This is a genomic window from Sphingomonas zeae, assembly GCF_014197135.1.
Lineage (GTDB): Bacteria > Pseudomonadota > Alphaproteobacteria > Sphingomonadales > Sphingomonadaceae > Sphingomonas > Sphingomonas zeae.
On record NZ_JACIFA010000011.1, the window covers coordinates 57,672 to 111,662 of the forward strand.

General features: G+C 66.3%; 32 protein-coding genes and 1 CRISPR repeat array (1 of these 33 cut by a window edge). Of the genes, 14 read left to right on the forward strand and 18 right to left on the reverse strand.

The features are described 5' to 3' along the window. The 3 genes in view from GGR45_RS15050 to cas2e are tightly spaced (each overlapping or abutting the next) and all read left to right on the forward strand, a layout consistent with a single transcriptional unit that may run on beyond the window. Positions 1 to 38 carry the final stretch of a type I-E CRISPR-associated protein Cas6/Cse3/CasE gene (locus tag GGR45_RS15050; protein ID WP_175312655.1) on the forward strand. It extends 730 nt beyond the left edge of the window, so the window shows 38 of its 768 coding nt (coding positions 731–768); its start codon lies off the left edge, out of view; its stop codon occupies positions 36 to 38. Beyond that, the gene (cas1e, locus tag GGR45_RS15055; RefSeq protein ID WP_246358250.1) at positions 38 to 955 is read left to right on the forward strand and encodes a type I-E CRISPR-associated endonuclease Cas1e; all 918 of its coding nucleotides are present in this window, start codon (positions 38 to 40) and stop codon (positions 953 to 955) included. The genes GGR45_RS15050 and cas1e overlap by 1 nt, the downstream gene beginning before the upstream one ends. Continuing rightward, entirely contained in the window at positions 955 to 1,281 is a 327-nt protein-coding gene (cas2e, locus tag GGR45_RS15060) for a type I-E CRISPR-associated endoribonuclease Cas2e (RefSeq protein ID WP_175312654.1), read from the forward strand. Before cas1e ends, cas2e begins: the two co-directional genes overlap by 1 nt. A 60-nt stretch (positions 1,282 to 1,341) precedes the next feature. Further along, positions 1,342 to 5,518: direct repeats of the CRISPR family, unit length 29 nt; unit sequence GGCTCCCCCGCACACGCGGGGATGGTCCC. 236 nt (positions 5,519 to 5,754) lie between these two features. Here the strand turns inward: cas2e and GGR45_RS15065 are convergent. The 8 genes from GGR45_RS15065 to GGR45_RS15100 all read right to left on the reverse strand — a co-directional run bounded on the left by GGR45_RS15065 (position 5,755) and on the right by GGR45_RS15100 (position 18,314). Further along, on the reverse strand, positions 5,755 to 6,114 hold the full coding sequence (locus GGR45_RS15065) for a hypothetical protein (RefSeq protein ID WP_175312653.1): 360 nt from the start codon (positions 6,112 to 6,114) through the stop codon (positions 5,755 to 5,757). A 22-nt stretch (positions 6,115 to 6,136) separates the two neighbouring features. Then, the gene (locus GGR45_RS15070; protein WP_175312652.1) at positions 6,137 to 9,427 is read right to left on the reverse strand and encodes a S8 family serine peptidase; all 3,291 of its coding nucleotides are present in this window, start codon (positions 9,425 to 9,427) and stop codon (positions 6,137 to 6,139) included. Positions 9,428 to 9,833: 406 nt separating this feature from the next. Then, positions 9,834 to 10,391 (reverse strand): GNAT family N-acetyltransferase, encoded by a 558-nt coding sequence (locus GGR45_RS15075; protein WP_175312651.1) that lies wholly within the window; start codon positions 10,389 to 10,391, stop codon positions 9,834 to 9,836. Beyond that, positions 10,388 to 10,945: a 4'-phosphopantetheinyl transferase superfamily protein gene (locus GGR45_RS15080; RefSeq protein ID WP_175312650.1), complete on the reverse strand. Its 558-nt coding sequence runs from the start codon at positions 10,943 to 10,945 to the stop codon at positions 10,388 to 10,390. Before GGR45_RS15080 ends, GGR45_RS15075 begins: the two co-directional genes overlap by 4 nt. Beyond that, positions 10,942 to 14,949 carry a Pls/PosA family non-ribosomal peptide synthetase gene (locus GGR45_RS15085; protein WP_175312649.1) on the reverse strand — a complete coding sequence of 1,336 codons (4,008 nt, stop codon included), beginning with the start codon at positions 14,947 to 14,949 and terminating at the stop codon, positions 10,942 to 10,944. The genes GGR45_RS15080 and GGR45_RS15085 overlap by 4 nt, the downstream gene beginning before the upstream one ends. Positions 14,950 to 14,990: 41 nt before the next feature. Further along, on the reverse strand, positions 14,991 to 15,821 hold the full coding sequence (locus GGR45_RS15090; protein WP_246358253.1) for a glycoside hydrolase family protein: 831 nt from the start codon (positions 15,819 to 15,821) through the stop codon (positions 14,991 to 14,993). Positions 15,822 to 15,949: 128 nt separating this feature from the next. After that, a complete protein-coding gene (locus GGR45_RS15095) occupies positions 15,950 to 16,717 on the reverse strand; it encodes an SDR family NAD(P)-dependent oxidoreductase (protein ID WP_285139421.1) in 768 nt (255 codons plus the stop codon). Positions 16,718 to 16,799: 82 nt separating this feature from the next. After that, a complete protein-coding gene (locus GGR45_RS15100; RefSeq protein WP_175312689.1) occupies positions 16,800 to 18,314 on the reverse strand; it encodes an MFS transporter in 1,515 nt (504 codons plus the stop codon). Positions 18,315 to 18,511: 197 nt separating this feature from the next. Between GGR45_RS15100 and GGR45_RS15105 the strand changes: the two genes are divergently transcribed. Genes GGR45_RS15105 through map form a run of 3 tightly spaced genes read left to right on the forward strand, consistent with a single transcriptional unit; the run spans position 18,512 to position 19,887 of the window. Beyond that, the gene (locus GGR45_RS15105) at positions 18,512 to 18,871 is read left to right on the forward strand and encodes a YbaN family protein (protein ID WP_175312647.1); all 360 of its coding nucleotides are present in this window, start codon (positions 18,512 to 18,514) and stop codon (positions 18,869 to 18,871) included. Positions 18,872 to 18,914: 43 nt separating this feature from the next. After that, positions 18,915 to 19,121: a ParD-like family protein gene (locus tag GGR45_RS15110; RefSeq protein WP_175312646.1), complete on the forward strand. Its 207-nt coding sequence runs from the start codon at positions 18,915 to 18,917 to the stop codon at positions 19,119 to 19,121. 1 nt (position 19,122) lies between these two features. Further along, the gene (map, locus tag GGR45_RS15115) at positions 19,123 to 19,887 is read left to right on the forward strand and encodes a type I methionyl aminopeptidase (RefSeq protein ID WP_175312645.1); all 765 of its coding nucleotides are present in this window, start codon (positions 19,123 to 19,125) and stop codon (positions 19,885 to 19,887) included. Between the two features lie 137 nt (positions 19,888 to 20,024). Here map and GGR45_RS15120 read toward each other — a convergent pair whose 3' ends face one another. From GGR45_RS15120 to GGR45_RS15150, 7 genes are all read right to left on the reverse strand, one after another. Further along, on the reverse strand, positions 20,025 to 20,708 hold the full coding sequence (locus GGR45_RS15120; RefSeq protein WP_175312644.1) for a response regulator transcription factor: 684 nt from the start codon (positions 20,706 to 20,708) through the stop codon (positions 20,025 to 20,027). Beyond that, positions 20,708 to 23,374: a sensor histidine kinase gene (locus GGR45_RS15125; protein ID WP_175312643.1), complete on the reverse strand. Its 2,667-nt coding sequence runs from the start codon at positions 23,372 to 23,374 to the stop codon at positions 20,708 to 20,710. The genes GGR45_RS15120 and GGR45_RS15125 overlap by 1 nt, the downstream gene beginning before the upstream one ends. Next, positions 23,371 to 23,943 (reverse strand): potassium-transporting ATPase subunit KdpC, encoded by a 573-nt coding sequence (gene kdpC, locus GGR45_RS15130; RefSeq protein ID WP_175312642.1) that lies wholly within the window; start codon positions 23,941 to 23,943, stop codon positions 23,371 to 23,373. Before kdpC ends, GGR45_RS15125 begins: the two co-directional genes overlap by 4 nt. Positions 23,944 to 24,074: 131 nt before the next feature. Continuing rightward, positions 24,075 to 26,111: a potassium-transporting ATPase subunit KdpB gene (gene kdpB / locus GGR45_RS15135; protein ID WP_175312641.1), complete on the reverse strand. Its 2,037-nt coding sequence runs from the start codon at positions 26,109 to 26,111 to the stop codon at positions 24,075 to 24,077. 15 nt (positions 26,112 to 26,126) lie between these two features. Continuing rightward, positions 26,127 to 27,830, reverse strand: coding sequence for a potassium-transporting ATPase subunit KdpA (gene kdpA / locus GGR45_RS15140; RefSeq protein WP_175312640.1), 1,704 nt, complete (start codon positions 27,828 to 27,830; stop codon positions 26,127 to 26,129). A gap of 13 nt (positions 27,831 to 27,843) precedes the next feature. Then, positions 27,844 to 27,933, reverse strand: a complete 90-nt coding sequence (kdpF, locus tag GGR45_RS15145) for a K(+)-transporting ATPase subunit F (protein ID WP_037531783.1) — start codon at positions 27,931 to 27,933, stop codon at positions 27,844 to 27,846. A gap of 109 nt (positions 27,934 to 28,042) precedes the next feature. After that, complete coding sequence (locus tag GGR45_RS15150) at positions 28,043 to 28,891, reverse strand: TorF family putative porin (protein ID WP_175312639.1); 849 nt, start codon at positions 28,889 to 28,891, stop codon at positions 28,043 to 28,045. 303 nt (positions 28,892 to 29,194) lie between these two features. Here GGR45_RS15150 and GGR45_RS15155 point away from each other — a divergent pair, with 303 nt between their 5' ends. From GGR45_RS15155 to GGR45_RS15165, 3 genes are all read left to right on the forward strand, one after another. Then, positions 29,195 to 31,258, forward strand: a complete 2,064-nt coding sequence (locus GGR45_RS15155; protein ID WP_175312638.1) for a phosphocholine-specific phospholipase C — start codon at positions 29,195 to 29,197, stop codon at positions 31,256 to 31,258. A gap of 80 nt (positions 31,259 to 31,338) precedes the next feature. Beyond that, on the forward strand, positions 31,339 to 33,696 hold the full coding sequence (locus GGR45_RS15160) for a glycoside hydrolase family 31 protein (protein WP_175312637.1): 2,358 nt from the start codon (positions 31,339 to 31,341) through the stop codon (positions 33,694 to 33,696). Between the two features lie 107 nt (positions 33,697 to 33,803). Next, positions 33,804 to 34,382 (forward strand): hypothetical protein, encoded by a 579-nt coding sequence (locus tag GGR45_RS15165; RefSeq protein WP_246358251.1) that lies wholly within the window; start codon positions 33,804 to 33,806, stop codon positions 34,380 to 34,382. A gap of 120 nt (positions 34,383 to 34,502) precedes the next feature. Here GGR45_RS15165 and GGR45_RS15170 read toward each other — a convergent pair whose 3' ends face one another. Then, positions 34,503 to 37,967: a TonB-dependent receptor gene (locus GGR45_RS15170; RefSeq protein ID WP_343051204.1), complete on the reverse strand. Its 3,465-nt coding sequence runs from the start codon at positions 37,965 to 37,967 to the stop codon at positions 34,503 to 34,505. A 243-nt stretch (positions 37,968 to 38,210) separates the two neighbouring features. Between GGR45_RS15170 and GGR45_RS15175 the strand changes: the two genes are divergently transcribed. The 5 genes from GGR45_RS15175 to GGR45_RS15195 all read left to right on the forward strand — a co-directional run bounded on the left by GGR45_RS15175 (position 38,211) and on the right by GGR45_RS15195 (position 46,107). Beyond that, positions 38,211 to 39,731 carry a tryptophan halogenase family protein gene (locus GGR45_RS15175; RefSeq protein ID WP_175312636.1) on the forward strand — a complete coding sequence of 507 codons (1,521 nt, stop codon included), beginning with the start codon at positions 38,211 to 38,213 and terminating at the stop codon, positions 39,729 to 39,731. Beyond that, on the forward strand, positions 39,728 to 41,197 hold the full coding sequence (locus GGR45_RS15180; protein ID WP_175312635.1) for a tryptophan 7-halogenase: 1,470 nt from the start codon (positions 39,728 to 39,730) through the stop codon (positions 41,195 to 41,197). The genes GGR45_RS15175 and GGR45_RS15180 overlap by 4 nt, the downstream gene beginning before the upstream one ends. After that, positions 41,194 to 42,804: a tryptophan halogenase family protein gene (locus GGR45_RS15185; protein WP_175312634.1), complete on the forward strand. Its 1,611-nt coding sequence runs from the start codon at positions 41,194 to 41,196 to the stop codon at positions 42,802 to 42,804. Before GGR45_RS15180 ends, GGR45_RS15185 begins: the two co-directional genes overlap by 4 nt. Further along, positions 42,801 to 44,603, forward strand: a complete 1,803-nt coding sequence (locus tag GGR45_RS15190) for a glycoside hydrolase family 9 protein (protein WP_175312633.1) — start codon at positions 42,801 to 42,803, stop codon at positions 44,601 to 44,603. The genes GGR45_RS15185 and GGR45_RS15190 overlap by 4 nt, the downstream gene beginning before the upstream one ends. A gap of 61 nt (positions 44,604 to 44,664) precedes the next feature. Next, the gene (locus tag GGR45_RS15195; RefSeq protein WP_175312632.1) at positions 44,665 to 46,107 is read left to right on the forward strand and encodes a GH1 family beta-glucosidase; all 1,443 of its coding nucleotides are present in this window, start codon (positions 44,665 to 44,667) and stop codon (positions 46,105 to 46,107) included. A gap of 88 nt (positions 46,108 to 46,195) precedes the next feature. On the opposite strand, the gene GGR45_RS15200 is transcribed toward GGR45_RS15195, so the two are convergent. Continuing rightward, entirely contained in the window at positions 46,196 to 49,105 is a 2,910-nt protein-coding gene (locus GGR45_RS15200; RefSeq protein WP_175312631.1) for a TonB-dependent receptor, read from the reverse strand. A gap of 916 nt (positions 49,106 to 50,021) precedes the next feature. After that, a complete protein-coding gene (locus GGR45_RS15205) occupies positions 50,022 to 52,922 on the reverse strand; it encodes a TonB-dependent receptor plug domain-containing protein (RefSeq protein ID WP_175312630.1) in 2,901 nt (966 codons plus the stop codon). Positions 52,923 to 53,991 lie beyond the last annotated feature (1,069 nt).

The window sequence follows — 53,991 nt, forward strand, 5'->3', positions numbered from 1 at the left end:
GCATGATGCTGCTCTCGCCGCCGGGACGCGCCGGGTAATGCTGTCCGGCCGCCTGGGGCTGGAGAAGGCACGCATCCCGCACGCCGACCGGCATGGGCTGGTCTGGTTGAAGCGCGGGCGGCTAGAGGTGGAAGACGGTTGCCTGCGTTTCGTGACGGCGGGTGGCGGGGCGATGGAGGCGGGCGACTATCAGATCCCCTATCACGCCATCTCGATCATCCTGCTCGGGCCGGGGTCGAGCGTCACCCATGACGCGCTGCGGCTGCTGGCGCGGCACGGCTGCGCGCTGGCCGCGATCGGCGACGGGGCGGTGCGCTTCTATACCGCGCCGCCATTGATGCCCGACAACTCGGCGCTGGCGCGTGCGCAGGTGCGGCGCTGGGCCGATCCGAAACAACGCATGGAGGTCGCCCGCGCCATGTATGCGATGCGCTTCGGCGAGATCGTACGCACCCGCGACATCGCGGTCCTGCGCGGACAGGAGGGTGCACGGATCAAGCGTGCCTATGTCCTTGCCGCCGAGCGCCACGGCATCGGCTGGAATGGACGCCGCTATGACCGCGAGAACCCGGAAGCGGGCGACCTCGCCAACCAGGCGATCAACCACGCAGGATCGGCGATGACCGCCGCCGCCTGCGTCGCGGTGGCCGCGACCGGCGCCATCCCCCAACTCGGCTTCGTGCATGAGGATTCCGGGCAGAGCTTTGTCCTCGACATCGCCGACCTGTATCGCCACGACGTCCTGCTCGACATCGCGTTCGGCGCGGTGCGGGAAGCCCGTGCGCGCGGGGCCGCTCCGATCGAACGGCTGGTGCGCAAACGATCCGCCCTGCTCTTTCGCCAGCGTGGCGTGATCCCGGGCATGATCGACCGGATCAAGACCTTGCTGATGCCAGGCGGTGTCGACGGAGAAGGTGACGGTGCGGACCAGCCGCCCGCTCCGGTCAATAGCTGATGCCGCTGACCATGGTCATCACCCGCGACGTCGAAGATCGCTATCGCGGCTTTCTGGGCTCGGCGATGCTGGAACTCGCGCCCGGCGTCTATGCCCAGCCCCGCATGAGCGCCGGCGTGCGCGCCCGCATCTGGACCGTCGTCGAGGAATGGCACGCCCGCCTGCGCCGGGGCAGCATCGTGATGTGCTGGGCCGAATCCGCCGCCGCGGGTGGCCTGGGTCTCCTGACCCTGGGCGAGCCGCCCAAGGACGTGGTATCGCATGAAGGCATCCTGCTCGTGCGCCGCGCCTTGTCCTGCCGTAATCCCGCCGAACCGACACCGTAAACCTCGGCTCGACAGAGGGTCTTTGACATTGTGAAGAAAATCAACGATCTGCCTGGCAGAGGCTCCCCCGCACACGCGGGGATGGTCCCTTCCTGGATCATATCACCACCATTCACGGAACGGCTCCCCCGCACACGCGGGGATGGTCCCTTTTGCGCGAGCGCCTGCTCGCGACTGACGTTGGCTCCCCCGCACACGCGGGGATGGTCCCGTGATGGGGAGCGCCGCGTTCGTGCGCGTGATGGCTCCCCCGCACACGCGGGGATGGTCCCCTCTCGGGCCGCTCCTCGGCGCGCGTTCGGCGGGCTCCCCCGCACACGCGGGGATGGTCCCAGCGCTATCCTTCTTCCCCGGAGCCACCTCATGGCTCCCCCGCACACGCGGGGATGGTCCCCTCATCCCGCTTGCCAGAATAGGCCGGGCATGGGCTCCCCCGCACACGCGGGGATGGTCCCAAGCGCCAGCTCCGCATTTCCACCAATTTTGCGGCTCCCCCGCACACGCGGGGATGGTCCCGATGCTTGCCGAAGCGGGGATCGGCTGCCGCGGGCTCCCCCGCACACGCGGGGATGGTCCGTAGCATGAGCATGATGGACCCGCGCCTCGCAAGGCTCCCCCGCACACGCGGGGATGGTCCATGGCGAATGTCGATCCGATGCTGTTCGATCTTGGCTCCCCCGCACACGCGGGGATGGTCCCATCCTCGTGCTTGCGCAAAGGCTGCTTTTTTGGGCTCCCCCGCACACGCGGGGATGGTCCCTCGGTACGGGCATCACGGTCGGGCGCCTGGACGGCTCCCCCGCACACGCGGGGATGGTCCCTGGAGAAACTGTCCAATGAAGCCCAGGCCGCCGGCTCCCCCGCACACGCGGGGATGGTCCCTTGTTCGGGGGGAGCTGATCGTCGACGAGGCCGGCTCCCCCGCACACGCGGGGATGGTCCCCCGTCCGCCGTGATCGTCGATAGCATGTCGGAGGCTCCCCCGCACACGCGGGGATGGTCCCGAACCATTGCACCCGCAACGCTACGCGCCCGCGGCTCCCCCGCACACGCGGGGATGGTCCCTCAGGGCTTCGGCCATCCGTCGACCGGTGCGAGGCTCCCCCGCACACGCGGGGATGGTCCCCCATCCGGCCCGTGTCCCCATGGCCTTCCGCCGGCTCCCCCGCACACGCGGGGATGGTCCCCGAAGCCGTAGAGCCGATCGAAGCGCCTACGTGGCTCCCCCGCACACGCGGGGATGGTCCCCTGCGTGGGACCGAATAGAAGTCGGATGCCTGGGCTCCCCCGCACACGCGGGGATGGTCCCGCTTCGACACGCTCAGTCCTATCGTTTCGTGCGGCTCCCCCGCACACGCGGGGATGGTCCTTCGCCGTTCGTCGTCGTCGCCGAGCCGCTGAAGGCTCCCCCGCACACGCGGGGATGGTCCCTCGGCGAGGATCAGGCCGACGATCACGCCCGCGGCTCCCCCGCACACGCGGGGATGGTCCCGACACCAACCCCAAGACGGTCGCGGCCTTCCGGGCTCCCCCGCACACGCGGGGATGGTCCCTCGCCAAATACGTCCCGAACGATCCCTTCCCCGGCTCCCCCGCACACGCGGGGATGGTCCCTGGCGCTTGTACGACGCCTCGAGCTCGTCGAAGGCTCCCCCGCACACGCGGGGATGGTCCCCGCTTCGGCGGCGGGCTTATGTCGACGCTCGCGGCTCCCCCGCACACGCGGGGATGGTCCCTGCGCGCACTGGATCGGGAGCGAGAAGTCGAGGGCTCCCCCGCACACGCGGGGATGGTCCTTACAATGAGGTGTCCGTGCCGCACACCTTGTCGGCTCCCCCGCACACGCGGGGATGGTCCCGTCGCTGCGACGGGCCGCATGGGTAATATCGAGGCTCCCCCGCACACGCGGGGATGGTCCCCCCCGATGTGCGGGTCACGCGGCCATCGAGCCGGCTCCCCCGCACACGCGGGGATGGTCCCGGGCCGATCTGGAACGCCGCCTGCTGGAAGTGGGCTCCCCCGCACACGCGGGGATGGTCCCGGCGCTCAGCTTTTCCTGAATTTGCGTGCCGGGGCTCCCCCGCACACGCGGGGATGGTCCCCGCTAGCCCGCGATCGGACCGGCTGGCCGCACGGCTCCCCCGCACACGCGGGGATGGTCCCCGGGTTATCGCGACGAAGGGTGTGCTGATTATGGCTCCCCCGCACACGCGGGGATGGTCCCTGCCACGGCTGCGTCCTCCCTGTGCCTCGTTGGGCTCCCCCGCACACGCGGGGATGGTCCTTATACAGCAGAGGCTCTCCGGCTCGCTCGCGAGGCTCCCCCGCACACGCGGGGATGGTCCCGAGGTCTAGGTCCCACCCACTCCCCATCCGCCGGCTCCCCCGCACACGCGGGGATGGTCCATCCAGGGCCATACCCAGGCTTCCGCAGAGGTCGGCTCCCCCGCACACGCGGGGATGGTCCCGATGATCACCTTTTACGGATAGCAGCCGAGGTGGCTCCCCCGCACACGCGGGGATGGTCCCTGACAATTCGCCCGATAACAGTATGCGGGATGGGCTCCCCCGCACACGCGGGAATGGTCCCGAAATGGGCGAGCGGGCAAAGAACACATTGTTGGCTCCCCCGCACACGCGGGGATGGTCCCTCGACCTCTGCACCGACACGCCAGTTCTTGAAGGCTCCCCCGCACACGCGGGGATGGTCCCTGGCGGCAGCACCGGTTGCTCTCCGTCGAACGGGCTCCCCCGCACACGCGGGGATGGTCCCGCGCGGACGCCTGCCCAATGATTAGCGTCAGCGGCTCCCCCGCACACGCGGGGATGGTCCCCCAACGCGGGCCGTGACCTTAGCCAGGCCATCGGCTCCCCCGCACACGCGGGGATGGTCCCTCCCCATAGGCCCGATTGCAAATTTCGCTCTGGGCTCCCCCGCACACGCGGGGATGGTCCGATGGCCCCGGCCGCAATGGCGATTAGGCCGACGGCTCCCCCGCACACGCGGGGATGGTCCCGATCCTAGATGCCTTCATCGCGTGGGGCATCAGGCTCCCCCGCACACGCGGGGATGGTCCCAGATCGAGACGATCGACAAGGCGCAGACTGAAGGCTCCCCCGCACACGCGGGGATGGTCCCCCACACAAGCGACGCCAGTTTGACGACGCGACGGCTCCCCCGCACACGCGGGGATGGTCCCGGCTGACCAGCATGGCGATGGTCGCAGAGGCTGGCTCCCCCGCACACGCGGGGATGGTCCCACGCCTGTGCCCGGTCGGAGCGCTCAACTTCCGGCTCCCCCGCACACGCGGGGATGGTCCCATGGCTCAGCCTTCCACGACCGAGATTTCGTCGGCTCCCCCGCACACGCGGGGATGGTCCCCCGGCCTGCTTTCTATAGAGGGCGACGTTATTGGCTCCCCCGCACACGCGGGGATGGTCCCGGCACCGCTGCCCGGCTTGACGTGCGAGTGTCGGCTCCCCCGCACACGCGGGGATGGTCCCGGATCACCTCCTTCCGACTGAATGGCAGACGGGGCTCCCCCGCACACGCGGGGATGGTCCCAACACGCGCTTCGTCGACGGCTATTTCACGGGGGCTCCCCCGCACACGCGGGGATGGTCCCTATCGACTGGCCTCGTATCGAGCTCGAATACTGGCTCCCCCGCACACGCGGGGATGGTCCCGTGTCGCGGTCGAGCCGCTGGACCAGCCTACCGGCTCCCTCGCACACGCGGGGATGGTCCCATGTAAGGCATGCTTACAAGTTCCTGAAGCCAGGCTCCCCCGCACACGCGGGGATGGTCCCACCCCTGCCCCTCTGATCGCATCCCGAGCCCCGGCTCCCCCGCACACGCGGGGATGGTCCCCAGTGGACGTTCCAGACGTCTTTCATGGTGCAGGCTCCCCCGCACACGCAGGGATGGTCCCCACCAATGGCCAAAGCCAAGCCCAGAACTGCCGGCTCCCCCGCACACGCGGGGATGGTCCCGCCGTATTGTCCCAATACAGCTTCTGACCCTGGGCTCCCCCGCACACGCGGGGATGGTCCCCCACCTTGGCCCACGAACCCGGCCGAGATGCCGGCTCCCCCGCACACGCGGGGATGGTCCCGCCGTATTGTCCCAATACAGCTTCTGACCCTGGGCTTCCCCGCACACGCGGGGATGGTCCCCCACCTTGGCCCACGAACCCGGCCGAGATGCCGGCTCCCCCGCACACGCGGGGATGGTGCCTCGCCAGTACGCTCGATCGGGATCGGCACGCACGCCCCCCCACGCGAAGGGGCAATCGGATATCGGCGCTTTGTTCGTGAAGATCGGACACGAATGGCACTACGGCTTTCCGCGGTCCGCGGAAATTTTAGATCGCCACCGGCCCAATCTTCGGTGCGACCCGGGGGGCGCTTGACGGTCGCCACGACATCCTGTGCCGAACGCCTGATGCGCAGGGCACGACCGACAGTCGCCCCTCACCGCGCACGCCGCCCGACCAGCCGTGCCCAGGCTCGCCGACGCGCGGCGGGGTCGAGGGTCGCGAAAATCCGCCGTTCCCGCGCCGAGAGAGCAGAAATTTGCCAGCCATAGGCCGCCATGCATGCCTCCATCGTCTCATCCGGCGCGGCGCCCTGTCCGCCATTGTCGAGCCGTGCAGCACCGTCCGGGCGCTCCGCGCCCGCCGCCGGACCGGTGGTGATGAGCCGACATCGCCGCAGATCGCGCTCGACCTCAGCCAGCGTGGCGCCCGGCCGGTTGTAGAAAGTCAGCGGCACCGGATCGGCCACCACGGCCGATCCCGCCCCCACCATCATCAGCAGGGCCGACGCGATCATGTCGTCGGCCCCGCCCGCCGCATCAGAAGGCCAGCTTCAGCCCGGCGCGATAGGACTGGTTGCGGACATCGTCGCGCCCGACCGTCGAGTCCGCCGCCAGCGAGACGGTGGCACGGCCCGAGCGATAGGCGATACCGGCGCTGATCTCACCCCAGTCGCTGTCCTGACGCGCTGTCAGGAACCGGGCCTGCGCCCGCGTGCCGCCAGCGAAACCGGCGTTGAAATAACCTGGCTGCCCCTCGAAATCATGGACGAAATAGGCCGCGGCGAAGGGGCGGAAGCCGCCTTCGGTCGCATCGACCTGAAGCCCTGCCCGCCCCTGCACACTCAGGAAACGATCGCGGCCGTACATCAGCGCCGGGCCGGTACCCGTTTCGCCGGTAGGCGTGAAGTCGATGCTGCTGGTGCGGATCGCCACGCGCGGACCAAAGCGGACCGCCCCGCTGCCCTTCATATAGCTTGCCCCCACCTCGCTCGACAGCGTCAGCGCGTTGTCGCGTGCCCGCAGGTCAAAGGGGGTGCCGACAAAATTGCCCTGCCGCCGGGTCGACGACTGGTACACGCCCGCGCCGAACTGCGCGTCGAGCGCCGGGCCGAGCGTACCGCCCAGACGTCCGTAGAGCGTACCCTGGATCAACTCGCCCTTGGCCGACTGGCCGAAGCGCTGGTCGCCATCGATGTCGGAATAGGACAGGCCGAAGCCTAGCGCGGCGGTATCCGACACCCGCGCCTCTACACCGCCGGCGATGTAGAAACCATCGAACGGGTCGCGGCCGCCGACCGTGCCGGGCATGGCCGCGCCCGATCCGTCGACATACCCCCCGGCGAGATAGGCCAAGACATTGTCGGGCAGCATGTTTTCGCGAACCATGCTGGTCGGCGTGTCGCTGACCGTCTGGGGACGGCCGGGTGCGGCGATGGCGTTGGCGGCGAATTCCAGCGGCTTGCCGATCATCGCAACCGTCCCGCCCGCAAAACCGTCCGGCGTCATGGCCGTAAGGCGATCGCGATAGAAACGCGCGATATTGTCGGTCGCGGTGGTGCCGATCGCGCGACGTGTCGTCTCGGCACGCGGCGCGATCGCTTCCAGCGCACCGCGGATCGTGCCGACGTCCTGAAGGTCGAGCAGGTCATAGGTGCCGCGCAGATTCGCATAGGCCGAGCGGTTGGCGTCGAGCAGCCGCGCATAGGCGGTCTGCACCGGCGTGGCCGCCACCACGCTGGCATAGGGCCTTGCCCCCACCGCCGCCGTCACCCGGCCCGCGGCATAGCTCAGCTCGGGATAGAGGATGGCGCTGAACGCGGTGGCGTTGGCGAAGCTGCCGGTGATGCCGTTGGACGCGGTGAGAATGGTGTAGCTGTCACCATAGCGCGGCACGCGGTTGACCGGTCGCAGGGTGAGCGTGCCACCGCCGAGCACGATGTTGCGCGCACTCAGTTGATCCGAGGTGCCGCTGGGGCCGATATCTGCCACGAGCTGGCTGCCAGAGGCGAGCGTGGCGGTCCCTGCGACGTTCAGCGTGCCGATCGCCCCGGTGCTGCCGGGCGAGACGATGCCACCAGTGCCTGCGGTCAGTGTGGCGACGGTACCATTGCCGGCGACGATGCCGCCCGCCACCGCCGTCACTGCCGATCGGGTCAGGCTACCGTCGACGGTCAACTGCCCCTGCTCGACGCGGGTCGGACCGCTATAGCTGTTGGCCGCAGTCAGGATCAGCTCGCCGCCGCCCCGCTTGACGAGGCCGCCGATATCGTTGGGGAAGCCCGCCAGCACCTCGGCCGAATAGCGATCGCGTGCATCGGTGATGGAATTGCTCCAGATGTCGATCGTGCCCGACGCCACCGTGACCTCGCGCGTGTCGCGCAACGCGGTCGGCCCCCGCAGCGCCACCGCCATCTGCGGCGCGCCCCAGCCCGAGCGCAGGTCGACGCCCGGCGTGTCGAGGTCCTTGGAACTGGACACAAGAATGTCGGAGATCAGCCCGGTGTTGTATTCGGGGAAATACTCCATCAGCAGCGCGGCGAAGCCGGAGATGTTGGGCGCCGCCATCGAGGTTCCGGTCAGCGAGGCATAACCGGGGCCGGTGAAGGTGATGTAGCGCTGAAGCTCGGCCGTGATGATGGCATTGGCCTGAGTCAGGACCGAGGAGGCGAAATCGCGTCCGACCAGCGCGACATTGCCAGGGATCGTCAGTATTTGGGCCAGGCGGCTGGTATAGCCGTCGGGATCGGGTGTCACGAACCGCGCACCATAAGCCAGCGAGATGCCGACCGCCTGCTGCGCCACCTTGGTCCGCTCGGCATCCTCGTCGAAGAAGCGCCCCGACGCCTTGGCCGCTTCACGCCGGTTGAGATAGTCGTTGAGCACGCCCAGCCAGGCGTTGACCGCCGCGTTCTGCAACTGGGCCAGCGTGGTCGCGGCATAGATGCCCGGATACATGGCACGGGTATATTTGGCGCGAATCGCGGCGCCGTCGATCGTGTAGGTCGCCGCCGAAGACACGACCGAACTGCCTGGCCCCGACACGCACCAGGTCGCGGTCTGGCCGCACAGGCTGGTGCTGGCGGCTGCCGTGCCGTTCGCGAGATAATTGGTGACGGACAGCCAGTTGGAGCGCAGCCGCAGGTCGTTGAGCGGCGTCACCGCATCGATGCTGGCATGGACGCCCGATCCGTTGCCCGCCGAAAAGACGACCAGCACGTCGTTTTTCAGGACCGGATCGTAAAAGCCGTCCAGCGTCTGCTGAAACGCCGCGCGCGCCTGTGACGGGGTCAGCGTATAGGGCTGGGTCGCGGTCGAACCCCAGCTGTTGTTGATGATCCGAACCCGCCCGGTATTGGCGAGCGCCGGTATATTCTCCTGCGCGGTCGCGACCATGACGTCGTCGAGGATCTGGTCGCGCCACCACAGAAAGTCGCCCGCTGAGAAATTGGTCGTCGCCGACAGGATGTTCGCGCCGAAGGCGTTGCCGAACATCACCCCGTCCGCCATCCGGTTGCCCGCCGCCGTGCCCGCGACATGGGTGCCATGGATTTCCCAGGGGCGTCGGGGGTTGACCATGCCGTCATTGCCATAGGTCGAGGGGATGGGCGTGCGCAGCCCCGAAATCTTGCCCGACCCGGCGAACAGCGGGTGGCTCATCACCACGCCGGCATCGTTAATCCCGATCGTCTGTCCCTTGCCCGACAGGCCCAGGACATAGGCATATTCCAGTCCGAGATAGCCCTTGGTGTAGTCGACCGTGAATTGCTTGTCCTGCCGCCAGGATGCCAGCGCCGCGTTATAATCCGCCGTCCGCTGGCCATTGGCCATCACATAGCCGCCTGTGGGCGCCGGCGGAACATATTGACTCTGCGCCGCAGCAGAACCGGCCTGAACAAGACCAAATGCAGCGATCGCCAACAACGATACGCGAGACACGCCAACCCCCACGATACTTCCCCCTTATCATCAACTTCTTGATCTTATGGGTGACAGGATGTTCATGATGCCTGGACGGTGTCAACTCCGATAACGGATCGACCTCCAAGACGAGTTGAGATTCCCGTTTCGCCTCTGACACGATGAAGGATAACGTAGCGGAAAGCGGACTGGGCCATCGTCGCGCTGCCGGTCCACCGGTCTCCGGGTCGGGCCGGGTCCGGTGATCGGTGAATCGCTCGATGATCGAGACCGGCAGCGCAAATATGCGGTGCGCGTCGGTCCTAGCCGGCGGAGATCACGAACCCGTAAGTCCGGCCTCTCCAGCTGAAGAAAGTCGTGCGCGTACTGCCGCCAGCGCATCGTCGCGGCGGCTTGCCAATTGCTCGGCCGACACCTTCGCCAGGTCGAAACGCAGCTCATGCATCGTCATGCCGGAGCGATAGCCTTCGGGCCAAACCGCCGTCTGCTCGAACCCGCAGCGCAGGAAAAAGGGCGCCACCCGGGGTGAAGTGTCGACCGTGACGTAGCGCGTCACCGGTCGGGCGTGGCGCGCGACATGGTGCAGCCGCTCGAACAGCAAGAGTCGGCCCAGCCCGCATCCATGGTACGCCTGCGCCGCCATGCCCCAATAGAGCAGCGCCTTGTTGTAATGCTCCCACACCTCATAACCGCCGAACGCTGCCGCCCGTCCGCCGATCGTAACGACGAAGGCGGGGCCGTCGGGCGCGTCCAGCGTCTCGATCAGCCATTCGCGGTCCCCCGCCCCGAAATAATCGGACAGGTTGCCGTCGAAGATCGCCAGCACGTCGGCGCGGTCGGCCTCATGATAGGGACGGACGGTGATGTCGCTCATAGCCATAGCGCCACCGTCTCGATGCTCACGCCTGCATCGCGGGTCCAGCAATGCGAGGCCTGCTCGTTGCCCCGCCGGGCGGTCGCTTCCTGCCCGTCGATCAGTCGTGTCTCGATCGTCTCCGCCGCGATCCGGCGGGGATCGCCGATCAGCTTGGCGTGGGCTTCCTTGATCGTCCAGCGCCGCAACCACGCACGCGACGGATCGGGGGCAGCGCGCACGTCTCGCGCCTCCGGCGGGGTCAGCATGTCCCAGAGCGGCGGCGCATCGTCGATCGTCTCGCGGTCCACCGCTATGGGGTGCCGCGCCGCCGCGATCAGGCACGCCCCGCCCCGCCCGGCGATGCCGAGATACCAGCCCGGGGGAGACGCGACCTGTGGCGCCCCCATGGCACTTCGCGCCAGCCGGACCGGACCACCCGCCAGCCGCGCGACCAGCGCCTCCGCCAGCGGAGCCCTTCGCCCCCGCCCCGGATCCTCGGTGCGCCAGACCATGGGCGAGGCGCCGTTCCAGTCCAGCCGGTCGAGCGGCGCGTCATGCCAGACCGGGGTCATTCGCCGGTCACGATCCGCGCCGGGCTGCCCTCCCAGTTGGTGCCGTCGGGCAGCGTCTCGCCCTTCATCACCACCGACAGGTCGCCCAGCTGCGCATCGGCCCCGATCTCGGCATCATAGAGCACGATGGCGAGCGATCCGATCGTCGCCCGGTCGCCGACCTTGATCGCACCGACCTTCATCACCCGATCCTCGAACAGATGCGTCTGAAGCCCGGCATAGTCGTTGAGCGCGACGTCATCGCCGATCGTCACCAGATCATGTTCGGTCAGGTCGGTCGTGTCGATATAGCAGCGCTTGCCGACCCTGGCCCCCATCGCGCGCAGGTACAGCCCGATCCACGGCGTCCCCCGCAACGGCTCCAGCAGGTTGGCGACCACCAGATTTTCATAGGTCGCCGTCACCAGCTCGGTCCGCCAGACGAAAGTGCTCCACAAGGGTGCGGTCGTCGCCCTGTACCGCCCCACCACCAACCATTTCAGCGCCAGCACGAAGACGCCGCAGGCAAGGCAGAAGGCCATGTAAAGAAACGGGAAGGTGGTGACGATGACAAGCCCGCCACGCTCCAGATCATCAAGATCGCCCACCACGGACAAGAGCGCGCTGAAGAACACCAGGAAGGCGGTCAGCGACAGGGTGGTGCGGATCGCCTCGATCGACAGGCGGGTGGCGATCAGCCCGCGCGACGGATTGAAGCGTGCCCCCTCGTCGAACATCGTCGCCACCTGCCGCACGGGCAGCTTGATCGCGGGCGAGCCGAACCAGGTGCTGCCCGCCTCGGTCGCCAGCGCCGGGTTTTCGGGCGGCTTGGACAGGACGCCGATCAGGACCTCGTCGCCGATCTGCGCGCCGCTGGGTAGCAGCGCGGAATTGCCAATGAAGCTGCGGCGGCCGATCTTCGTATGCGCCAGCTCGATCGTGCCATGGCCGATCTTGGCCGCGCCGAAGATGACCGAGTCCGCGATGAAGCTCTCCGGCCCGATCTCGACCAGATCGGGGACGATCGCACTGGCGGTCGAAATCTCCGCCCGCCGCCCGACCTTCACGCCCAGTGCGCGGTACCAGGGGATGACATAGAGCGTGGCGAAGATCGGGTGCAGCAGCCTGAGCGCCAGGTCGTTGATCTGCCGCACCATCCAGTAACGGACATAGAACCAGCTATCCAGGCGATAGACGCCCGGCGTCACGCGGCCCAGGATCAGCCGCTTGGCGAGCACCGTCAGCACGCACATCATCACGATATAGGTCGCGGCGAGCAGCGGCGAGACGAGCATATAGCCATAGCCGGTCGTCGCCCAGTCCAGCTCGATCAGCGCGATCAGGCCCGGCGCGATCGGCAGGATGGCGATGATCGGCAGCAGCAGCGCGCCGATGAAGATCGCGATCGATGGTCCGGCCCGCCTGCCGGTCGTAATGGCCTCGCCTGGCTCGACCATCCGGTCGAAGGCGGCGGGCGATCCGGTCCAGCGTTGCCGCGCAGGGATCACCGTCTCGGCCGGAAGTGCGGCCATGTCGTCGAGGATCGCGTCATCCTCCAGCGCGGAATTGCGGCCAACCACCGACTGTCCGCCGACGAACGCCCGGTTGCCTAGCGTCACCGTGCCCAGCCGCAGCAGGCCACGCTCGACCGAGCTGGTCGCCATCACCGCCTGGTCGCTGACAATCGCATCATCCCCGCAGGCGAACAGGTCGGCAGTGTCGATGACGCCATTGCCGATATAGGCCCGCTTGCCGATCTTCGCGCCCAGCATCCGGTAATAGCCCCGGATCATCGGCGTGCCCGCCAGATAGGGGGTCGCCGTCACCGCGATAATCCGCCGCACCAGCCACCAGCGGAAATAGGTGCCGCCCCATAGCGGATAGTCGCCCGCCTTGAACCGCCCCGCGATCAGCCATTTCGCCGCGATCGAGAACAGCATCGAGGCGACCGGCACTATGGTAAAGAACAGCGCACTCAGGATCAGCGCGTCGATGCGCGGCATCCGCCCGGCCAGATGGGTATAGGCGACGTAGGGGAAGAACCATTGCAACCCGGCAATGGTATAGACGGGCAGCAGCGCGACCGTCTGCGCGGCGACGCACAGCCAGCGCTTCCATTCGGGAACCCGGTGGAAGCTTTCCTCGGTCTGGACCGCAACCGCCGCCGCGCCGCCGATCCGGGCGGCCAGCGCACGGATGGTCGGCGCGGCATAAAGATCCTCCAGCGACAGGCCCTGAAGCCCCGACACCTTGCGCGCCGCCGAGACGAGGCGTGCCGCCTTGAGCGAGTGACCGCCCAAATCCTCGAACAGGTCGTCCGTCACCGACACCGGCTGCGGCGCGAACGCCTCGGCCCAGATGGCGTGGAGCTTTTCCTCCATCGGCGTGGCGGGCGTCGCGATCGTGCGACCGGTGTCGACGGTGATTTCCGGCTTTACCAGTGCCTTGCGGTCAACTTTTCCCGATGCCGGCAAAGTCGGCAGCGCGGCCAATTGCTGATAGGCGGCGGGACGCATGTAATTGGGCAGGCGTTCGGTGACGCGGGCCTTGATGTCGGCGATGTCGATCGTCTCGCCCGACCGCGCGACCAGGAAGGCGGCGAGAAATTCGGAACCATCGGCATCGGTGAACAAGTGGACCACGGCCTGCGCGACGCCCGGCGCCTCGCCGATCACCGCCTCGATCTCGGCCAGTTCGACGCGGAAACCGCGAATCTTCACCTGGGTGTCGATACGCCCGACGAAATCGATGTCGCCCGCCGCGTCCAGCCGAACGAGATCGCCCGAGCGATAGATTCGCTCCGGCGCGCCCGACACGGTGTCGAACGGGGTCATGGTGAATTTCTCGGCAGTCAGGTCGGGGCGGTTGACGTAACCGACGCCAACACCGGGGCCGCCGATGACCAGTTCGCCCTCCTGCCCCGCCCCGACCGGTTGCAACTGCTCGTCGACGATCCAGGCGGTATAGCCCGGCAGCGGCTTGCCGATGGTGATGCGCTTGCCCGGCTGCACCTCGGTCCAGGTCGCCGTCACCGAGGTTTCGGTCGGGCCATAGGTGTTGAGCAGCCGCAGCCCCGGTCGCGCCAGACGACGCGGCAGGTCGGCGGGGCACGCCTCCCCGCCCATGTTGATCAGGCGCAGGGTCGGTACGGGATGCTCGACCAGCGCGATCAGCGAGGGCACGACATGCCAGATCGTCGTCTTCTCCGCCGCCAGCGCAATGGCGACATCGGGACCGCTCGCCGCCAGCGCCTCCGCCGCGACAAGCAATTTCGCGCCGACGAAGAACGCGCTCCACATCGTCTCGACCGACATGTCGAAGGCCAGGCTGAACCCACCGAACACCACGTCGCTCGGCTCCAGCGCCAGGATCGCACTTTCGGAACGAACCAGGTGACAGGCATTGGCATGGGTGATCATCACCCCCTTGGGCCGCCCGGTCGTGCCCGAGGTATAGATGATATAGGCCAGATCCTGCGGGTCCGATCCCGTCACGTCGCGGCCCAGCGGCGCGGCCGGTTCGGCGGCCAGATCGCCGAGTTCGGCATCCAGGCACAGCGTCCTGCCCGGTATCTCGCCCGCCCGCGCGGAGGTGGTGATGGTCAGCGCCGCACCGCTATCCTCGATGATGTAGGCGATCCGGTCCTGCGGATAGCCCCAGTCGACGGGGACATAGGCCGCGCCCGCCCGCAGCACGCCCAGGATCGCCATATACTGGTCCAGCCCGCGCGGAAGGCACAGGACGACGCGGTCGCCCTTCCCCACGCCCAGCGCGCGCAGCCGGTGCGCCATCGACAGGCTGCGCCGCGCGAGCATGTCATAGGTCCAGGATGTCGGTCGGCTATATTCCTCGCCCGCGCCGACCAGCTTGGCCGCCACCGCAGCCCCATGGTCGCGCACGGTCGCGTCGAACAACTCGTGCAGCAACTCGTCACGGGCATAGGGACGCCCCGGCCGCAGCGCAGGCGCCGGGGCGATCGAGGCATGGATGCTCGGTGCGAGGGGGGCTTCGGTATCTCCGAGCATCAACAGGCTTTCTTCTCACGCAAGAATAGGAACGGGACGGCTCAGCTGCGCCGGATCAGCGCCCGCGACAGTCGCCGATCCTCCAGCGAATAGTAAAGCCAGATACCATCCTCCGCGACCACGACCGAGGCGGCAAAGGCGATGTCGGTCGCGCCGCGATCATCGGCGGGCGGCGGCAGGATCAGCGGCTCGATCCCACGCGCGACGACGCGGGTATAATGCTCGTCGAACGCGACCCAGCCGATCCGCCAGCGCGCATCCCGTGTCGCGCCGTTATAGAACATGACCGGACACGCCTTGTCGTCGGTCAGCAGCGGGCCGGTCGACAGATGCCAGTCGTCCCAGCTGTCCTCACGCGGCATGAAGGGCGTCGGCTGCTCGGTCCACGGCCCCGCGACATCCTCACCGATCGCCAGGCCGATGCGGGAAGCGTCGTCGGCGGCATATTCGTAGAACAGCCGCCAGCGCCCGTCCGCCGTGCGGTCGACCGTCGCCTCCTTGGTATTGCCCTCCGACTTGGAGGACGCCAGCGCAACGCCACTCTTTTCCAGCCGGTCGAGCGATGGCCCGGCGGCATAGGACAGCTCGCCATGCGCGTGATCGGCCAGCACGCCCGAATAATAGACGATATAGCCTTGGTCGGTGCGCACCACCGTCGGGTCCTCGACCCCGCCGGCGTCATGCTCGCCCGGCCCCGGCGCGATCGAGGGCGTGTCGAGCATGGTGAAATGCCGCCCGTCCTCGCTCCACCCCGCCCAGATCACGCCGGTATCGGTCAGCGTCTCGCCCGGTCGCACCACCGCACGAACCATCATGCCCCAGCGGCCGTCCGCCTCGCGCCAGACATAGGGGCTCATCAGGTCGCGCGCCATCAGTCCGGGCGGCCCGGCGAGCGTCACGTCCTCGATCCGCTTGACGTTGAAGTCCGGGTCGAGCGGCGCGTCGGCCACCCGGTCCTTGCGATGCGGATCGGCGATCCGGCTGTCCACGTCAGACCCGTTCATGCCCCGAGCGCCTGCATCAGCGACAGGCCGCCATCGATGACGATCCGCGCGCCGGTGATGTAACGTGCCTTGTCCGAGGCGAGGAAGACGGCGAGGTCCGCCACCTCCGAGGCGTTGCCCGCGCGACCGATCGGAATGTTCTTTTCCAGGCTGGCGCGGTACGCCGGATCGGTCTGCGCCTTGGCGTTCATCGGGGTCAGGATCATGCCCGGCTCGATGGCGTTAACGCGGATGCCGCGCGGCGCCTCCTCGATGGCGAGCGTGTCGACCAGGTTGGTCAGCCCGCCCTTGGCCGCGCAATAATCCGCGCCCCCGGCCCGCATCGCATAGGCGTGGATCGACGAGATCTGCAGGATCGTCGCGTCGCCCTTTGCCTCACCGCGCCCGGTCAGGAACCGGCGTGAGGTCAGGAAGGCGCCGGTCAGGTCGGTGTCGAGCATCCGCTGCCACTGGGCCAGCGTCATGTCGCGCACCGTCACGCCCGACATGTTGAGCCCAGCCGAATTGACCAGCACATCGGCCGGACCCCATTGCGCTTCGACCGTGCCAAAGGCCTGATCGACCGAGCCTTCGTCATCGACCGCGACCTGCACCGTCATCGCCTCGCCGCCCGCCTGGCGAACGGCCCCGGCGGTCACATCGGCGGCGACCTGATCGCTGTGGAACAGGACTGCGACCCTGGCCCCGGTCGCGCCGAATGCCTCGGCACAGGCCGCGCCTATTCCCGACTCCGCTCCCGTCACGATCACCGTCTGCGATGCCACCGGCTTGCTCCTTTCATGGATGAAAGCCGGTAACGATTCTTATCCTGGATCGTTGCTGAACGACAACGACATTACCGATCCGTCATTCGTCGCTGTGCGCGCGTTCATGATGTCCGCTCATCGCCGCGCCCGCATCGGGGGCGAAGCGACGGTTCCAGATAACCGCCGAGGTGGAGATGGCCGCAACGACCAGGAACGCCGCCGAAAAGCTGTCGAGCGTCGGCCCGCCCTTCCCCTCGATCAGCGAGCCCAGCTCCAGCACGGTCGCGGCGGTGCAAATGCCCAGCGACAGGGTGAGTTGCTGAAAGGTGGCATAAAAGCTGGTCGCCGCGCTCATCCGGTCCTTATCGACATCGGCATAGGCGATGGCGTTGAATCCGGTGAATTGAAAGGAGGTGAAGAAGCCGGATAGCGCCAGGATGAAGGTGATGACCGCGATCGACCAGTCGGGGCGGAACAGCGCGCAGGTGGCGTACCCTGCGCCGCTGACCAGTCCTGACACGATCAGGCTGCGACGAAAGCCCCAGCGGCGCAGCACGCGCGGGGCCAGCGCCTTCATCGCCAGCGCGCCCACCGCCCCCGCCATGGTGATCGTCCCCGTCTTGGCGGCGGTGAGGCCGAAACCGAGCTGAAACATCAGCGGCAGCAGAAAGGGCTGCGCGCCCTGCGTGATCCGAGTCAGCGAACCGCCGATTACCGAGAGGCGAAAGGTCGGCACTTGCATCAGCGTGGGATCGAGGATCGGGTCGGTCGTGTGCCGTGCGTGGCGGATATAGAGCCATCCGAAGACCGCCCCGACGATCAGCAGGACCAGCGCGACCCAGCCGGTGCCGGGGCGGCTCGCCAGCTCGAACCCGAACAACAGACAGCCGAGCGATACGCCCGACAGAAGGAAACCCGATACGTCGAACCGCGCCCGCGCATCGCCGCGCACCTCGGGCACCAGCATCCAGGCCCCCACCATGCCGATGACGCCGATCGGAATGTTGAGATAGAAGATCCAGCGCCAGTCGAGCCAGGTCACGATGAACCCGCCCAGCGGCGGCCCCAGGATCGGCCCGATCAGCGCGGGCATGACCAGCCAGGACAGTGCCTGAACCATGTCCTCCTTGGCGACGCTGCGCAGCAGGACCAGCCGCCCGACCGGGACCATCATGGCGCCGCCAATCCCTTGCAGGAAGCGCGCCGCCACCAAAGTCGGCAGCGATCCCGACTGGGCGCACAGGATCGAGCCGAGCAGAAACACCCCGATCGCCGAGCAGAAGACGGTGCGCGACCCGAACTTGTCGGCCAGCGTCCCGCTGGCGGGAATGAACAGCGCCAGCGCCAGCAGATAGCTGGTCAGCGCCAGACTGAGGCTGGTGGCGGGCGTGGCGAGGTCGCGTGCCATGGTGGGCAGCGCGACGGTCAGCACGGTGCCATCCAGTTGCTGCATGAACAGCGCCGAGGCGACGACCAGCGCGATGACGCGGTAGCCGCGGGTCTGCACCGGCTCGTCCGACCGGGGGGTTCCGCTGGTCACCGCCTCGACACCGGGGGCCAGGCCGTCATTCACATCCGCACTCATCGAGGCCAGGTTACGCCGTCGCCACCGCATGTCGTTCCATTCGTTCATCACGCATCCGCAATCCCCTAGAACGCGATAGCCGCCCAAGCGATCAAGACCCGTGACGAACTTTTGCCAGCGCCGATCGGCATTCCCCCCTGTCTGATGGGATGATGGTATGAAGAGGTTGCGCTAGCGCGCCCCAAACTTCCCTTCCCCCGCCCCCCACACCTCGCTACGCAACCCACATGATACGGCTCGGCTGGCTCACCTTGGGATGCCTGTTCGTCGCGCTTGGCGTGATCGGGGCGATCCTGCCGTTGATGCCGACGACGATCTTCCTGATCCTGGCGGCGGGCTGTTTCGCGCGGTCTTCGCCCCGGCTGGAGACATGGCTGCTCGACCATCCGCGCTTCGGCCCCAGCTTGCGGGCCTGGCGACAGCATGGCGCGATCGGGCGTCGAGGCAAGGCGATGGCGTGCGGCGGAATGACGCTGGGCTATGGCATGTTCCTGATCGGCGCCAACCCGCATTGGCCATTGGCGCTCCTCGTCGCCGCCGCCATGGCAGGATGCGCCGCCTTTGTCCTGACCCGGCCGACCGCCTGATCCGGCTTGCGCGCGCCATATACGAACCGTATATGCTTTATATATGGGTATCGTAAAAATCGACGACCAGCTGCATGAAGAGGTCCGCCGCGCCAGCACCGTCATGTGCCGCTCGATCAACGCGCAAGCCGAATTCTGGATAAAGATGGGCATGTTGGCCGAGGCCAATCCCACGCTCAGCTTCCACGACATCATCAAGGCGCAGATGGCCGCAGCGGAATTGCCTTTGCCCCAGCCGCTGGTTGCCTGACATGGTCAAGACGGCCGATGACCTGGCGCTGATGCGCGTCTCCGGACGGTTGCTCGCGCAGGTGTTCGAGATGCTCGACGGGGTGGCGCTCAGCGGCTTGTCGACGCTGGCGATCAATGACCTCGTCGAGCGCTATATCACCCACGATCTGTCCGCGCGCCCGGCGAGCAAGGGGCAGTACGGCTTTGCCTATGTGCTTAACAGCTCGATCAACCAAGTCGTCTGCCACGGCGTGCCGAGCGCCGAGGACGTGGTGAAGGACGGCGATATCGTCAATCTCGACATCACGCTGGAGAAGAACGGCTTCATCACGGATTCGAGCAAGACCTATACGATCGGCGAGGTGTCGCCGGGTGCGAAGCGGCTGGTCCGCGTGACGCAGGAAGCTATGTGGAAGGGCATTCGCCAGGTGCGCCCCGGCGCCCGGCTGGGCGACATCGGTGCCGCCATCGAAAAACACGCCAAGGCGAACGGCTATTCGGTCGTCCGCGATTATTGCGGCCACGGCATCGGGCGCGAGATGCACGAGGCGCCCGATGTGCTGCACTTCGGGCGGCCGGGCACCGGCGCGGTGCTGCGCGAGGGCATGACCTTCACCATCGAGCCGATGATAAACCAGGGCACCCGCAAGGTTTCGACCAGCGACGATGGCTGGACGGTCGTGACCGATGACGGAAAGCTCTCGGCGCAGTTCGAGCATACGGTCGCAGTGACGAAGACCGGGGTCGAGGTGCTGACCCTGCGGACGGGCGAGACGATGGGCTGACCCACGATCCTCCCCGGCACGGGGAGGTGGCAGCGCGGAGCGCTGACGGAGGGGGCGGGCGCTGGATACGTCCTTTGTGGCACGCCCCCTCCACCATCCTTTGGATGGTCCCTCTCCCCGTACCGGGGGAGGATTTTTCAGCCCTCCACCCGCAACCGATACCCCACGCCCAGTTCGTTCGCGATCACGCTCCCGACCGGCTGCGGCGCTTCCAGCTTCTGGCGCAAGTTGCGCACGACGATGCGCAGGTAATCGATGCGCGGGTCCTCGTCCCCGCCCCAGGCGGCGTCGATGATCCTGTCGTGGGTGACTACTCGGCCGCGATGGCGCGCCAGCATCGCCAGCACGTCATATTCCTTGCGGGTGAGATGCTGCGCCTCGCCGCCACGCGTCACGACCCGTCGGTCGAGGTCGATCGCCAGATCGCCGGTCCGCACCACCGAAGGCACCGCCTCCGCCGCGCGGGCGTGCCGCAGCGCCACGCGCAGCCGGGCCAGCAATTCCTCACTGTCGAACGGCTTGGTGACATAATCGTCCGCCCCCAGGTCGAGCGCCGCGACCTTTTCCTCGGTCGCCTCGCGCGCCGAGACGACCAGGATCACCCGCTCGCCCGCTCGAAGCAGCGGGATCAGGCTCAATCCGTCGCGATCGGGCAACCCCAGGTCGAGCAGCACCGCATCGGGATGGTCCGCCGCCGCCCGCGCCAGCGCCTCGCGCCCGTCGCGGGCCTCGACCACCAGATGCCCCGCCTGTTCCAGCGTGTTGCGCAGCAGGCGGCGGATTGCGACTTCGTCGTCCACCACCAGGATCGTCGCGGGCATCAGGCCATTCCCTCCGGCGCGCCATCGCGCATGATGTGGTCGCGCGGGAAGCAGAGCGCGAACGCCGCGCCCGTACCATCCTCGCGATTGCCCGCCTCTACGCTCAGACCCATGGCCTCGGCAAAGGCCTTGACGATGGCGAGGCCCAGGCCGGTGCCGCCCGCCACCCGGTCGGAGCCCTCCAGCCGCCGGAACGTCTCGAACACCTCCGCCTCGCGGCCCGGCGGCAGGCCGGGGCCGTGGTCCAGCACCGAGAGACGAAGCGTGCCGTGGCGATGCCGGCCCTTGATCACGATCTCGGTCCCTGGATCACCATAGCGCCCGGCATTGTCGAGCAGGTTGAGCAGGCAATGGTGCAATAGTTGCGGATCGGCGCGGACCAGAGGCAGGTCGGGCGGCACGTCGAGCCGCACCGAATGCCCCTCCAGCGCGCGGCGGGCGTCATGCGCTGCGCCGGTCACCGCATCGCTGAGATCAATGGGCTCGATCTTCAGCTTCAGCGCCCCCGCCTCGACCCGCGCCATATCGAGCAGGTTGGCGACGAAACGATTGAGCCGCACCGCCTCCCCCTCGATCGTCGCAATCAGCTCGGGCGTCGCCCCCTGCCGCAGTTGCGCGGCGGCGGCCATCACGGCGGTCAGCGGCGTGCGCAGGTCATGGCTGACCGAGGACAGCAGCGCCGCGCGGAGCCGATCGCGGGTGCGCACCGCGTCCACATCACGCACCTCCGCCTCCAACCGAAGCCGTTCTAGGATCAACGCGGCTTGGTCGATCAGCCCGGTCAGCAGCGGCAGGCGATCGGCACGCACCGGCTCGCTCCCTGCGTCCTTCGCCAGGCCCAGTACCGCGAGTGTCCGGTTTCCGGCCTTCAGCGGCTGAAACAGCCATTCGGACGCGGCCAGCGTCGCCGACCCCTTGCCCGCCGGCGCCCCGGTGTCGAACGCCCAGTGCGCGGCGGCCATCTCCATCGTCTCCAGCCGATAGTCCGGCCGGGTCGCCGCCTGTACCGCCAGCCCAGCGGGCGACGGAGCCAGCAGAACCGCCTGCACCTCGAACAGCCGCGCGATATCCTCGCAGATCACGCGCGACGCCTCGGCCGGATCGGCAAGTCCGCTCAAGCGGTGAAGGAACCCCGCGAGCGTCGCATTGTCGCGCGCACTCGCTGCCGCAAGGTCCGCCTGCGCGCGCACTCGCGAGGTCAACTGGCTGGTCGCGACGGCGACTCCCAGCAGGACGAAGATCGAGATGACGTTTTCGGGATTGCTGACGCTCAGCGTGCCGACCGGCGGCAGGAAGAAGAAGTTGTACGCCAGGCTCGACGCGATCCCCGCGAACAGGCCGGTGCGCAGGCCGTACAGGCTCGCCGCCGCCATGACGGGCAGCAGATAGAGCAAAGCGACATTGCCCAGGTTCAGGATATGGAACAGCGCGCTGGCCAGCCCGGTTACGCCCGTAACCCCCACCAGCGTCAGGGCATAGCCGGTCGGCGAGCCCCATTGCCCGCGCCGCTTGACACGCTCCCGCTCGGCCGGAGCCTCGCCGACCGGCAGGACATGGACGGTGACACCCGGCGTTTCGCGCACCAGCCGGTCGACGACCGAGCCGTGGCGCAGCTCGAACCAGCGCGAGCGTTTGGCCTTGCCAACGACCAGTTGTGTGGCGCGCGCATCGGTCAGGAAGGCGCGGATGCCCTCGACCACGCTCGGCGCGGGCACCGTCGCGACCGCCGCGCCCAGTTGGGTCGCGAGCGTCATCGTCGCCGCCAGCCGCCGATGCTGCGCCTCGCCCAGCGTCGCGGTCCGGGGCGTTTCGATAAATAGCGCGGTCCAGGGCGCGCGCAGCGCGTCGGCGGTGCGCTTGGCGGCGCGGACCAGTTCGTCGGCGCCCGGCAATTCGCTGACCGCGACGACCAGCCGCTCACCCGCCGCCCATTGCCCGCCGACGCCAAGCGACCGGACATGGTCGAGCATCTGCGCATCGACCGCCTGCGCCGCGCGCCTGAGTGCCAGTTCGCGCAACGCCGACAGGTTGGACTTGGAAAAGAAGTGAGACAGCGCCCGCGTCGCTTCCTGCGGCAGATAGACCTTGCCCGCCTTCAACCGCTCGATCAGCTCGTCGGGCGGGATGTCGACCACCTCGATCTCGGCGGCCTCCAGGATGCGGTCGGGCACCGTCTCGCGCACGCGGACGCGGGTGAAGCTGGCGACGACGTCGTTCAGGCTTTCGACGTGCTGGATGTTGACGGTGGAATAGACGTCGATCCCGGCCGCCAGCAGCTCCTCGACATCCTGATAGCGTTTGGGGTGGCGGCTGCCCGGCGCGTTGGTGTGCGCCAGTTCGTCGACCAGCGCGAGGCGGGGTGCGCGGGCAAGCACCGCATCGATGTCCATCTCGTGCAGCGTCCGCCCCTCATAGGGGACGGCGCGGCGGGGCATAACCTCCTGCCCCCGGACCAGCGCCTCGGTCTCGACCCGACCGTGGGTTTCGACGACCGCGACGACGACATCGACACCGTCGCGGCGGCGGGCCGCGCCCTCGGACAGCATCTCGAACGTCTTGCCGACGCCGGGCGCGGCCCCGAGGAAGATTTTCAGGCGGCCGCGCCCCTCGCGCTCGGCAGCGCGCAGCAGGGCGTCGGGATCGGGGCGCGGCTCGCCTGCCGTCATCGCTTGGACGCAGCGTCCAGCGCGCGGTTGAGGGCGAGGACGTTGACATGGGGGTCGCCCAGCACCGAGTCTTCGGTATGCGCGACGACCAAGGCGCGAACCTTCTCGACGCCCAAGCCCCGGACGCGTGCGATACGCGCCGCCTGCGCCAGTGCGGCTTCGGGCGACAGATCGGGGTCTAGGCCCGAGCCGCTGGCGGTAACGAGATCGGCGGGTATCGGCCCGATCACGCCCTCGGCACGACGCTTGGCGACATCGGCCTTCACCCGGTCGACCAAAGCCAGCGACGTCGGCCCCAGGTTCGAGCCCGACGAGGCCAGCCCGTCATAACCCTTGCCCGCCGCCGAGGGACGCGTCTGGAAATAGCGGTCGCTGACGAAGGCCTGTCCGACGACCTCGGAGCCGATCACCCGGTTGCCGACATGCACTAAGCTGCCATTGGCCTGATGTGGGAAGATGGCCTGTCCGATGCCGGTCATGGCCAGAGGATAGACCAATCCGAGCAGGATCGCGAACAGGATCGTCATGACGATCGCGGGCCGAAATGCGGAGGTAATGTCCGTGTTCATGATGCTTCCTTCCTTTAGCCCCTCCCCTTCAGGGGTGGGGTTGGGGGGTGGGTCGCCGCCGCAAACGAAACGCTTGGGGAAAGGCCCCACCCCAACCCCTCCCCTGAAGGGGAGGGGCGATTATCCTCAACTCACGCCAGTCCGAGGCCACCGACCACAAGGTCGATGATCTTGATGCCGACGAACGGCGCGATCAGGCCGCCCAGACCGTAAACGGCGAGATTGCGCGCCAGCAGCGGCCCCGCCCCCATCGGCTTGTAGGCGACGCCCTTCAGCGCCAGTGGCACGAGAAGCGGAATGATGAGCGCGTTGAAGATGATGGCGCTCAGGATCGCCGATTGCGGCGTTGCCAGACCCATGACGTTCAGCACGCCAAGGCCCGGATAGAGCGCCACGAACATCGCCGGGATGATCGCGAAATACTTCGCCACGTCATTGGCGACCGAGAAGGTCGTCAGCGCCCCGCGCGTCATCAGCAACTGCTTGCCCAGACCAACGACCTCGATCAGCTTGGTCGGATCGCTGTCCAGATCGACCATATTGCCCGCCTCGCGCGCGGCTTGGGTGCCGGTGTTCATCGCAACGCCGACATCCGCCTGCGCCAGCGCGGGCGCGTCGTTGGTGCCGTCGCCACACATCGCGACCAGCTTGCCGCCCTGCTGTTCCTTGCGGATCAGCGCCAGCTTGTCCTCCGGCGTCGCCTGGGCGAGGAAGTCGTCGACGCCCGCTTCGGCAGCGATGGCCGCAGCGGTCAGGGGGTTGTCGCCAGTGATCATCACCGTGCGGATGCCCATGCGCCGCAGCTCGCCGAAGCGTTCGCGGATGCCCGCCTTGACCACGTCCTTCAGGAAGATGGCGCCGAGCAGGCGACCATTTTCCGCCACCGCCAGCGGCGTGCCACCGGCGCGCGCAATCTCGTCGGTGATGCGGCGCAACTGGGTTGCCGCCGCCGTCTCGCCTACGCCCGGATGGGCGCGAAGGATCGAGTCGACCGCACCCTTCTGGATCAGCCGATCGCCGAGCCTCACGCCCGAGATACGGGTCTGCGCGGTGAAGGGAATGATCTCGGCGTCCGCGGGCAGGCTGGCGATCGAGACCTTGAACTGCTCGCGCGCCAGGACGACGATCGAGCGGCCTTCGGGGGTCTCGTCGGCTAGGCTCGCCATCAGCGCCGCCTCGGCCAGCGCGTCGACATCGGAGCCACCTATGCTGCGAAACTCGCTCGCCTGACGATCGCCGATGGTGATGGTCCCCGTCTTGTCGAGCAGCAACACGTCGACGTCGCCCGCCGCCTCGACCGCGCGGCCCGACTTGGCGAGCACGTTGAAGCGGACCAGACGGTCCATGCCCGCGATGCCGATCGCCGACAGCAGGGCCGCGATGGTCGTCGGGATCAGGGTAATGAGCAACGCCGCCAGGATCGCCACCGGAATGCTGCCGCCCGCGAAAGAAGCGAAGCCCGGAATGGTGCCGACCGCGATCAGGAAGATGATGGTCAGCCCGACGAGCAATATGGTCAGCGCCACCTCGTTCGGTGTCTTCTGCCGCTCGGCGCCCTCAACCAGCGCGATCATGCGGTCGAGGAAGCCCTGGCCCGGATTGACCGTTACCTTGACGCGGATCTCGTCGGAGATGACGCGGGTGCCCGCCGTCACCGCCGAACGGTCGCCGCCCGCCTCGCGGATAACGGGTGCGCTCTCGCCGGTGATCGCGGCTTCGTTGACGGATGCAACACCGGCGACGACTTCACCGTCCGACGGGATCAGGTCGCCGGTCTCGACCAGCACCACATCGCCGATCTTCAGGGCGCTGGCGGGGACATTCTCCCAATCCTGGCCCGCTCCCTTCAGCCGCTTGGCGGTCAGTTCGGCCTTGGCGGCACGAAGCGAGGCCGCCTGCGCCTTGCCACGCCCTTCGGCCAGCGCCTCGGCGAATGTACCAAACAACACGGTCAGCCACAGCCAGACGACCAGTTGCAGCTTGAAGCCGGTGGTCAGCCCGTCCTGCCCGACGACGAGCAAAACGGTCAGCAGCGCGGCGACCACGGCGGTCACGAACATCACCGGGTTGCGGATCAGCTCGCGGGGATTCAGTTTGACGAACGAGGCCTTGATCGCGGGGAGCACCAGCTCGGCGGTGAACAGGCTCTTGGTAGGGGAATGGGCCATGACAGGCGCTCCCGATCAGAAGAGTTGACCGCGGATCATCGCAAGATGATCGGCGATGGGACCAAGGGCGAGGCTCGGCAGGAAGGTCAGGCCGCCCAGCACGAGCACGATGCCGACGAGCAGACCGACCCACAGCACACCCGTGGTCGGGAAGGACCCGGCGGAGGCGGGAACATGCTTCTTCGCGGCGAGACTTCCGGCAATGGCGAGCATCGGCACGATGATGAAGAAGCGGCCCACCCACATGGCGACGCCCAGCAAGCCGTCATACCAGGGGGTCGAAGCGGTCAGGCCCCCAAAGGCCGAGCCGTTGTTCGCCACAGCACTGGTGAAGGCATAAAGGATTTCGCCGAACCCATGCGGCCCCTTGTTGAGCGGCCCGGCCAGCCCCTGCCCCGTCACGCACGACAGCGCGGTCAGGCCCAGGATGAACAGCGGCAGCACGGCGATGGCGAGGACGGCGAGCTTGACCTCGCGGGCTTCGATCTTCTTGCCGACATATTCCGGCGTGCGGCCGACCATCAGGCCCGCCACGAAGACCGCGAGGATGGCGAACAGCAGGAACCCGTAGATGCCAGCGCCGACGCCGCCGATCACGACCTCGCCCAGCTGCATGTTGAACAGCGGGATCATGCCGCCCAGCGCGGTAAAGCTGTCGTGCATCGCATTGACCGCACCGCATGATGCCGCCGTGGTGACGGCCGCGAACAGCGCTGAGGCGGCGACGCCGAAGCGGACCTCCTTGCCCTCCATGTTGCCGCCCGCCACGCCCAGCTGGTGCAGCACGGGGTTGCCCGCCGCTTCGGCCCAATAGGCCACGCTGACGCCGCCCAGGAACAGCAGGATCATCGCGGCCAGGATCGCCCAGCCCTGGCGCGTATTGCCGACCGCCTTGCCGAAGCACCAGGTCAGGCCGAAGCCGATCGTGAAGATGGACAGCATCTGGACCAGGTTGGTCAGCGCCGTCGGGTTCTCGAATGGATGCGCGCTGTTGGCGTTGAAGAAGCCGCCGCCATTGGTGCCGAGCATCTTGATCGCTTCCTGGCTCGCCACCGGGCCGAGCAGGATCGACTGGCGCACGCCCTCCAGCGTATCGATATTGACGACGCCCGCCATCGTCTGCGGCACGCCGCTGGCGATCAGGAAGACGGTGTAGACGACGCAGATCGGCAGCAGCAGGTACAGGGTGATGCGCGTTACATCGGCCCAGAAATTGCCGAGATTCTTCGTCTCGCGCCCGGCAAACCCACGAAACAGCGCAAAGGCCAGCGCGATGCCGGTCGCTGCCGACAGGAAATTGTGGATGGTCAGGCCGAGCATCTGGCTGAGGTTCGACATGGTCGACTCGCCGCCATAGCTTTGCCAGTTGGTGTTGGTCGTAAAGCTGATCGCGGTGTTGAACGCCAAATGCGGAGTCAGCCCCGCCAACCCCTGCGGATTGCCCGGCAGGAAGAATTGCAGGCGCAGTACCGCATAGGTGAAGACCATCAACGCGACGTTGAAGGCCAGCATATGCAGCGCGTAACGCCGCCAGCCCTGCTGGGCGTCGGGGTCGATGCCCGACAATTTGTAGAAGCCGCGCTCGACAGGACCGAGCACGACATGCAGGGGCGTGCGCCGCCCCTCGTAAAGAGCGAACAGCCACGCGCCGACCGGCTTGGTCAGCGCGAGCAGGATCGCGATGAAGCCCAATATCAAGGCCCATCCTTGAAGCGTCATGGTGCCGCCCCCTTCAGAAACGTTCTGGGCGGATCAACACCGCCACCAGATAGACGAGAAGGCCGAGCGCGGTCAGCGCCGCCAGCCAGAGGTCGAGGGTCATGCTCTCGCCCCCCTCACGCGTGGTCGCACAGGCGGGCATAGGCGAGCGTCGCCGCCACCAGCCCAGCCATGACCAGCAACCAGATCAGATCGTCCATGGCTTATGCTCCTCAGAAACCGGCGGTGAGGGAGACGAGCAGCGTGCTGCCCGCGATATTGCCGTTGCCGTCCTGTCCCTTGCTGAAGCTCGGGCGCAGATAGGCGGCCTTGCGGTCGGAAATGCTGGTATCGACCCAGGCGACGCCCAGCGTCAGATTGTGCCAGCTGGTGTCCGCACCCAGCGACCAGTCCCAATAGTCGCCGGTCGGCGTCGGCGCGGTGGCGTTGGGGCCGAGGCCGTCCATGCCCCAGCTATGGCCGATATGCGCCTTGGCGGTGAACGGCGTGCCCGCAATCGCGGCCGCCCCGTCGCCCCAGAGATAGAGGTTGTCGCTCTTGGCGCCGGGATGGTCATAGACACCGGCGGCGGCGCTGGTGCCGTTATTGTACCACTTGCCGATCGCCTGCTGCCGGGGCGCATAGGCGACACCGGCGGTCAACGAGACCGGGCCGGTCGTGCCCGACAGCTTCGCATAGGGCTCGGCATAGTCGGTCTTGTTCGCGCCGCCCGGATACATGTACCAGGTCAGCCCGACATCGAGCGTGCCGGTCGGGCTGATCCTGGTCTTGTAACCACCGATCAGGTCCAGCTCCATGTTCGCGCCGCCGAAGGTCCCCCACCCCGCCAGGTTCGAGCCCCAGACGCCGACATAGGCGCCGCTTTCGTGCGCCACGGTCAGGCCACCCTGGATCGCCATATGCTCGTCCGATTGCGAAATGCCGCGCAGGCGATAGTCGGATGCGATGGCGACCGAACCGCTGACGGTCACGGGCGGCGGCGCGGTTTCGGCGGTTTGAGCGGATGCGGCTGCGGGAAACACGAACAGCGCCGCAGCGGCGCTCAACTTCATGGTCTTCATATCTGCCCCTATGGACAGGCCGCCACGAGTGAGTTGGGCGACCTCCAGGGCCGAGCAATTAGGCCTGTGCGCCATAGCAATTCGAGAGCGATCCCCCGCTTTCGCATATAGACGACGTATAGTTCGCCTCGATCCTCCCCGGCACTGGGAGGGGGACCGCCGCGCAGCGGTGGTGGAGGGGGATCGCCGCCGGCGACGTCCTATGATGAAGCCCCCTCCACCAGCTTCGCTGGTCCCCCTCCCCGTGCCGGGGAGGATTGTGTGCGTCACCAAAACGTCAACCATCTCGGCCATGGCGAGCCGATGGTCACAGTCTCCCGCCGCTCCCTTCTCTCCGCCGGCGCCGCCCTCGCCGGTTCCGCCGCCCTGCCCCCGGCCATCGCTCGCGCCGCCGCGATCGCCCCCGACCGGCATACCGGCACGATCCGCGACGTCGAGCATGTCGTCATCCTGATGCAGGAAAATCGTGGTTTCGATCACTATTTCTGCACGATGCCCGGGGTGCGCGGCTTCGGCGACCGCTTCCCCATTCCGGTGGCATCCTCAGACGGAGCCTCACGTACTGTCTGGCAACAGCTCGACCGCAAGGCCGAGGGCGGCCCGCGTCTCGTCTCGCCCTTCCACCTCGACACCGACAAAGAGTTCGCCCTGATGCGCATGCAGGGCACGCCGCACACTTGGCCCGACGCGCAGGCTGCCTGGGACGAAGGCCGCATGGCCCACTGGCCCGAGGCGAAGCACCAGCGCGCCATGGGCTACTATGCCCGCGCCGACCTGCCCTTCCAGTTCGCGCTGGCCGAGGCCTTCACCATCTGCGACGCCTATCACTGCGCGGTGCAGACGGGGACCAACACCAACCGCCTGTTCCTGTGGAGCGGCACCAATGATCCCACGGGCCAGGCGGGCGGTCCGGCGATCGGCAATTCGCATGACAGCTTGGTTGAGAATGGCGGCGCGGCCGATCCCTATCGCTGGACCACCACCCCTGAGCGGATGCAGGCGGCGGGCATCGACTGGCGCATCTATCAGGACATGGCGGACAATTTTACCGACAACCCGCTGGTCGGCTTTCATGCCTATCGCGAGGCGCATCACGGGCGCGGAGATCCCGAACTGATGGACCGGGCACTAACCACACGCGGACTGGACGTGTTGAAGGCCGATGTGCTGGCCGGACGGCTGCCGCAGGTGTCCTATGTCATCGCCACCGCCGCCGGGTCGGAGCATCCCAACCCCTCCAGCCCGGCGCAGGGCGCGGCCTATACCGCTGAACTGCTCGATGCGCTGACCGCCGATCCCAAGGTCTGGGCGCGAACCGTGCTGTTCGTGATGTTCGATGAGAATGACGGCTTTTTCGACCACGTCCCCCCGCCCGCCCCGCCGTCCCGTGGGGCCGATGGCAAACCGCTCGGCAGATCGACGGTCGATCTGGCGGGCGAATATCATGACGTGCCATCGACCGGCGACGCGGAAGCCGACACGCCCGCCTATCGCGGACGCCCCTATGGCCTCGGCCCGCGCGTGCCCATGTATGTCGTGTCGCCCTGGAGCCGGGGCGGCTGGGTCAATTCGGAAACGTTCGACCATACCAGCGTCATCCGCTTCCTGGAGGCGCGCTTCGGCTTTCACGAGCCCAACATCTCTGCCTGGCGGCGTGCGATATGCGGTGACTTGACCAGCGCGTTCGACTTTGCCGCGAGCGACGCCGCCACGCCCAGCCTGCCCGATCCCCACGCCCAAGCGATCCGCGCCGCCGCGATCAAGGGACAGGTCAGCCCGCAGGCTCCCGCCTCGTCGGGAGCGCCCCGACAGGAACCCGGCATCCGCCGCGCCCGTCCCCTGCCGTACCGGCTGGAGGTGCAGCGGATCGCCGATCCCCAAGGGGTTCGCCTGCGCTTCCGCGCGGAGGGAGCCGGTGCCGTTTTTCATGTCTATGACCGTCAGGCGCTCGAGCGGACGCCGCGCCGTTACTCGCTGGCTGCGGGCACGCAGATCGAGGATGTCTGGCTGTCCGATCCGACGACTGGCCACGACCTGTGGGCGCTCGGCCCGAACGGCTTTCACCGCCACTTCGCGGCGCACATGGACATTCCCGAGGTGCAGAACTCGGTCAATGCCGACGGGCTGGTCCTGACCGTCCCGCCCGGCCTGCATGACCTGTCGATCGTGCGCCTCGAACCGGGCAAGGCCGTGCCCTTGCCCCGTCCGCTCAAGCCCGGCCGCCATCGCTGGTCGCTGGACGATGCGCTCGGCTGGTACGATGTGACGCTGACCCGCGCGAGCGACCCGCGCTATCGCTTGCGGCTGGCCGGACGGCATGATCGACCGTCCCGTCCGACGGTGAGCGATCCGTTTCGCGCCGGATAGCGTTCCCCCTTCCCCACCCACGGCGCCAGCGATAGGGTAGCCAATACGCAAAACAGTTTGCTTAATAGGGGGGATGTTTCATGCGGGGCAAAGCGCGCGCCACGGTGTCCGGTCGTCACTGGCGGTGGGCCTGCGCCGCCTCCGCGCTGCTCGCGGCCGTCGCGCCCCTGGCCCTGTCGGCCGATCCGTTAGGCACCGTCGAGCGTAACGGCGCGCTCGTCTCGGTCGAGCCCTACGCCCCCGGCATCGTCCGCGTCACCATCGCCACCGACCGTGCCGAGGCGGAGGCCAAGCCCGGCTATGGCCTGATCGCCAAGCGTGATGCCACAGGCTGGTCCCACCGCACGGATGCGAGCGGCGACATCTTCGCCTCGTCCGGCCTGACCGTGACCGTCGCTGCGCAACCCTGGCCCAAGCCGCCCAGCCAGATGGAGCGATACTTCGCGCCTTCGCTTCCGCCCGTGTCGATCAGCTTCGCCGGGCCGGAGGGCAAGCCGCTGACCCGGATGAACGGCTGGGAAAAGGCGCCGCACACCGTCTCGGACGAAAAGACCTTCCGTGTCGGTGCCAACTTCGCCGACACGCTCGACACGCATTATTATGGGCTGGGCCAGTATCAGGACGGGGTGCTCGACCTTCGCGGGCGGACGATCGATTGCCGCCACGATTATGACCGCCCCGGCGGCGAGTCGGTCTGCGTGCCGTTCATGGTGACCGACAAGGGTTATGCGATCCTGTGGGACAACCCGTCCGCAACCACCGTCTCGCCGGGCCTGCTGAACGCGACCAGATTCGCCTCGAACGTCGGCGAGCGGGTGTCGTTCTTCGTGATCGCGGGGCGCACGACCGACGAGCTCTACGCCGGTTATGCTCGCCTGACCGGGGCGACGCCGCTGCCGCCCAAGGCCGCCTTCGGCTTGATCCAGAGCAAGGCACGCTACGAGACGCAAGGCCAACTGACCGAGATCGCCGACGGCTATCGCAAGCGCGGCCTGCCGCTCGACATCATGGTGCTCGACTGGTTCTACTGGACGCGGATGGGGCAGCTCGACATCGACCGCACGGCCTTTCCCGATCCGGCGGGCATGAATGCGCATCTCAAGTCGATGGGGATGCAGAGCATCATCAGCATCTGGCCGCGCTTCGAGCGCGAGAGCCGGTGGTTCGACACGCTAGCCGCCAAGGGCTGGCTGATGAAGGACAAGGACGGCAATCCGGTCGATGGCCTGCCGATCCGCTCCGACCGGGCGGGCGCGCTGATCGACAGCACCAACCCGGAGGCGCGCGCCTGGTTCTGGGACAGGATCCGCGACAACATCTTTTCCCAGGGCTTCGACTACGCCTGGTTGGACGAGACCGAGCCTGATCTGGTGCCCGAAGGGCATTTCTTTTCGATCGGCTCGGGCGATCGTTACCGCAACGTCTATCCGCTGCTTCATACCTCCAGCGTGGCGGAGGGCTCTGCGCGCGACCGGCCGGACAAGCGCAACCTCATCCTGTGCCGCGCCGCCTATCTGGGTACCCAGGCCAATGGCTGCCTGTTCTGGTCGTCGGACGTGCAGTCCAACTGGGAAGCGCTGCGCCGTCAGGTGCCCGCGGGCCTGGGCATGACCGCCAGCGGCATCGCGTACTGGTCGAGCGACACGGGCGGCTGGCAATGGCCCAATGGGCCGGAAGCGCAGCATCCGGTGCTGGTCGATCCAGCGGGCGCGACCGCGATGGCGCCATCGTACCGCGATTACCCGGAGCTGTTCGTCCGCTGGTTCCAGTATAATGCCTTCACGCCGACGCTGCGTATCCATGGCCAGCGGCCGGGCACCGCGCTGTGGGACTATGGCACCGCCGCCGAGCCGATCCTGGCGAGCGCGCTGCGGCTGCGTTACGCGTTGATGCCCTATCTCTATGCGTTGGGGCGGCAGACGAGCCAGACCGGCGCGCCCTTCATGCGCGCGCTGTTCATGGACTTTCCGAACGATCCGGCGGTGAAGGATCTGGGAGACGAATATATGTTCGGCCCCGCCTTCCTGGTCGCGCCCGTCACCGAACAGGGGCAGACCAAGCGCCGCGTCTATCTGCCTGGCGGAACCGACTGGTATGACTGGTGGACCGACAAGCGCTATACGGGTGGTCAGTGGATCGAGGCGGCGGCACCGATCGACCATATTCCGCTGTTCGTGCGGGCGGGCTCGATCGTGCCGATGGGCGTGGTCATGCCGAGCACCGCCGCCACCCAAAATCTGGAAAGCATCCGCGTCTATCCCGGCCGCGACACCAGCTTCACGCTCTATGACGATGACGGCACGACCAATGCCTATCGCAAGACGGGCGGGCGCAGCGCGACGCTGCGTTGGGACGACAAGGCGCGGCGCCTGGCCGCGAGCGGCCGACTGCCTACGGGACAGTCGCCCGAACCGCTCGTCAAGATCATCGGCCAGTAAGAACAAAGCCCGGCTCCCTGCGGGGGTCGGGCTTTTCTTAAGCCGCCGAATACAATCGTTTTTGCGAAAGGACCGGACAGTCCGGCCGAAAGAGAAGGAGAAGGATCATGATCGGATTTGTGGCCCTGCTGATTGCGGCCCTGCCATTGGGAGGCGCCGGCCAGGCCGCCCCCGGCGCGGCGGCCCAGCCCAGCATCTTCGACAAGGCAGTCAACGCGCCCGGCATTGGCTGGGCGCCCTACGGCCCAAATCAGAGCGCCAAGCAGGTTCCCGCCCCCGACGTTCCGGGCGGCAATGCCGTGCAGATCAAGATCAGCAAGGCGGGCGCCAATCCCTGGGACAGCGGGGCTGCCTATCCTACGATCAAGCCGATCGCGGCGGGCGACACCATGCTGGTCATGGTCTTTCTGCGCGCACCGAACGCGACCGAAGCCGCGCCAGTGACCATCCCCGTCGGCGCAGGCGGCTCCGAACCGCCCTACACGCCCATCGCCTCCGAGCCGGTGCAGGTCGGCCCGACTTGGAAGCGCTATTATGTCTCGGGCGTCGCCAACCAAGCCTATGCGGCGGGCAAAGCGAACATCACCGTGCAACTGGCGGGTGCCAAGCAGGTGATCGAGGTCGGGCCGGCCTTCCTGATCGACCTGGGACCGGGGTTCGACCTGTCGAAGCTGCCGCATAACTGAGCGGTTCTGCCGCCCATTTTTCCAGCAACGAAAAACCGCCCGCCTCCGAATAGGAAGCGGGCGGTTTTTTTGCGTCCGTCAGCCCGGCCGAACCCCGAACGGTTCGGCCGGAAAACCGGATCAGAAGGTGCCGCGGATCGCGAACGAGAAGCGGCGGTCGTTGACGATGTACGAGCGCGGCGCGGTGGCGGTCGAACCGCTGATATAGGCCTGCTCGGTCTTGATGACCTGATTGGCCAGGTTCACGCCCTGCACGCCGATCTTGAGGTACTTGTTCAGGTTGATGAACGCCGATGCGTCCAGCTGCCCGCCCGCATCCTGATAGATGGAGGTGTAGGGGAAGATCACGTCCGCCGGGGTCAGCAGATACTTGGAGCGCCAGTTATAGGCGGCCCGCAGTGAGATCGGCCCCTTTTCGTAGAACAAGGCCGCATTGACCGTGTGCTTCGACAGCCCCTCCAGCGGCAGATTGCCCGGCTTGATGTTCGACGTGCTGACCGGGGTGCCACCGTTCAGGAACGAGTTCGGCAGGCCTGAGCTCTCGATGAAGGTGTAGCTGCCACTGGCGCCTAGGCCGCTGAGCAGACCCGGCAGGAAGTCGAAGGTCTGCTGATACGCAACCTCGGCGCCCTTGATCTTGCCGGTGCCGTCGTAGTTCGCCGGGCCACGGACCAACACCGACTGGGTGATGCCGTTGCTGGTGATCGAGCGGTTGGTGACCGACTGGTAGAAGAAGTTCTTCACCGACTTGTAGAAGACGTCGACCGACAGCTGACCGACGCGCGCGAAATACCATTCGACCGTCGCATCGAACTGCCACGCGGTCGCGGGCTTCAGATAGGGGTTGCCCGCCGTCGCCGTGATCTGGCCGCTGTTGGTGTCGAAACCCAGCTGCAGGAAGTTGCGGATGTTCGCAAAGTCCGGACGGGTCATGACCTTCGACGCCGCCAGACGCAGCACCACGTCGCGACCAACGCCGAACTTCAGGTTCGCGCTGGGCAGGAAGTAATGATACTGATTGCGGGCGGTATCGGGCGTCGTGATGCCGGTCGAGAACTGCTGGATCGCATTATAGCCGGCCTGGCCCAGCTGACAAATGCCTGCGGGCACCGCGACCAGCGGCACGCCGTTCTGGAGCACGGGCTGACCATTCTGGGTCACCGGCTGCGGCGCGCAACGGGTGCCGAAGGGATCGCTCGTGCCGGTCTGCTGCTGCGTCGGTGCGCCGATCGACCCGGCCGAGGTCAGGTCGGTCAGGACGTAGCGAACGCCGATATTGCCGCTCATCCGCACATTGCCGAACAGGTTGCCCGGCGTGGCGAAATTCAGCTGGCCGTACAGGTTCTTGTCCTGCTGCGACACGTCCTGGATTTCCGACGGCAGGTACGGCGTACCTGCGACCACGCCCGCACGCTGCGCCAGCGGTGCCCAGGTGGTGGCGGTCGAACCGTTGGCGGTTTGCCAAAGATTGCCGATCGACTGCAGATACGCCGCCGACTGCTGGTAATTCCCGCTCAGGTTGCCGGTGTAGTAATAGGCCGACGGCGCGCCATTGGTCGCGCCACGGAAGAAGTTCGGGAAGGTGTACAGCTCGGTCTGACCGGGCGCCTGCGCGAACGACACCGGGTTCGAACCCGACCACACTTCCGACAGCGCACCCCAGTTATAGGTGGTGTAGCGGACCTGCGACGAACGGTCGGCATAACGCGCGCCGAACTTGGCATGGGTGAAGAAGCCGCCATCGTCGAACTTATAGTCGACATCCGCCTTGAACGCATATTCGCGGCCCACGCTGTCTTCCAGGTGGTCCATCGCCGCGCGCCAGAACTGGACGTTGCGGTTGGCGAAGTACTGCGCGTCGGTCTGCTGGTTCAGCGTCGGGTTGGGCGTGGCCCAGCTCGCCTGCAGCGTCGAGGGCTTGTGCGGAATGACGACCGGCAGGTTGCCCGACAGGTCGAGTTCCGAGTCCGCGAAGGTCGAACCGAACACGCGGAAATCGGTGCTCGTCTTCTTGGCGCGGGTATAGTCGCCGTCCAGGTTGACCGACCAGTGATCGTCAAGCTGGGTCTTCAGGTTCAAGCCGAAGTCGGTGACGGTGTTCTCGTCACGGGTCATGCCACGCGCCAGCGACTGCTGCGTACCGCCGGTAGGAACCCAGCAGGTCGCGTTGCCACTGCACGACGCGCGATAGCCGTTGCCCGGCGCGGTGATGTAGCCCGACTGGAACAGGCCGCCCCCGTCGTACACATAGTTCTTGGTCGTGCCGGTGGGGCACTGCGCGATCGTCGAGTTGGCGGGACCGGCGTTGTTCTGGACGCAGCCGATCGGATAGGTGTTGTATTCCGACAGATCGGGAGCGGTCTCGAAGGTGCGCTCCGAGGTGTTGTTGACCGTGTGGGTGCGCAGGAACTGCGCGGTCAGGACAGTGCGCTCGTCCGTGCTCTGCCATTGGCCGGCCAGCGCGATACCGTCGCGCTTGCGGTCGAATTCCTGCGTCGCGAACTGGCCGCCAATGGGTGCGTAGCGCAACGATGCCGGATCAAGGAATCCATCCGCGCCCGGCGTGCTGGCCGCGGCGCACGCAAAGCCGGTCGTACCGCCCACGGGCAGCGTGGTCTGATCGGCCGTTCCCGGCAGCGGGTTGCGGCAGTTCTGTGCCGTGGTCGAATTGGCCGCCAGTGCCAGCGTGTTATCGCGGGTCTGGATGTTCGTGATGCGGATGCTGTCCGCGCGGCTCTGGACGCGCGAGTACGAGATGTTGCCGAGCAGGCCGAAGCGGCCGATGCCCGTATCCCAGGTGTCGCTGACGAACAGCGAACCCGTCGGCGACCACTTTTTCTTGAAGTCGCCGTAATTGCCCTCGGCGGTGAAGCCCAGGTGGAAGCCCTTGTTGTCGAACGGCTTGCGGGTGTTCAGGTTGACCGTACCGGCCAGGCCGCCCTCGATCAGTTCGGCCGTGGCGTTCTTGTACACCTCGACCGAGCCTAGCAGCTCGGCGGGGACGTCGGAGAAGTTGATCGCCTGGCCGCCGATACCGGCCGAGAACGTGTCGCGGCCGTTGAACTCGGAGCGGACAAAGGTCAGACCACGCACCGCGACGCCCGAGCCTTCGACCGAGAAGTGGTCGGGGTCGTTGGCGGCGGCGAAGCGGCTGATCGACACGCCGGGAACGCGCTGGAGCGCTTCGGTGACCGAGCGATCGGGCAGCGCGCCAATGTCGCTGGCGGTGATCGCGTCGACGACGGTGTCGGAGTTGCGCTTGATGTTCTGCGCATTCGCCAGGCTCTGGCGGATGCCGGTGACAACGATATCGTTGCCGCCGCCGCCTTCCTCACCAGCGGGCGGCTGGGCACCGGCGGCCTCGACGCTGGCGCTGGTGCGCGGCGTGGCCGAACCGGCCGTTCCCTGGCCCGCGACCGCACCGGTTGGCGAATTGGCGCTCTGGTCCGCGTCGCTGGCCGTCTGCGCGAAAGCGGGCGTGGTCAGCGCGGCGATGCACAAAGCACCGGCGGACGCGCCGAGCAGGAGTCGATTAAAACGATTGGCATTGGCAGTGAGCGGCGCAGCGCTGCGCATAATGGTCATCCCCCCCTTTTCGCGCGCCCCATTGGCGTCACGCAGTTAGGTCGCGATCGTGCCTGTCGACACGTTTCACAGACTGTTGATTGCGCTACCAGCTACAATTCGACAAGATGTTTAACTTAAAAAATGTCCGATCCGGGACAAGGTGCGACATTCCTGCCACGCTCGCCTTTCGGTGGATTGCGGCGGGGCCGGGCACGCGGCATGAAATGACGAATTGGGCCGAAATCACCGGGCCGGGGGTGGATGACGAAAGTGACAAACGACGTGGTGCGGGTCGTCATCGTGGGCGGCGGTACGGCGGGCTGGATGGCCGGCGCCGCGCTGACTCGTCTTCTTTCGAATCAATGCAAGGTCCGTCTGATCGAGTCCGAAGCGATCGGTGTGGTCGGCGTCGGCGAAGCCACGCTGCCGCATATCCGTGCCTTTAATGAACGGCTCGGCATTCCCGAGGCCGAGTTCATGGCGCGCACCCGTGCCACCTTCAAACTGGGCATCGAGTTTCGCGATTGGGGCCGAATCGGGGACAGCTATATTCACCCCTTTGGTACGTTCGGTCGCGGCACGGGGGCGATCGATTTTCATCACTATTGGTCGCGGTTGGCGCGGGAGGGGAAGGACCTGCCGCCGCTCGACCAGCTGTCCTATGCCTGCACGCTGGCGCGCGAGGCGCGGTTCGAGCATCCCGATCATGCCCGAGGCGGCCTCAGTTCGACCTTCGGCTATGCCTATCAATTCGATGCGCTGCTGTTCGCGCCCTATCTGCGCAGCCTGGCCGAGGATGCAGGCGCGGTCCGGACCGAGGGCATGGTCGTCGATGTCGCGCGTGATGGCGAAAACGGGCTGATCCGCGCGGTCACGCTGGCGGACGGCGAACGGGTCGAGGGCGACCTGTTCATCGACTGCTCGGGCTTTCGCTCGCTGCTGCTCGGCCAGACGCTGGGCGAACCGTTCGAGGACTGGTCGAAATGGCTGCCGACCGACCGCGCCGTGGCGATGCCGTGCCGGACCGAAACCGCCGTCACGCCTTATACCAGCGCGATCGCGATGCCCGCCGGGTGGCGCTGGCGCATCCCGCTCCAGCATCGCACCGGCAATGGCTATGTCTATGCCAGCGACTTCATCACCGATGCCGCGGCCGCCCGCGCGCTGGAGGATGCGGTCGAGGGCGAGAAGCTGGCCGAGCCGCGCCTGCTGCGCTTCAAGGCGGGGCGGCGTCGGCGCAGCTGGGTCGGCAACTGCGTGGCCATAGGGCTGGCCAGCGGGTTCCTCGAACCGCTCGAATCGACCAGCATCTATCTGGTGCAACAGGCGATCACCGCGCTGATCGAGCTGTTCCCCAGCCGTCAGATGGAAGCGTCCGACCGCGACGAATTCAACCGGATCATCGATCTGGAATATGACCGGATCCGCGACTTCCTGATCCTGCATTACCACGCCACTTCGCGCGACGATTCGCCCTTCTGGAACTATGTCCGCACCATGCCGATCCCGGACAGTCTGGCGGAAAAGCTGGAGCTGTGGCGCAGGCGCGGACGGGTGGTGAAGTATCGCGAAGGCGTCTTCCTCGATGCCAGTTGGATCGCGGTCTATCTGGGCCAGGGCGTCCTGCCCGAAGGCTGGGACCCCCGCGCCGATGTCGCTGGGACCCATGATCTGCTCCACGCCGTTGCGGCCCTGCGTGCCGAAATTGCCGCCGATGTCGCTTTGCGCCCCGATCACCGCACGTTTCTGGAACGCTATTGCCCGATGGTGGCGGCGGCATGAGCGCGCCCATTCGCCATGTGCTGGTCGCCGGAAGCGGGCTGACCGCTTGGTGTGCCGCCGCCGCGCTCAAGCGCCGCGCACCGTTCCTGGAGGTGACGCTGCTCGCCACGCCGCCAGCGCGCGACGCGCTGGCCGACCGGATCAGCTGCACCCTGCCCTCGCTGCCCGGTTTCCAGGCCGATCTGGGCATCGGCGAGGACGACGGGGTCACGCGCGCCGGCGCAGGCTATCGGCTGGGCACGCGTTTTTCCGGCTGGGCGGACGGGCTGCCCGATTATGTCCATGCCTATGGCGGCTATGGCCATGCGATCGGCCCGGCGGCGTTCCACCTCCACTGGGTCCGCGCCGTACAAGAGGGCCGCGCAGCGCCGTTCGACGCCTATTGCCCGGCCGCGCAACTCGCACGCATAGGCGGCTTCGTTCCCCCCTCCCCGGGCACGCCGTTTGCCGGCCATGAATATGGCCTTACGCTCGATCTCGCCCGCCATGTCGCGATGATGCGCGCTTTTGCGCTGCATGTCGGGGTGCGTGAAACATCGGGATCGGTTGCCCGGGTAGAGGTTAACGACCAAGGCCGTGTGACCGCTACCGCATTGCAGCATGGGCCGGTGCTGACGGCGGACCTCTATATCGATGCCACCGGACCCGCTGCGCTGCTGCGCGGCAGCATCGATAATGTGTGGCAGGACTGGCACGACTGGCTGCCCTGCGATCGCGTGCTGCTGGGCACGCAGGTCTCGGGCGAAGGAGCGCCCGTGCTGACGCCCGTGACCGCCCATGGCGCGGGCTGGCACTGGTCGAGCGGCGAGCAGGTCGGCATCGCCTATAGCATCGCCCATCTGTCCGATGCCGACGCCGCCACCATGCTGGCCCGCGACGGGACCATGGTCGATGCGCCGATCGCCATCCGCCCCGGCACCCGGACGCAAGCCTGGCGCGGCAACTGCATCGCGATCGGCGACGCCGCGACGCAGATCGAGCCGTTGGAATGGTGTAATCTGCATCTGGCGCTTAGTGCGATCGATCGGCTCGTCACCATGTTGCCCGACACCGCCATGGCCGAGGTCGAGGCCGCCGATTTCAACCGCCAGACGCTGGCCGAGGCGGAGCGGGTGCGCGACTTCCTTGCCGCGCATTACCGCACCGCGCGCCGTCCCGAGCCGATGTGGCAGACTGTGGCGCAAGCCGAGCCTCCCGCGACGCTGGCACACACGCTGGACCAGTTCGGCGAGCGCGGCCGCCTGCCCTTTTACGAGGAAGAAACCTTCACCCGCGACGGCTGGGCCGCGATCCTGCTGGGCCAGGGATATCTGCCCCGCCGGATCGACCCACTGGTCCATGGTATCCCGGTGGCCGAGGCGGACGCTGCCATGGCGCGGATGACCGACGCGATCGCCGCCGCCCTTCCCCATGTTCCGGCCCATGCGCAGTGGCGTGCGGCCCAGATGAGGCGCCTTGCCCGATGACACCTTCCCCTGACCATCAGATCCGCCGGGTCGTCATCGTCGGCGGCGGCACCGCCGGATGGATGGCGGCAGCCGCTTTCGCCCGGCTGCTGAACAATGGCTATACGCATGTCACGCTGGTCGAATCCGAGGAGATCGGCACGGTCGGTGTCGGTGAGGCAACGATCCCGCCGATCATCACCTTCAACCAGATGCTCGGGCTGGACGAGAATGACTTCCTCGCCAAAACCGGCGGCACGTTCAAGCTGGGCATCGAATTCGTCGACTGGGGCGACAAGGGCGAACGCTATTTCCACCCGTTCGGCCGCCATGCCCAGGATTTGCAGGGCGTGCATTTCCACCAGCTTTATTTGCGCGAACGCAGCCGCCGCGCGCTGCCCGACATTGCCGAATGGTCGATGAGCGCGGTCGCGGCGCGGGCGGGCAAGTTCGGCCGCGCAAAGCCCGATGCCCGCTCGCCGATCCGCGAGTTGTTCTACGCCTTCCATTTCGATGCCTCGCTCTATGCCCGCTATTTGCGCGGCTATGCCGAACGCGGCGGGGTGACGCGGATCGAGGGGCGGATCGACGCAGTGAACCTGCGTCCCGAGGACGGCTATGTCGAGGCGGTGACGCTGAGCGATGGGCGGCGGATCGAAGGCGATCTGTTCATTGACTGCTCGGGCTTTCGCGGCCTGCTGATCGAGGAGGCGCTGGAAACGGGCTATGAAAGCTATGCCCGGTGGCTGCCTTGCGACCGTGCGGTCGCGGCCCCTTGCGCGCTGCCCGAGCCGACCGAACCCGATCCGTTCACCCGCGCCACCGCGCGCGACGCTGGGTGGCAATGGCGCATTCCGCTTCAGCACCGGATGGGCAATGGCCTGGTCTATTGCAGCGACTATCTCGATGCCGAGGCGGCCGAGGCGCAGTTGCTGGGGAGCCTGGAAGGTGAGTTGCTCGGCGATCCTCGGCACTTGCGTTTCACCGCCGGGCGGCGGCGCGAAAGCTGGAACCGCAATGTCGTCGCGCTCGGCCTGTCGAGCGGATTTTTGGAGCCGCTGGAATCGACCAGCATCCACCTCGTCCAGGCGGCGCTTCAGCGGCTGATCGCGCTGTTCCCCGACAAGCGCTTCGACCCCACTGAGCGCGACGAGTTCAACCGCCAGATGCGCGACCTGTACGAGGATGTGCGCGACTTCATCATCCTGCATTACAAGGCCACGCGGCGCGACGACACGCCCTTCTGGAACCGGGTGCGCACGATGGAGGTGCCCGACAGCCTAGCGCGCAAGATGGCGCTGTGGTCGGGCAAGGGACGGCTGTTCCGCGAAGGCTATGACCTGTTCAGCAACCCCAGCTGGGTCGCCGTCTGCCTGGGCCAAGGCCTGATGCCCGAACGCTGGGAGCCCGCCGTCGACGCGCTCGATGAGGATCTGGTCGCGCAGGCGCTGGAACAGATGCGGGCCGGTTATGCCGACACCGCCATGCGAATGCCCAGCCATGGCGATTTCCTGCGCATGACCGCCCCCTCCCCGCTAGCCCCCGCCATGGCGGCGCCTAGCGGCAGCGACAGTTTCGACTTCATTCATGCTGGCAACAGCGCGCAGACCAAGGGACCGTTGCTGTGAAACGCGTGGTTCTTCCCCTGTTCGCGCTGGTGGCGACGGGCGCGAGCGAGACGCCTGGGCCGCATCTCAATCAGATCGGGTTCCGGCCCGACACCGCCAAGCGCGCCATCGTTGCCGGTGAAGATACGCCTCTGCCCTGGCAATTGCTCGATGAACGGGGCCGCACCGTGGCCGAGGGGAAAAGCACAATTTTCGGCCCCGACGCCGCGTCGGGTGATCGCGTGCAGCAGATCGACTTCGGCGCGTTCCGCACGCCTGGGACCTATCGGCTGAAGGTCGATGGGCGTTCCAGCCATCCGTTCATCATCGCGGCCGATGTCTACCAACCGCTATCGCACGCCTCGCTCAACTTCTTCTATCAGCAGCGTGCCGGGGTGGCGATCGATGCGCGGTTCGCCGGGGGCGCGCAATGGGCGCGCGCGGCGGGGCATGTCCATGAGGTCGTGACCTGCTTCAAGGGCGTCGATCTGGCGGGGACCGACTGGCCGGGCTGTCCCTATACGCTGGACGTGACCGGCGGCTGGTATGACGCGGGCGACCAGGGCAAATATGTCGTCAATGGCGGCATCGCTTTGTGGACGCTGCAAAATCTCTATGAGATCGATACGGGTTCGCTTCCCTTCCCGGATGGCAGCGCCGCGCTGCCCGAGGCCGGGAACGGGATCAACGACCTGCTCGACGAGACGCGCTTCGAAATGCGGTTCCTGCTCGCGATGCAGGTGCCCGACGGCCAGACCATGGCCCTGCCGCTCGGACGGCAAGGTCGTGGGCCGTTGCGCCTGACGCCGGTGGACGCATCGGGCATGGCGCATCACAAGATCGCCGATCGCCACTGGACCAAGCTGCCCACCGCGCCCGCCGACGATCGCGAGGAACGGCTGCTCTTCCCGCCCAGCACAGCGGCGACGCTGAACCTGGCCGCCACCGCCGCGCAATGTGCGCGCATCTGGCGCGGGATCGACAATGCCTTCGCCAAACGCTGCCTGATCGCGGCGGGCAAGGCGTATCGCGCGGCCCGGCGCAACCCCGACGTCTATGCCGCGCAAGGATTCGACGGCAGCGGCGGTTACGGTGACGGCGAACTGTCCGACGAACTTTATTGGGCCACCGCCGAGCTTTATGCTGCGACCGGAATGCCCGAGCTGGCCGAGGCGCTGCACAAGATGCCGCTGCACGCCGCCGCGCTGACCGGCGAACCGAGCTGGGGCAGCGTCGCCGCTTTGGGCACGATCACGCTGGCGACTGCGACCGGCGTCACGCCCGCCGAGCGGGCGGCGGCGCGTGCCAAGCTGATCGCGCTCGCCGATCGGTTTCTCGCCGAGGAAACGCGGTCGGGCTATCACATCCCTTATGCCTCGACCGCTTATCATTGGGGGTCGAACAGCGGGATATTGGGCCGCGGGCAGATTCTGGCGCTGGCGGCGCGCTTCACCGGCGAGGCCCGCTACCGCGACGGCGCGGTCGACGCGATGGACTATGTGCTGGGCCGCAACCCGCTCGACCAGAGCTATGTCAGCGGCTTCGGGTGGAAGCCGATGCGGAACCCCCATCACCGTTTCTGGGCGCATCAATTCGATGCGAAAATGCCCGGCCCGCCGCCCGGCGTGCTGAGCGGCGGCGCCAACAGCACCAGCTTTCCCGAACCCGCCTCCGCGCCGATGAAAGGGCATTGCGTCGGCCAGCGTTGCTGGATCGATGACGCGCGCGCCTATGCGCATAACGAAGTCGCGATCAACTGGAATGCGCCGCTGGTTTGGCTGGCCACCGATCTGACCCGACCGCTGAACGCCAATCCCTGAAGGCCGCTGCGGCCCCTGTTCACCCGAATATCGTCACGAACATTCTACAAAAGGACAAGAGATGGATCGTCGTAATTTCATGAAGACCGGTGTGGCGATGAGCGGTGCCGCGCTTGCCACCGGAGGCAGCACGCTGGCCGCCGCACGCGCCGCCGCGCAAGGTTCGGACCTGAGCTTTCCGAAGGACTTCCTCTGGGGTTGCGCCACCGCCGCCTATCAGATCGAGGGCGCGGTGAAGGAAGACGGGCGCGGCCAGACCAACTGGGACGTGTTCTCGCACACGCCGGGCAAGGTCGCGAACGGCGATACCGGCGACGTCGCCTGCGACAGCTATCATCGGTACAAGGACGATATCGCGCTTCTTCAGAATCTGGGCGTGAAGGCGTATCGCATGTCGATCGCCTGGTCGCGCATCTTCCCCGAGGGGCGCGGCAAGCCCAACCAGAAGGGCATCGACTATTATAACCGCGTCATTGACGCGCTGCTGGCGGCGGGCATCCAGCCCAACGTCACCATGTTCCACTGGGATCTGCCGCAGGCGCTGCCCGGCGGCTGGCAGAACCGCGACACCGCCAAGGCCTTCGCCGACTATGCGGGTTTCATGGCGGGCAAGCTATCCGACCGCGTCCACCGTTTCATGACGGTCAACGAACTGCGTTGCTTCACCGATCTGGGCCATATGGTCGGCACCCATGCGCCGGGCCTGAAGCTTCCTCAGGGTCAGGTGAACCAGGTCCGCCATCACGGCTGCCTCGCTCACGGCCTGGGCGTCCAGGCGATCCGCGCCAATGCCAAGGCCGGCACCGAGGTGGGCATCGCCGACAACGCCAATATCTATGTCCCGGTCATCGAGACGCCCGAGCATATCGAGGCGACGAAGAAGGCGATGCGCGACGACAATGCCATGTTCCTGACCGCGGTCATGGAGGGCAAATATCTCGACAGCTATCTGTCGGCCGCGGGCCAGGACGCGCCCAAGGTGCAGGCGGGCGACATGGCCGCGATCGGCAGCCCACTCGATTTCGTGGCGCTCAATATCTACACGCCGACCTTCGTGAAGGCGAACGCCAACGACCCGCGCGGCTACACCCCCCTGCCCCATCTGCCCCAGTCGCCGCGCATGGCCTCTCCCTGGCTATATGTCGGGCCAGAAGCCGCCTATTGGGGCGTGCGCGCGGTCAGCGAGTTGTGGAAGCCCAAGGCCATCTACATCTCGGAAAACGGCACCTCGGCCGACGACCCCCTCAACAGCGCAGGGACGGTCGATGACGGCGACCGGATCATGTACCTGCGCAACTATCTGGGCCAGTTCCGCCGCGCGGCGGCCGAGGGATACCCGCTCAAGGGCTATTTCCTGTGGAGCCTGATGGACAACTTCGAATGGGCCGACGGCTATGGCAAGCGGTTCGGCATCCATTATGTCGACTTCGCCACCCAGAAGCGCACGCCCAAGCTGAGCGCCCAGTGGTATAAGGAACTGATCCGCCGCAACGCGCTGGTCTGATTTCAAACCCAGGCGAAACAGAAACCCCGCCGGTCATTGGACCGGCGGGGTTTTTTGTGCGCTGGACCCTCGGCGGCCCGCCGATCGGTCAGAAGCGGAAGCGCACCCCCAGGCCATAATAGCGGCCCTCGTCACGCACGTCGCGGGGGTAGGACAGGCCGTTGCCATAGCTGCGATAGTTGTTGAACGGCTTGGCCAGCAGATTGGCCGCGTCGAACGCGATCGTGATCTCCTTGGTCAGGTTATAGTTGAAGCCGAAGTCGAGCCGCTGGATGCGGGTCGTGCCTTCGCCATTGTAGAAACCGTCGCCGTTGATGAAGTTGCCGTTCAGGAATGCATCGCGATTGTTGAACGACAGGCGGGTCGACACGTCGCCCTTCTCGTAGAAGAGCGCGACATTATACGTCCACTTCGACAGGCCGGTGATCGGCACGAACGGCGGCGGGGTAGTGCCACCGGCCGAGGCGAACAGGTTGGCCGGGTAACGCTGCTTGCCTTCCAGATAAGTCACGTTTGCCTGCACGCCGAAGCCGCTCCACAGGCCCGGCAGGAAGTCGAAGAAGGTCTGGCCGCCGACTTCCACGCCCTTGATCCGGCCCTTGCCCGCATTTTCCGGCCGGTTGATTTCGATCAGGCCGTAAAAGGGATCGATGGTGCGGTTGACGTAGTTGCTGATGAAGCCGTCGAGATCGCGATAGAACACGGCGGCGGTCAGCGAGGCGGTCGGCGAGAAATAATATTCGACCGTGGCGTCATAGTTGGTCGAGGTCAGCGGGCGCAGGTCCGGGTTGCCGCCGCTGCCATAGGCGTTGGGCCGCGTGTTCAGGCCCGCCGGGAAGCGCGGGTCGAGCGGCTGGTTCGGGATGACCGCCTGGGTATTCTGCTCGATATTCAGTGCCGGGTTCAGCTGGCCGAACTCCGGCTTGGTCCGCGTCTTGGTAAAGCCGAAGCGGATCTGCAGCTTGTCGTCGGGCCGGATACGCAGCGATGCGTTGGGCAGGATGTCGACATAATTGGCGCGGGTGGTGCGCACCTCGCTGCGACGGACGCCGTCGAACAGCACCGTCGAGATGCCGCGATATTCGCCCACCGTGTTGACGACCCGCGTGCCGAGCATACCATCGAACCGGACCGAGCCGATGTTGAACTCATATTTGGCCTGCCCGTAAAAGGCATAGGTCTGTTCGGTCGCATAGAAGGCGGCCAAGGGGTCCAGCTGGACATTGGGCGATGCAAAGCGGTTCAGCGCGTCGCGATAGCCCTGATCGGCCGGATTGGCCGCGACCAGCCGCTGGAGCGCGTTGAAAGCATATTCGCGAAGCTGCGGCGCATTGCCCGCGATGCCGTCCCGCGACGGCATCAGCCAGCTGGTAAAGCCCTGATTGCCGCGGAACGCGTTCTGGGTCAGCCCCAGCTGGCCCGCCGGGACGTCGGCCAGCGGGATTGCGAGCGGCTCGGTGTAGGCATAGCGGTTGCCGCGCTTCAGCGACGCATCGCGGTCGGTCCAGCGGATGCCCATTTGCAGCTTGGGGAATAGCGACAGGTCGGTTTCCAGGTCCAGGTCGGTGCGCCACTGCCACCCCTTGCCCTGCACGCGGTAGGTCGCTTCATAATAACCGCGCCAGATATAGTTGGCCGGATTGGTGTTGTCGAAGCCGGGTAGGTCGAACGACACGCCGTTATCGACGAAGAAATTGACGTTGGCGACCGGCGCCTTGGAAAAGGCGGTGTCGAAGCTCCACTCGTCCGAGCCATATTCCGAGTTGGTATAGGCCAGATCGGTCGACAGATGCGCGCGACCGATATCCCACTTCGCGCCGCCTGCCGCCTGATAGGTGTTGGTATAGCCCTTGGCGGTGCTGCGATACGCCTCGGGACGATAACCGCCGGTCTTGGTCAGGCTCTGCACCTGAAGCGGCTCGCCGGGGCGCAGCACGACGTCGCTCAGCGTCGGATTGTTGTCGAGCAGCGGAACGCGGAACCAGTCGTTTGCGATCTCGCCGCGATAGCCCTGGTAAAGGAAGTCGTAATAGAGCTCGAGATTGTGCGCCGGGCGCCACTGGACGCTGGCGTTGACCGCCGGACGCCAGCGCTTGCCGCTGTCGTTATAGACGCCGACCGCAGTCGGGATCTGGAAGTTGCGACCGACCGAGGTGGGCAGCACGGTCGTGCCCGCAGTCGGGCTGTTCGTGTTGCCTTCGCCCCAGCGGACCGCATTGCGATACTGCGCCTGGGTATAGGAGGCATTGAGGAGCCAGCCGATCTCACCGATTGCGGTGTCGGCGCGCTGGCTGATGAGCAGATTGCCCATCGGGTCGAACTTCTTCGACTGGTCGTTATAGGTGCCGCGCAGGCCGCCCGCGATCGTGAAGCCCTTTTCGAAATCAAACGGACGGCGCGTCCGCACGTTGATCAGCCCCGCCAGTCCCGGCTCCAGCAGGTCGGCGGTGCCGGACTTGTAGATTTCCAGGCCCGCCAGCGCGCCCGCCGGGAAATCCTGGAGCGCGACGCGGCGGTTCTCGGCGGTGAAGATGTCGCGGCCGTTAAAAGTCGTCGCCACGTCGGGCAGGCCACGCACCAGCACCTGATTCACTTCGTCGCTGTAGCGGCTGACCTGAACACCGGTCACGCGGGCCAGCGATTCCGCGGCCGTGTTATCAGGCAATTTGCCGATGTCCTGCGCCACGATGGCGTCAAGGATCGCGTCGGAATTGCGCTTGATCGCCTGCGCCGACCCCAGACTGGCGCGAAAGCCGGTGACGACGATGTCGCGCGGATCCGCATCTTGGTCGGGCAGGCCGGTGGTCGAGGCCTGAACCGGGCTGCGATCCGGCACTTCGGCGACTTCCTGGCCGATGCCGGCGGCGGTCTGCGCCTCGATCGGAGCGTTGGGGTCGGCGGCTCCAGCCTTTTGCGGCGTCGTTGCCGTCTGGGCTATGGCGGGCGCGGCCAACAGCACCCATGGCGCAACCGACAGCAAAAGGACGTGATGCTTCATCAGATTTCCCCTCCGACCGGCCCGAGCTTTCGGTGCCGTCTGGGTTATTTGTCTGACTATCACGGATCGACGTCAAGAGAGACATGACGAAATAATGACGCTTTCGCCATGCCGTGGATTTTTGGTCACACCCGCATTTATGGCGCCGCAATAATGTTAGCGTAAACAAAAATCCAATTTCGTTGCATTTCAAGCAGTAACGCCCTGCTGCGCTGCCACCGACATGGATCGCCACTTGTCGGTCTTAATCGGACGCCGTGTCGGAAATGCGCGGGTTCGTCCGATTAGGCTAATGGGGTCACAGGAAATTTCGAGTACGTCAAACCTGACAGATGATCAGCCCATTTGCGAATCGTCGCCTGGGACGAACGCCGTCTTCCTGGCGGCTTAATCGGCGCGCTATCCGGTGGTTGCGATGGCGTCATGAGCATGGTGGATCGATCTTCGCGACCGTCACGGTCGTGCCGACCAGCCCCGGCGAACAGGATATATCCCTGAAGCCGTCAAAGGACCGCTCCAAATGCCGCGTGCGGAACCGTGGGCGTAACTCATAGAACTGATGGGGATCGCCTTCAGGAATCAGCACGGCGTAACGCGATCATGCCAGTTGATGCAGGGCCGCATCCCCACGCACTGCCATATGGTAGAATTATCAGTGGCATGATGAGCCAAATGTATTGTCCGACATCTAAAAGCATGAGCGGCATGTCGGACTGCGCGTCATCGGGCTATTTCGCCCTATATTGGTGGCATTCCAACCAACCAAAGCTGCACCCGATGCGACTGAAACCCTCAGCACGGGTCGATTGGCTCGGCCCTATTCCACAAAGCAAAGGCCAGCGTCTCAACATGCGAGACGCTGGCCTCTACTTTCACGGAACGGGACGCGTGGCGTCGTGCCCGCAGTTCCGGATCGTCAGAACCGGAAATTCGCGCCGAAGCGGAACGTCCGACCGACCGCGCCGATCTGCGTATAGGTCGGGTTGTAGTTCGTCGCGGCGTAATTGCCCGCGTTCAGCGGCGCCTTGGCATCGGTCAGGTTGATGACGTTCGCGTAGAAGGTGAACTTGTCGTTGACCTTGACGCTGCCCGTCAGGTCGACGTCGATGAAGCGCCGGACATGGCAATTGAAGTTGGGATCGCTGCCCTGATAGGTGTTGCCGCCGTTGCAATCCATGGTGCCAAACTGGTCGAACCCGACCGCCTTATAGCCCGACACATAATAGGTGGTCGCAGTCAGCGAGTAGGGACCATAATCGACGCTGTTCTGCCAGTTGCCGCGCCACTGCGGCGTGCCGGCGCCCGACGACGTCACGTAAGGCGACTGGGTGCCGACAAAGTCGGTATAGGGCTGGTCCGCGCTTGGCTTGAACAGATAGTGCAGGATGTAGGTCGCCTCGGCGCGGCTGGTAAACCGCAGGTCATCGCGATGTAGTTGCACCTGCGCCGACACATCGATGCCGGACGTCTTGAGCGCCGCCGCATTGGCGAAGGGCGAATTGACGAACAGCGCGCGCAGCGGCGCGTTGGGGAAGGCAGGGTCGATCACGTCGGGCGTCACCGAATAGCCTGCCGGCATCGTGCCGTTGCCGTAGAAGGCCGCCAGCGCCTGGTTCGACAGCGGGCCGCCGCTGATCACGTCGGTCTTCTTGATGTTGTAATAGTCGGCGGTGAAGCTCAGCCAGGGCGTCGGCTGGACGACCGCGCCCGCCGTGAAGCTCTGCGACAATTCGGGCTTGATGTTGGGATTGCCGACCGTGTTGAAACCGATCGAATAGCTCTGGTTGTACGCGCTGCCGCCGGTGCAGTTGCTGCCCGACGCGGTCGCGCCGTGCTGAACCTGAACCGAACATGGCGCCTTGGACGAGGTAAAGCCGATAACCGAGCCCGAGGTCTCCGCGAAGCTCGGCGCGCGGAAGCCCTTGGAGAAGGTGCCGCGCAGGGCAAGCTGCTTGAACGGCATGAACTTGACGCCGATCTTGGGCGAAAAGCGATTATAGCCTTCCTGATAATGGTCGTAGCGGCCCGACCCGTCGATCTCGAGGCTGGTCAGAATCGGCGCATTGATTTCGAAATAGCCCGATTCCACCGTGCGGTGGCCGATGGCCGAGAACTGGTTGAGCCCCAGCGTCGTCAGGTTCGGATTCTGATTGGGATCGTTCTGAGCCTCGTAGCGGAACGAACCGCCGACGCCGACCTGGAGCGGCCCGCCCGGCAACTGCACCACTTCCTTGGTGATGACGCCCTGGATCATATCCAAATCGGTCGTCGCCTGGGTGTGGACCGTTGGCGACAGCGCGCTGCGGACGGCAGCGCTGTTCTGCGTCGGATCGACGAAATTGTACGTACCGTTGTTGATCGCGTTGGTCAGTGCGGCAAGGTTCAGATAGCCGTTCTGCGTCATGTCGAGCCAGCTATGCGCGATCGTGCCCGACACCGAATAGGTCCAGCCATTGCCGAACGCGCCGTCTATTCCGGCGGCGGCACGCAGGACATGGTTCTTGTAGTCCGACGAGGCAGGGATATCCCCGAACAGATAGCGGATCATCGCAGGCTGGCCCGACGCCGCGTAGGGATTGTTCGGGTTCAGCTGTCCATTGGCGAGGATGGCGGGCAGGATGATGTTCTGCGTGTTGATCGGGTTGATCGACCGGATATTGGCCGGGCCACCCGCCGCCAGAACCTCGTTCTGGTAATAGGAGGCCATGAGATAGGCCTGGGTCTGGTCATTGACCTGCACCGTCGCATGGCCCGTGACGCCGAAGCGGGTCTGCTCGGGCGCAATCTGGCCGTAATCGGCAACGGTGTTCTGAGTGCAGCCGCTGCCCAATGCTCCGCTGACCGGCAAGGTGGTACCGGTGCAGCCATTGGGGTTCAGAATCTGGAATGGCCCGGTTGCCGCGCCCGATCCCGACAGGATGTTGCCCGGCGTCATCTGGGTCGTCGGGGCAACCAGCGCGCTGGTCGTCGAACCCGGCACGACCGAACCGGCTTGGTTGTTGTCGCCGCCGATCCGGGTCAGATCGGCGGTGTTGAACGGAAAGCCGCGATTGCGCGACCAGATCGGGTCGTCATGCTGATACTCGCCGCTGATATAGACGTTGAAGCCACGCTCCTTGAGCTTGCCGGTGCCCAGCGTCAGGGTCGCGCGCTGCTCGCCACCGTCGCCGCGCTGGGTAACGCCACCTTCCAGCGTGCCCGCGACACCGGTGATCTCCTTCTTCATGATGATGTTGACGACGCCACCGATCGCGTCGGCGCCATAGCTGGACGAGGCGCCGTCCTTCAGCACCTCGACCCGGTCGACGATCGCGTCGGGTATGGTGTTCAGGTCGACGAACGAACGCTGACCGTCATCCGACAGCGGGTAATTCGCGGTGCGCATTCCGTCGATCAGCGTCAGGGTGGAGTTGACGGTCAGCCCACGCAGAGACACCGCCGACGAACCGGCACCGAAGCCATTGGCGAAGGCGGTCGGGATCGACCCGCTGCTGTCCGCGGAGATCGAGCGGACGGCATCCGAGACATTGTTGATACCCGCCTTTTTCAGCGTGTCGGCCGACAAAATGGTCACCGGCGAGGGGGTTTCGGTATCGGTACGACGGAACAGCGTGCCCGTGACGACGATGTCCTTCCCGTTCGTATCGGCGGAATCCGTGCTCGTCTTTGGAGCCGCCGAACTTTGGGCTGGGCTGCCATTGTCCTGCGCTGCGGCAGGACTGGCGATCAGCAGGCCGCCCATCAGCGCGACAGGTAGAATGGCGGACGCGGCGGTTTCCCGCAACAAGGCTGCGCGGATGACGGACGCACTGGTCATAACTCGATACTCCACCCTTTTCCGTGGCCGGACGGCCAGGCAATTCATAGGGGCGGACTTGTATTGGTGACCCATTTTCGATGTAAATGACGCTAATATTTCACGTTTCAAAAGTCGCGCCGATGTTGCGTCACTGCCACGGAATATGAAAAATATGTCAGTTGTTGAACGCTACTTTGCAAACGGCAAATCTTGGATTTATCAGGCACCCCCGTCATATTTTTACAGATATGAATATGGTCCTGTCATCCGGTTCATAAACTGACCATCTTTGCGGCCGTGGTGAACTGACTTCGTGCGCGAGAACGCCAAGAGCTTTCTGTTGTCCTGGGCAGCCGTCCTTCCTCCGCGAAAAAGACTGGGCCTCGACGGGCAACGCTCATGACGTCCGCGCCCGCCGCATCGATATCATTGAGGCGCAGCAGGCAACCCAGACGCGTCGGATCGAAGAGCGCACCGTGGTTCGCGTTGCGGGAGAGGATAAGCGGTACGGACAACCGCCTGCGTTCGCCCTATCTCAGGATGTTCTTCGACGGGGTCCGCGCGAGGACCAACAAAATCCTCATCTCTGGATCACCGTCAGCGCACGAAAACGGCCCTGCCGATAGTTTTCCCGCCGAAAAAGGAGCGATGCTCCCGTTTTGACCGGAAATGGTGCACCCAATCGGACGAAACTGGGCACTTAGATTGCTGGGAAATTTCGATCCGGCGGCGTTGATACAAACTGCGTTATTTGTCTGGGCGGATGAATAACCGTGCGTGGACGCCCCGTCGGATGCAAGGGGGTGTTTGGAAGATCTGATCGCGCGGGTTCGGGTGCTTCCGTGTGTCCGGCCTGTTCATGCAGTCATCATCACGGCTTCTGGCCTGTATGGTGATCGCGGATCGGGTCCATACCGCAATTGCGCGCTCAAGGCGCTTGGTCATTTGCCTGGTTTTCTCGACCCTGTCTTCTGACCGTTGCCCCACATCTCTCTAGGGTCAGGACTCGTTGATCAAAGCCAGAAGATGATGGTGGCAGCGAGGGCGACGGCGGAGAAGAAGGCGGTTGGGCACCGATCGTAGCGGG

Coding starts and splice junctions, on each gene's coding strand:
- cas1e (WP_246358250.1), top strand. CDS start 38: ATGCTGTCCGGCCGCCTGGGGCTGGAGAAGGCACGCATCCCGCACGCC.
- cas2e (WP_175312654.1), top strand. CDS start 955: ATGCCGCTGACCATGGTCATCACCCGCGACGTCGAAGATCGCTATCGC.
- GGR45_RS15065 (WP_175312653.1), bottom strand. CDS start 6,114: ATGATCGCGTCGGCCCTGCTGATGATGGTGGGGGCGGGATCGGCCGTG.
- GGR45_RS15070 (WP_175312652.1), bottom strand. CDS start 9,427: ATGGCCAATGGCCAGCGGACGGCGGATTATAACGCGGCGCTGGCATCC.
- GGR45_RS15075 (WP_175312651.1), bottom strand. CDS start 10,391: ATGAGCGACATCACCGTCCGTCCCTATCATGAGGCCGACCGCGCCGAC.
- GGR45_RS15080 (WP_175312650.1), bottom strand. CDS start 10,945: ATGACCCCGGTCTGGCATGACGCGCCGCTCGACCGGCTGGACTGGAAC.
- GGR45_RS15085 (WP_175312649.1), bottom strand. CDS start 14,949: ATGCTCGGAGATACCGAAGCCCCCCTCGCACCGAGCATCCATGCCTCG.
- GGR45_RS15090 (WP_246358253.1), bottom strand. CDS start 15,821: ATGGCGCGCGACCTGATGAGCCCCTATGTCTGGCGCGAGGCGGACGGC.
- GGR45_RS15100 (WP_175312689.1), bottom strand. CDS start 18,314: ATGCGGTGGCGACGGCGTAACCTGGCCTCGATGAGTGCGGATGTGAAT.
- GGR45_RS15105 (WP_175312647.1), top strand. CDS start 18,512: ATGATACGGCTCGGCTGGCTCACCTTGGGATGCCTGTTCGTCGCGCTT.
- GGR45_RS15110 (WP_175312646.1), top strand. CDS start 18,915: ATGGGTATCGTAAAAATCGACGACCAGCTGCATGAAGAGGTCCGCCGC.
- map (WP_175312645.1), top strand. CDS start 19,123: ATGGTCAAGACGGCCGATGACCTGGCGCTGATGCGCGTCTCCGGACGG.
- GGR45_RS15120 (WP_175312644.1), bottom strand. CDS start 20,708: ATGCCCGCGACGATCCTGGTGGTGGACGACGAAGTCGCAATCCGCCGC.
- GGR45_RS15125 (WP_175312643.1), bottom strand. CDS start 23,374: ATGACGGCAGGCGAGCCGCGCCCCGATCCCGACGCCCTGCTGCGCGCT.
- kdpC (WP_175312642.1), bottom strand. CDS start 23,943: ATGAACACGGACATTACCTCCGCATTTCGGCCCGCGATCGTCATGACG.
- kdpB (WP_175312641.1), bottom strand. CDS start 26,111: ATGGCCCATTCCCCTACCAAGAGCCTGTTCACCGCCGAGCTGGTGCTC.
- kdpA (WP_175312640.1), bottom strand. CDS start 27,830: ATGACGCTTCAAGGATGGGCCTTGATATTGGGCTTCATCGCGATCCTG.
- kdpF (WP_037531783.1), bottom strand. CDS start 27,933: ATGACCCTCGACCTCTGGCTGGCGGCGCTGACCGCGCTCGGCCTTCTC.
- GGR45_RS15150 (WP_175312639.1), bottom strand. CDS start 28,891: ATGAAGACCATGAAGTTGAGCGCCGCTGCGGCGCTGTTCGTGTTTCCC.
- GGR45_RS15155 (WP_175312638.1), top strand. CDS start 29,195: ATGGTCACAGTCTCCCGCCGCTCCCTTCTCTCCGCCGGCGCCGCCCTC.
- GGR45_RS15160 (WP_175312637.1), top strand. CDS start 31,339: ATGCGGGGCAAAGCGCGCGCCACGGTGTCCGGTCGTCACTGGCGGTGG.
- GGR45_RS15165 (WP_246358251.1), top strand. CDS start 33,804: ATGATCGGATTTGTGGCCCTGCTGATTGCGGCCCTGCCATTGGGAGGC.
- GGR45_RS15170 (WP_343051204.1), bottom strand. CDS start 37,967: ATGACCATTATGCGCAGCGCTGCGCCGCTCACTGCCAATGCCAATCGT.
- GGR45_RS15175 (WP_175312636.1), top strand. CDS start 38,211: ATGACGAAAGTGACAAACGACGTGGTGCGGGTCGTCATCGTGGGCGGC.
- GGR45_RS15180 (WP_175312635.1), top strand. CDS start 39,728: ATGAGCGCGCCCATTCGCCATGTGCTGGTCGCCGGAAGCGGGCTGACC.
- GGR45_RS15185 (WP_175312634.1), top strand. CDS start 41,194: ATGACACCTTCCCCTGACCATCAGATCCGCCGGGTCGTCATCGTCGGC.
- GGR45_RS15195 (WP_175312632.1), top strand. CDS start 44,665: ATGGATCGTCGTAATTTCATGAAGACCGGTGTGGCGATGAGCGGTGCC.
- GGR45_RS15200 (WP_175312631.1), bottom strand. CDS start 49,105: ATGAAGCATCACGTCCTTTTGCTGTCGGTTGCGCCATGGGTGCTGTTG.
- GGR45_RS15205 (WP_175312630.1), bottom strand. CDS start 52,922: ATGACCAGTGCGTCCGTCATCCGCGCAGCCTTGTTGCGGGAAACCGCC.